The 56433-nt window shown below is 70.3% G+C and carries 56 protein-coding genes and 1 other RNA gene (1 of these 57 running past the window's edge); 17 read left to right on the top strand and 40 right to left on the bottom strand.

Features of this window, described 5'->3' with window-relative positions:
- Positions 1-10 precede the first annotated feature (10 nt).
- Positions 11-697, bottom strand: a complete 687-nt coding sequence (locus tag QRX50_RS10925; RefSeq protein ID WP_285971836.1) for a class I SAM-dependent methyltransferase — start codon at positions 695-697, stop codon at positions 11-13.
- A 40-nt stretch (positions 698-737) separates the two neighbouring features.
- Between QRX50_RS10925 and QRX50_RS10920 the strand changes: the two genes are divergently transcribed.
- On the top strand, positions 738-2579 hold the full coding sequence (locus tag QRX50_RS10920; protein ID WP_285971835.1) for a S9 family peptidase: 1842 nt from the start codon (positions 738-740) through the stop codon (positions 2577-2579).
- Positions 2580-2781: 202 nt separating this feature from the next.
- Here QRX50_RS10920 and QRX50_RS10915 read toward each other — a convergent pair whose 3' ends face one another.
- On the bottom strand, positions 2782-3408 hold the full coding sequence (locus tag QRX50_RS10915; protein WP_285971834.1) for a TIGR03085 family metal-binding protein: 627 nt from the start codon (positions 3406-3408) through the stop codon (positions 2782-2784).
- A gap of 73 nt (positions 3409-3481) precedes the next feature.
- Here QRX50_RS10915 and QRX50_RS10910 point away from each other — a divergent pair, with 73 nt between their 5' ends.
- Complete coding sequence (locus QRX50_RS10910; protein ID WP_285971833.1) at positions 3482-4549, top strand: NADH:flavin oxidoreductase/NADH oxidase; 1068 nt, start codon at positions 3482-3484, stop codon at positions 4547-4549.
- A gap of 36 nt (positions 4550-4585) precedes the next feature.
- Here QRX50_RS10910 and QRX50_RS10905 read toward each other — a convergent pair whose 3' ends face one another.
- The 7 genes from QRX50_RS10905 to QRX50_RS10875 form a co-directional block, all read right to left on the bottom strand.
- Positions 4586-5263 carry a hypothetical protein gene (locus QRX50_RS10905; protein WP_285974421.1) on the bottom strand — a complete coding sequence of 226 codons (678 nt, stop codon included), beginning with the start codon at positions 5261-5263 and terminating at the stop codon, positions 4586-4588.
- 54 nt (positions 5264-5317) lie between these two features.
- On the bottom strand, positions 5318-6709 hold the full coding sequence (gad, locus tag QRX50_RS10900; RefSeq protein WP_285971832.1) for a glutamate decarboxylase: 1392 nt from the start codon (positions 6707-6709) through the stop codon (positions 5318-5320).
- A 63-nt stretch (positions 6710-6772) separates the two neighbouring features.
- Positions 6773-8254 carry a linalool dehydratase/isomerase domain-containing protein gene (locus QRX50_RS10895; RefSeq protein WP_285971831.1) on the bottom strand — a complete coding sequence of 494 codons (1482 nt, stop codon included), beginning with the start codon at positions 8252-8254 and terminating at the stop codon, positions 6773-6775.
- Between the two features lie 318 nt (positions 8255-8572).
- Positions 8573-8707 carry a hypothetical protein gene (locus tag QRX50_RS10890; protein WP_285971830.1) on the bottom strand — a complete coding sequence of 45 codons (135 nt, stop codon included), beginning with the start codon at positions 8705-8707 and terminating at the stop codon, positions 8573-8575.
- Between the two features lie 247 nt (positions 8708-8954).
- A complete protein-coding gene (locus QRX50_RS10885; protein ID WP_285971829.1) occupies positions 8955-9431 on the bottom strand; it encodes a Dps family protein in 477 nt (158 codons plus the stop codon).
- A 49-nt stretch (positions 9432-9480) separates the two neighbouring features.
- Positions 9481-9903, bottom strand: a complete 423-nt coding sequence (locus QRX50_RS10880) for an organic hydroperoxide resistance protein (RefSeq protein ID WP_285971828.1) — start codon at positions 9901-9903, stop codon at positions 9481-9483.
- A 130-nt stretch (positions 9904-10033) separates the two neighbouring features.
- A complete protein-coding gene (locus QRX50_RS10875) occupies positions 10034-10576 on the bottom strand; it encodes an NADPH-dependent FMN reductase (RefSeq protein ID WP_434533332.1) in 543 nt (180 codons plus the stop codon).
- A 139-nt stretch (positions 10577-10715) separates the two neighbouring features.
- On the opposite strand from QRX50_RS10875, the gene QRX50_RS10870 reads away from it, so the two are divergent.
- Positions 10716-11777, top strand: a complete 1062-nt coding sequence (locus QRX50_RS10870; protein WP_285971826.1) for an alpha/beta hydrolase — start codon at positions 10716-10718, stop codon at positions 11775-11777.
- 73 nt (positions 11778-11850) lie between these two features.
- Here the strand turns inward: QRX50_RS10870 and QRX50_RS10865 are convergent, their stop codons facing one another.
- A complete protein-coding gene (locus QRX50_RS10865) occupies positions 11851-12375 on the bottom strand; it encodes a hypothetical protein (RefSeq protein WP_220244902.1) in 525 nt (174 codons plus the stop codon).
- A 491-nt stretch (positions 12376-12866) separates the two neighbouring features.
- Positions 12867-13115 carry an acyl-CoA-like ligand-binding transcription factor gene (locus QRX50_RS10860; RefSeq protein WP_285971825.1) on the bottom strand — a complete coding sequence of 83 codons (249 nt, stop codon included), beginning with the start codon at positions 13113-13115 and terminating at the stop codon, positions 12867-12869.
- A 335-nt stretch (positions 13116-13450) separates the two neighbouring features.
- Between QRX50_RS10860 and QRX50_RS10855 the strand changes: the two genes are divergently transcribed.
- Positions 13451-14608: an MFS transporter gene (locus tag QRX50_RS10855; protein WP_285974420.1), complete on the top strand. Its 1158-nt coding sequence runs from the start codon at positions 13451-13453 to the stop codon at positions 14606-14608.
- A 73-nt stretch (positions 14609-14681) separates the two neighbouring features.
- On the opposite strand, the gene QRX50_RS10850 is transcribed toward QRX50_RS10855, so the two are convergent.
- Together QRX50_RS10850 and QRX50_RS10845 are read right to left on the bottom strand one after the other, a co-directional pair.
- Entirely contained in the window at positions 14682-15059 is a 378-nt protein-coding gene (locus tag QRX50_RS10850) for a DUF8711 family protein (RefSeq protein ID WP_285971824.1), read from the bottom strand.
- A gap of 50 nt (positions 15060-15109) precedes the next feature.
- The gene (locus QRX50_RS10845; RefSeq protein WP_285971823.1) at positions 15110-16300 is read right to left on the bottom strand and encodes an RtcB family protein; all 1191 of its coding nucleotides are present in this window, start codon (positions 16298-16300) and stop codon (positions 15110-15112) included.
- A gap of 267 nt (positions 16301-16567) precedes the next feature.
- On the opposite strand from QRX50_RS10845, the gene QRX50_RS10840 reads away from it, so the two are divergent.
- Positions 16568-18061: a M48 family metallopeptidase gene (locus QRX50_RS10840; RefSeq protein WP_285971822.1), complete on the top strand. Its 1494-nt coding sequence runs from the start codon at positions 16568-16570 to the stop codon at positions 18059-18061.
- A gap of 57 nt (positions 18062-18118) precedes the next feature.
- On the opposite strand, the gene QRX50_RS10835 is transcribed toward QRX50_RS10840, so the two are convergent.
- Together QRX50_RS10835 and QRX50_RS10830 are read right to left on the bottom strand one after the other, a co-directional pair.
- Positions 18119-19159, bottom strand: coding sequence for an aspartate-semialdehyde dehydrogenase (locus tag QRX50_RS10835; RefSeq protein WP_285971821.1), 1041 nt, complete (start codon positions 19157-19159; stop codon positions 18119-18121).
- Entirely contained in the window at positions 19159-20424 is a 1266-nt protein-coding gene (locus QRX50_RS10830; protein WP_220244908.1) for an aspartate kinase, read from the bottom strand. Before QRX50_RS10830 ends, QRX50_RS10835 begins: the two co-directional genes overlap by 1 nt.
- 234 nt (positions 20425-20658) lie before the next feature.
- On the opposite strand from QRX50_RS10830, the gene QRX50_RS10825 reads away from it, so the two are divergent.
- Together QRX50_RS10825 and QRX50_RS10820 are read left to right on the top strand one after the other, a co-directional pair.
- A complete protein-coding gene (locus QRX50_RS10825; RefSeq protein ID WP_285971820.1) occupies positions 20659-21255 on the top strand; it encodes a nitroreductase family protein in 597 nt (198 codons plus the stop codon).
- 126 nt (positions 21256-21381) lie between these two features.
- Positions 21382-22056, top strand: a complete 675-nt coding sequence (locus QRX50_RS10820; RefSeq protein WP_285971819.1) for a hypothetical protein — start codon at positions 21382-21384, stop codon at positions 22054-22056.
- A 63-nt stretch (positions 22057-22119) separates the two neighbouring features.
- On the opposite strand, the gene QRX50_RS10815 is transcribed toward QRX50_RS10820, so the two are convergent.
- On the bottom strand, positions 22120-22500 hold the full coding sequence (locus QRX50_RS10815) for a hypothetical protein (protein WP_285971818.1): 381 nt from the start codon (positions 22498-22500) through the stop codon (positions 22120-22122).
- A gap of 244 nt (positions 22501-22744) precedes the next feature.
- Between QRX50_RS10815 and leuA the strand changes: the two genes are divergently transcribed.
- Together leuA and QRX50_RS10805 are read left to right on the top strand one after the other, a co-directional pair.
- Positions 22745-24532, top strand: coding sequence for a 2-isopropylmalate synthase (gene leuA / locus QRX50_RS10810; protein WP_285971817.1), 1788 nt, complete (start codon positions 22745-22747; stop codon positions 24530-24532).
- Between the two features lie 16 nt (positions 24533-24548).
- Positions 24549-25520 (top strand): helix-turn-helix transcriptional regulator, encoded by a 972-nt coding sequence (locus QRX50_RS10805; protein ID WP_285971816.1) that lies wholly within the window; start codon positions 24549-24551, stop codon positions 25518-25520.
- On the opposite strand, the gene QRX50_RS10800 is transcribed toward QRX50_RS10805, so the two are convergent.
- Entirely contained in the window at positions 25511-26410 is a 900-nt protein-coding gene (locus QRX50_RS10800; RefSeq protein WP_285971815.1) for an SDR family oxidoreductase, read from the bottom strand. The genes QRX50_RS10805 and QRX50_RS10800 overlap by 10 nt on opposite strands.
- A gap of 128 nt (positions 26411-26538) precedes the next feature.
- Between QRX50_RS10800 and QRX50_RS10795 the strand changes: the two genes are divergently transcribed.
- Entirely contained in the window at positions 26539-27087 is a 549-nt protein-coding gene (locus QRX50_RS10795) for a DedA family protein (protein WP_285971814.1), read from the top strand.
- On the opposite strand, the gene QRX50_RS10790 is transcribed toward QRX50_RS10795, so the two are convergent.
- Positions 27084-27989 (bottom strand): LysR family transcriptional regulator, encoded by a 906-nt coding sequence (locus QRX50_RS10790; RefSeq protein WP_285971813.1) that lies wholly within the window; start codon positions 27987-27989, stop codon positions 27084-27086. The two genes, QRX50_RS10795 and QRX50_RS10790, sit on opposite strands and share 4 nt — an antisense overlap.
- Positions 27990-28077: 88 nt before the next feature.
- On the opposite strand from QRX50_RS10790, the gene QRX50_RS10785 reads away from it, so the two are divergent.
- Positions 28078-28986, top strand: a complete 909-nt coding sequence (locus QRX50_RS10785) for an EamA family transporter (RefSeq protein ID WP_285971812.1) — start codon at positions 28078-28080, stop codon at positions 28984-28986.
- Here the strand turns inward: QRX50_RS10785 and QRX50_RS10780 are convergent.
- Positions 28969-30120 carry an MFS transporter gene (locus QRX50_RS10780; RefSeq protein WP_285971811.1) on the bottom strand — a complete coding sequence of 384 codons (1152 nt, stop codon included), beginning with the start codon at positions 30118-30120 and terminating at the stop codon, positions 28969-28971. The genes QRX50_RS10785 and QRX50_RS10780 overlap by 18 nt on opposite strands.
- A 90-nt stretch (positions 30121-30210) precedes the next feature.
- Between QRX50_RS10780 and QRX50_RS10775 the strand changes: the two genes are divergently transcribed.
- The gene (locus QRX50_RS10775) at positions 30211-30783 is read left to right on the top strand and encodes a TetR/AcrR family transcriptional regulator (protein ID WP_285971810.1); all 573 of its coding nucleotides are present in this window, start codon (positions 30211-30213) and stop codon (positions 30781-30783) included.
- Here QRX50_RS10775 and QRX50_RS10770 read toward each other — a convergent pair.
- The 3 genes from QRX50_RS10770 to QRX50_RS10760 all read right to left on the bottom strand — a co-directional run bounded on the left by QRX50_RS10770 (position 30780) and on the right by QRX50_RS10760 (position 33109).
- Complete coding sequence (locus QRX50_RS10770; protein ID WP_285971809.1) at positions 30780-31421, bottom strand: DedA family protein; 642 nt, start codon at positions 31419-31421, stop codon at positions 30780-30782. The two genes, QRX50_RS10775 and QRX50_RS10770, sit on opposite strands and share 4 nt — an antisense overlap.
- A gap of 105 nt (positions 31422-31526) precedes the next feature.
- A complete protein-coding gene (locus QRX50_RS10765) occupies positions 31527-32723 on the bottom strand; it encodes an RNA polymerase sigma factor (protein ID WP_285971808.1) in 1197 nt (398 codons plus the stop codon).
- Positions 32720-33109, bottom strand: coding sequence for a YciI family protein (locus tag QRX50_RS10760; RefSeq protein ID WP_285971807.1), 390 nt, complete (start codon positions 33107-33109; stop codon positions 32720-32722). The genes QRX50_RS10765 and QRX50_RS10760 overlap by 4 nt, the downstream gene beginning before the upstream one ends.
- A 105-nt stretch (positions 33110-33214) precedes the next feature.
- Here QRX50_RS10760 and QRX50_RS10755 point away from each other — a divergent pair, with 105 nt between their 5' ends.
- Positions 33215-33637 carry a YybH family protein gene (locus QRX50_RS10755; protein WP_285971806.1) on the top strand — a complete coding sequence of 141 codons (423 nt, stop codon included), beginning with the start codon at positions 33215-33217 and terminating at the stop codon, positions 33635-33637.
- Between the two features lie 52 nt (positions 33638-33689).
- On the opposite strand, the gene QRX50_RS10750 is transcribed toward QRX50_RS10755, so the two are convergent.
- From QRX50_RS10750 to QRX50_RS10700, 11 genes are all read right to left on the bottom strand, one after another.
- Positions 33690-34811: an ABC transporter ATP-binding protein gene (locus QRX50_RS10750; protein WP_285971805.1), complete on the bottom strand. Its 1122-nt coding sequence runs from the start codon at positions 34809-34811 to the stop codon at positions 33690-33692.
- Entirely contained in the window at positions 34808-35803 is a 996-nt protein-coding gene (locus QRX50_RS10745; RefSeq protein ID WP_285971804.1) for an ABC transporter ATP-binding protein, read from the bottom strand. The genes QRX50_RS10750 and QRX50_RS10745 overlap by 4 nt, the downstream gene beginning before the upstream one ends.
- A gap of 3 nt (positions 35804-35806) precedes the next feature.
- The gene (locus QRX50_RS10740) at positions 35807-36742 is read right to left on the bottom strand and encodes an ABC transporter permease (RefSeq protein WP_285971803.1); all 936 of its coding nucleotides are present in this window, start codon (positions 36740-36742) and stop codon (positions 35807-35809) included.
- Complete coding sequence (locus QRX50_RS10735; RefSeq protein WP_285971802.1) at positions 36739-37740, bottom strand: ABC transporter permease; 1002 nt, start codon at positions 37738-37740, stop codon at positions 36739-36741. The genes QRX50_RS10740 and QRX50_RS10735 overlap by 4 nt, the downstream gene beginning before the upstream one ends.
- Before the next feature lie 90 nt (positions 37741-37830).
- Entirely contained in the window at positions 37831-39501 is a 1671-nt protein-coding gene (locus tag QRX50_RS10730; RefSeq protein ID WP_285971801.1) for an ABC transporter substrate-binding protein, read from the bottom strand.
- Positions 39502-39782: 281 nt separating this feature from the next.
- Positions 39783-40262 (bottom strand): uridine kinase family protein, encoded by a 480-nt coding sequence (locus QRX50_RS10725; RefSeq protein WP_285971800.1) that lies wholly within the window; start codon positions 40260-40262, stop codon positions 39783-39785.
- A 44-nt stretch (positions 40263-40306) separates the two neighbouring features.
- On the bottom strand, positions 40307-40744 hold the full coding sequence (locus QRX50_RS10720; protein ID WP_285971799.1) for a DUF2304 domain-containing protein: 438 nt from the start codon (positions 40742-40744) through the stop codon (positions 40307-40309).
- Positions 40745-40753: 9 nt separating this feature from the next.
- A complete protein-coding gene (locus QRX50_RS10715; protein WP_285974419.1) occupies positions 40754-41458 on the bottom strand; it encodes a glycosyltransferase family 2 protein in 705 nt (234 codons plus the stop codon).
- A 60-nt stretch (positions 41459-41518) separates the two neighbouring features.
- Positions 41519-43483, bottom strand: coding sequence for a DUF6541 family protein (locus tag QRX50_RS10710; protein ID WP_285971798.1), 1965 nt, complete (start codon positions 43481-43483; stop codon positions 41519-41521).
- 73 nt (positions 43484-43556) lie between these two features.
- Positions 43557-44864: a lipopolysaccharide biosynthesis protein gene (locus QRX50_RS10705; protein WP_285971797.1), complete on the bottom strand. Its 1308-nt coding sequence runs from the start codon at positions 44862-44864 to the stop codon at positions 43557-43559.
- Positions 44861-45883 (bottom strand): glycosyltransferase family 2 protein, encoded by a 1023-nt coding sequence (locus QRX50_RS10700; RefSeq protein ID WP_285971796.1) that lies wholly within the window; start codon positions 45881-45883, stop codon positions 44861-44863. The genes QRX50_RS10705 and QRX50_RS10700 overlap by 4 nt, the downstream gene beginning before the upstream one ends.
- Positions 45884-45965: 82 nt before the next feature.
- Here QRX50_RS10700 and QRX50_RS10695 point away from each other — a divergent pair, with 82 nt between their 5' ends.
- Entirely contained in the window at positions 45966-47063 is a 1098-nt protein-coding gene (locus QRX50_RS10695) for a UDP-N-acetylglucosamine 2-epimerase (RefSeq protein ID WP_285971795.1), read from the top strand.
- A gap of 57 nt (positions 47064-47120) precedes the next feature.
- On the opposite strand, the gene recR is transcribed toward QRX50_RS10695, so the two are convergent.
- Positions 47121-47717, bottom strand: a complete 597-nt coding sequence (gene recR, locus QRX50_RS10690; RefSeq protein ID WP_220244932.1) for a recombination mediator RecR — start codon at positions 47715-47717, stop codon at positions 47121-47123.
- Positions 47718-47720: 3 nt separating this feature from the next.
- Positions 47721-48077 carry a YbaB/EbfC family nucleoid-associated protein gene (locus QRX50_RS10685; protein WP_285971794.1) on the bottom strand — a complete coding sequence of 119 codons (357 nt, stop codon included), beginning with the start codon at positions 48075-48077 and terminating at the stop codon, positions 47721-47723.
- Between the two features lie 96 nt (positions 48078-48173).
- On the opposite strand from QRX50_RS10685, the gene QRX50_RS10680 reads away from it, so the two are divergent.
- Complete coding sequence (locus QRX50_RS10680; RefSeq protein WP_285971793.1) at positions 48174-49031, top strand: N-acetylmuramoyl-L-alanine amidase; 858 nt, start codon at positions 48174-48176, stop codon at positions 49029-49031.
- A gap of 21 nt (positions 49032-49052) precedes the next feature.
- On the opposite strand, the gene QRX50_RS10675 is transcribed toward QRX50_RS10680, so the two are convergent.
- Entirely contained in the window at positions 49053-51206 is a 2154-nt protein-coding gene (locus QRX50_RS10675) for a DNA polymerase III subunit gamma and tau (RefSeq protein ID WP_285971792.1), read from the bottom strand.
- Between the two features lie 45 nt (positions 51207-51251).
- A complete protein-coding gene (locus tag QRX50_RS10670; protein ID WP_285971791.1) occupies positions 51252-52844 on the bottom strand; it encodes an ALF repeat-containing protein in 1593 nt (530 codons plus the stop codon).
- 124 nt (positions 52845-52968) lie between these two features.
- Between QRX50_RS10670 and QRX50_RS10665 the strand changes: the two genes are divergently transcribed.
- Complete coding sequence (locus tag QRX50_RS10665) at positions 52969-53835, top strand: spermidine synthase (protein WP_285971790.1); 867 nt, start codon at positions 52969-52971, stop codon at positions 53833-53835.
- A gap of 28 nt (positions 53836-53863) precedes the next feature.
- Here QRX50_RS10665 and ffs read toward each other — a convergent pair.
- Positions 53864-53958, bottom strand: an RNA gene (gene ffs, locus QRX50_RS10660) — signal recognition particle sRNA small type.
- A gap of 27 nt (positions 53959-53985) precedes the next feature.
- Positions 53986-55197: a nitrate- and nitrite sensing domain-containing protein gene (locus QRX50_RS10655; RefSeq protein WP_285971789.1), complete on the bottom strand. Its 1212-nt coding sequence runs from the start codon at positions 55195-55197 to the stop codon at positions 53986-53988.
- A gap of 234 nt (positions 55198-55431) precedes the next feature.
- On the opposite strand from QRX50_RS10655, the gene QRX50_RS10650 reads away from it, so the two are divergent.
- Positions 55432-56355 carry a serine/threonine dehydratase gene (locus tag QRX50_RS10650; RefSeq protein ID WP_285971788.1) on the top strand — a complete coding sequence of 308 codons (924 nt, stop codon included), beginning with the start codon at positions 55432-55434 and terminating at the stop codon, positions 56353-56355.
- Here QRX50_RS10650 and QRX50_RS10645 read toward each other — a convergent pair.
- Positions 56342-56433, bottom strand: partial view of a glycosyltransferase family 39 protein gene (locus tag QRX50_RS10645; protein ID WP_285971787.1) — the 3' portion only. Its footprint extends 1819 nt past the window's final position; the window shows 92 of its 1911 coding nt (coding positions 1820-1911); its start codon lies off the right edge, out of view; the stop codon is at positions 56342-56344. The genes QRX50_RS10650 and QRX50_RS10645 overlap by 14 nt on opposite strands.

The following is a 56433-nucleotide window of genomic DNA, read 5'->3' as shown; positions in this document are numbered from 1 at the left end:
TGCACTGGGGTCACCTCGTGGCGGTGAGTTCCGTCCAGCACTGAAGGAAGTCGCCGGGGCCGGCGGTGCGCGTCCAGGAGTAGGCCGAACGCGCGGCCGACGTGAGCTGGTCGCGGTCCGGGTGATCCAGATCCGCGAGGGCCTTGGCCAGCGCCTGCTCGACGAACGTCGCCAGATCGCGATACACCAGGTCGGAGCGGTGCCGGGTCCGCGTGACGACCTCGGTGAAGCCGCTGTCGGACACCTGATCGGCGATGGTCCGGCCCGCGAACGGGTTGCCTCCCGAGCGCCGCAGCAAGAGGTAATAGCCACGCAGCGCCGCGTCGACGTTGGCCGTCTTGGGGCGCAGCCGCGCGCGGCTCCAGTCCGAAGTGGACAGCGCGAGCCGGCCGCCGGGGCGCAGCACCCGGTGCAGCTCCGCGAGCACCGCCGCCGGGTCGGGCAGGCGTTCCAACAGGGCGTGGGAGAAGGCGACGTCGGCGGACGACGTGGGAAACGGCAGGTCGAGCGGGTCGGTCACGATGTAGTCCACTATGGACTGGCCGCTCCCGAAGCCAAGAGTGATCGTGCCGCGCTCGCAGCCCAGGTCGACCACCCGCATGCCCGGCGTGAAGAGCGTCTGGGCGAACGCCGCCCGCTCCACCGCCGTGCGTGCCGCCCGCTTCGACGCCGCGTCCCGCGCGTATCCCTCCAGCACCCGGCACACAGTACGGCCACCGGGGTGGCAGGATCGAGGGGTGAGCACGCAGTCAGGCAACAAATATCCGCCCGCGGTGGTCCCCGACCGCCTGTTCGCCGACGCCGACGCCGAGTCCCGCTGGCGAGCCCGCTTCCACGCGGCCCGCATCTCCGTGCCCGAATGGGCCCGCGACGCCCCCGACGCCAACGTGTACGTCTCCAACGCCAGCGGCGTCTGGGAGGTCTACACCTGGGATCGCGCCACCGACAGTCACCGCCGCGTCACCGACCGGCCCAACGGCACCCTGCACGCCACCCCCGCCCCCGACGGCTCGGCCGTCTGGTGGTTCGACGACACCGACGGCGACGAGTTCGGCTCCTGGGTGAGCCAGCCGTTCGACGGCGACAGCTCGGCCGCCACCAAACCGCTGCCCGAGGTCCACGACGGCTACCCGGCCGGCCTCGAGCTCGGCTCGCGCGTGATCGCGGTCGGCGTTTCGACCGACGACGGCAGCGAGCTGTTCGCGAAGATCGGCGACAAGACCGAGCGCTTCTACAGCCACTCCGACGACGCCGGCATCGCGTCGCTCTCGCGTGACGAGAGCTTGGTGGCTATCTCACATTCCGAACACGGCGACTCACGCCATCCGGCTCTGCGCGTGCTGGCGACCGACGGCTTCGCGACCGTCGCCGAGAAGTACGACGGTGAGGGCAAGGGCCTTTCGGCGCTGGAGTTCTCCCCGCTGCCCGGTGACCAGCGGCTGCTCGTGCTGCACGAGCGGCGCGGCCGGGAGGAGCTGCTGATCTGGGACGTCCGCGCGGACACCGAGACGGAGCTCGAGATCGACCTGCCCGGCGAGGTCGTGGCCGACTGGTACCCCGACGCCCGTGCGCTGCTGGTGGTGCACTTCCACCAGGGCCGCAGCTCGCTGCACCGCTACGACCTGGACACGGCTTCGTTGTCCTCTGTGGACACTCCGGCCGGCCGGATCGGCGGCGCAGGCGTGCGGCCCGACGGGACCATCGAGTATTCGTGGTCCAGTGCCGCGGAGCCGACGGCGGTGCGCGGCCGCGCGGCCGACGGCACCGACGCCGTGCTGCTGGCGCCGCCGGGTGAGCAGGCGCCGGGTTCGTCGCCGGTCACCGACGCGTTCGTGGAGGGCGTCGGCGGGCAGGTCCATGCGCTGGTGTCGCGTCCCGCGGATGCCGGGCCTGGCCCGTTGCCCACGGTGTTCTCCCTGCACGGCGGCCCGCACGCCGCCGACGAAGACCGCTTCTCCGCCTACCGCGCCACGTGGCTCGACGCCGGTTTCGCCGTGGTCGAGGTCAACTACCGCGGCTCCACGGGCTACGGCTCCGCGTGGCGCGACGCCATCGAGGGCCGGCCGGGCCTGACGGAACTCGAAGACGTCGCGGCGGTGCACGACTGGGCTGTCGAAAGTGGACTGTCCGACAAGGACAAGTGCGTCGTCAACGGCGCCTCCTGGGGCGGCTACCTGTCACTGCTCGCGCTCGGCACCCAGCCCACGCGCTGGGCGGCGGGCATCGCGGGTGTGCCGGTGGCCGACTACGTCGCCGCGTACGAGGACGAGATGGAGCAGCTGCGCTCTTTCGATCGCGCTTTGTTCGGCGGCGCACCCTCGGATGTGCCCGCGGTGTACAAGGAATGTTCGCCGATTACCTACGTCGACGCCGTCGCCGCCCCCGTGCTGATCCTCGCGGGCGACAACGACCCGCGCTGCCCCATCCGGCAGATCGAGAACTACCTCGACCGCCTGGGCGCCCGCGACGCGCCCCACGAGTTCTACCGCTACGACGCCGGCCACGGCTCGCTGGTGATCGCCGAGACGATCAAGCAGACGTCGATCGAGGTGGATTTCGCGTTGCGCGCTTTGCGGTGATTTCTCCCTGGCCGGGGTTTCGCTTGTGGCCCCCGGCCGGGGGAAATGCAGTGGAGTTGTTTGGTTGAGGTGTGGGGTCTTCGGCCGGAGCCGTTGGAGCTTGAGTGGCCGAGGCGGCTTCGGCCTGAGTAGATGTTTGTGCTTACCCGGCCGTCCGGCTTTGCGGTCACCTTGGGGCCTCAGGCTGAGCGGCCGTCGTGGCTCACATGCCGCGGCTCAACCCCTGCAGCCGGTCCACCGCCGCGGGGTCGCCGTCGAAGGTGAGGTGGACGGCGTCGCGGCCGAAGACGAAGAGCAAGAGGTCCACGGGGTCGCCCGTGACGGTCACGACGGGATCGCCGGACTTGACCTGGGCGGAGCGGCCGTCGGTGTGGCGCAGGACGACGCCAACGGGTGCTTTGCGCAGGTTGAGTTTCGCGGACTGGCGGGCGAGGCGCCAGGCGGCCTCGTCGCGCGACGGGTCGGCGGGGCGGGGTTGCCAGCCGGGCTGGGCGCGGCGGACGTCTTCGTGGTGGACGAGGAACTCGGCGCCGTTGGTGAGCTCGTTGAGGGGGCCGAGGGCCATGGGCCAGTACCACGCCGGGCCGCGGCGGACCTGGTCGACGAGGGCGGGCCACGGCTTGGCCGCGTAGCCGTCCTGCACGCGCTTCGTGTAGCCGGCGAGCGCGGGCACCATGATGCCTGGCGACGCGTCGAGCCGGTGTTCGCGCACGATGAGGTGGGCCGCGAGATCACGCGTCGCCCAGCCTTCGCACAAGGTGGGGGCGTCGGGGCCGACCTCTTCGAAGAGTGCGCTCAACGCCTGGCGTTCGTCTGCGGCAAGACCCATGCCATCGACATTACTCGCGAGTACACCCACCGCGCCGGGACGAGACCACCACCACTGGGTGTTTCATCGAATCGTGAGCCGACTCTTCGAACCCCTCTCCCTGCGGGGCCTGACGCTGCCGAACCGCGCGTGGGTCTCGCCCATGTGCCAGTACTCCGCCACCGACGGCGTGCCGAACGACTGGCACCTCGTCCACCTGGGCCAGTTCGCCGTCGGCGGCGCCGGGCTCGTCCTCACGGAAGCCAGCGCCGTCACCCCGGAAGGCCGGATCAGCCCGCAGGACACGGGCATCTGGAACGACGAGCAGGTCGCCGCCTGGCGCCGCGTCACCGACTTCGTGCACGCGCAGGGCGCGGTGATCGGTATGCAGCTCGCGCACGCGGGGCGCAAGGCGTCCACGCGCCGGCCGTGGGAAGGCAGCGGCAGCGTGCCCGCGTCCGAGGGCGGCTGGCAGAGCGTCGGCGCCGACGACCAGCCCTTCGGCGACTACGCCCCCGCACGTCCGCTGACCACCGACGAGGTCGCCCGCATCCCGGCCGACTTCGCCGCCGGCGCCCGCCGCGCGCTCGACGCCGGGTTCGACCTGGTGGAGCTGCACCTCGCGCACGGCTACCTCGGCCACCAGTTCCTGTCGCCACTGTCCAACTCCCGCACCGACCGCTACGGCGGCGACTTCGAGGGCCGCACCCGGCTCGCGCTGGAGCTCACCGAAGCCGTGCGCGCGGAGATCGGCCCCGGCGTGCCCCTGCTCACCCGCATCTCCGCCAGCGACTGGGCTGACGGAGGCTGGTCCCCGGACGACTCCGTGCACCTCGTGAAACTGCTCGCCGACCGCGGCACCGACCTCGTCGACGTGTCCTCCGGCGGCAACGTGCTCCACCCCCGCATCCCCGTCGGCCCGGGCTACCAGGTGCCGTTCGCCGAACGCATCCGCCGCGAGACGGCTGTACCCACCGGCGCCGTCGGCATGATCACCGAACCGGAACAAGCGGAACAAATCGTCGCCACCGGCTCGGCCGACGCGGTGTTCCTCGCGCGCGCCCTCCTGCGCGACCCACACTGGCCACAACGCGCGGCGCACGCGCTGGGCGCCGAGGTGCGGTGGGCGGACCAGTATCTGCGGGCGAAGCCGCGCCGCTGATCCACATGGGGCGCGCCGCGAGTGCGGCGCCCCCCCTCACGGAGCCGAGGCGGTTCCGCGCTCGAGCTGAAGCCTGGCCGGTTGCCCGGAGTGGATGTCGCCGGGCCCCGGGAGGTCGAGAACGCGAATGAGGGCAGAGATTACCGGGAAGGCGTGGCGGGGCAGATTCCGGTAGGCCCAGTCGGTAGCCAGCGCGAGAAAGCCGGCGAGGTCGCGCTCGACGCCGGCCAGAAGGTGCCGGAGCTCGACGGTCGGCACGTCGATCACCGGGCTGTCGATCCGCTGCGCGTCGACGGTGAGCCGAACGATTTCACCGTCGCGTTCAGCGCACGGACTGGGATCGTGCCCGAAGCACGCTGAGCCGCCGACCGCGAAAACCTGGTTCCAGTCGCGCCATTCCTCCAGACCATTGCAGCAGCCCGGCCGGAACACCACGCCGGTGGCGGTGTCGGTCACCTTGAGACCTCCGGCCGCGAAGAGGCTGTCGAACGTGAGCAAGCCGTGCAGGAACGACCCCAGCGCGTCGGCTGGCCGCGGTGGCCGGCCGTCGTTCCCGGGATCGATGTCGTTACAGCCGACCACGTACCTCAACACTGTCCCGACCTCGAGCGGCGTGAGCTCGCCGCTGAGCGCGAGGTGACGGTCCGGTGCTGTCTCGGACACAGGCCAGAGGGCGAAACCGTCAGGCGCGTACGCCTCGACAACGGGCTGCATGGTGATCACCCGCGTAGTCTCGCGCCTCGCCGACGCGGCCTGCCTCTGATTTCCTCAGTGGTGGAACGCCGTCGACGTCGCCGGGTCGTGCTGCGGCTTGGTTTGGCGTTCCAGCTCCGGCAAAGCGCGGCGGAGGTCGTCCAGCAGGAGGTCGGCCAGGTCGTGGGTGAAGCCGTTGCGGACGACGATGCGCAGCACCGCCAGGTCGGTGCGGTTGTCCGGGAAGGTATAGGCCGGGACGAGCCAGCCGCGTTCGCGGAGCCGGCGGGAGACGTCGAAGACGTCGTAGCCGGTGACCTCGGGCTTGGTGGTGAAGGCGAAGACCGGGAGCTGGTCGCCGCGGGTCAGGAGCTGGAACGGACCCAGGTCGGCGATCGCGGCGGACAGGTGGAGGGCGACGTCGCGCGAGGCCTGTTGCACAGCGCGGAAGCCTTCGCGGCCGAGGCGGACGAAGCTGTAGTACTGCGCCGCCACTTCGGCGCCAGGGCGGGAGAAGTTCAGCGCGAAGGTGGGCATGTCGCCGCCCAGGTAATTGACGTTGAAGACCAGCTCTTCGGGCAGCGCCTCACGGTTGCGCCAGACGACCCAGCCAACGCCGGGGTACACGAGGCCGTACTTGTGGCCCGAGGTGTTGATCGACGCGACGCGCGGCAGGCGGAAGTCCCACTCCAGGTCCTCGTCGACGAACGGCGCGATCATCGCGCCCGACGCACCGTCGACGTGGACGGGGACGTCCCAGCCGGCGCGCGTCTGCAGATCGTCGAGCGCGGCGGCGATCTCCGCGACGGGCTCGTAGCTGCCGTCGAAAGTGGACCCGAGGATCGCGACGACGCCGATGGTGTTCTCGTCGCAGTGCTTCACCGCCTCCTCGGCGGAGAGGTGCAGCCGGTCCCCGTCCATGGGCACCAGGCGCGGCTCGACCTCCCAGTACTCGCAGAACTTGTCCCAGCACACCTGCACGTTCACGCCCATCACCAGGTTGGGCTTCCCTGTGCGCCCGAGCTTCGTCCAGCGCCGCTTCAGCGCCATGCCGGCGAGCATGCACGCCTCGGACGAGCCCGTGGTCGAGCAGCCCATGATGTCCGTGGGGTCGGGCGCGTGCCACAGGTCGGCGAGGATGTTCACGCAGCGGCGCTCGAGCTCGGCCGTCTGAGGGTATTCGTCCTTGTCGATCATGTTCTTGTCGACGCACTCGGCCATCAGGTCACGCGCCTGCGGCTCCATCCACGTGGTGACGAACGTGGCCAGGTTGAGCCGCGCGTTGCCGTCGAGCATCAGCTCGTCGCGCACGAGCTGCAGCGCGGTGTCCGGCGGCAGCGACGTGTCGCGAAGCTTGTTGTGCGGCATCACGAAGTCGGCCGCCAGAGCGGGATTCGCCCCCGCGTACATGGGGTTCGTGCCCGATTGACGGTTGGATCCGTTCTGTTCCCCGCTGTGCAGCACCATGCTTGCGACCGTACTGCCGCGCCCCCGCCCACGACAGCTCGTGACACCCGCCCGGGCGGCCCGTCAATCCAGCGGCTCCACCTCCAGCACGTGCGCTTCGGGCCCACACCGGAACACCAGGCCGGCCTCGGTCCGGTCCAGCGTTGAAAGTTCAACCCCGTCGAGCCGGGCCCTCCACGCACCAGGGATACGGCCGATCGTCACGGTGCCGTCACCCGGCACGTCCGAAGTGCGCTGCAGCCGGGCGCGCAGCACACCGTCGACGACCTCCGCCTGGCTGACCTCGACGTCGCGATCGACGACGGTCAGCGCCGGCTCCTCGAAATGGCTCGCCGGCCACGGGTTGGTGTAGAGGCCCCAGAGGCCGTCCGGGGTGTTGAGGCGCGCGTAGCCGAGCAGGACGTTGCCGCTCATCGGCTCGATGTCGGTGCGGTTGCCGTCCGCGTCGGCCGGGTTGTCGTTGCGCGGGTAGTACAGGCCGCCATCACGCCAGGTGGGGTTCATGAAGCGATCGGCGTGGGCGAGCAGGCTGTCGAGTGTGGTGGCGTCGCCCATCTCCGACGCCCACGCCGCCACCCAGCCGAAGTCGCACGTGTCGGTGATGACGGGCTGGCCCATCACTTCCCGCGCCGGCGCCGAGCGGACGGACAGCGTGCCGTCCGGCCCGTCCACGAGGAACCGCTTGACCTGCTCCGGGTAACCGTCGTGAACGAAGTCTCGGTTCCACATGTTCATCAGCGCGCCGCACCACGCGTCCACCCACGGCGACGGCGCTTCGTTCGGCCGCACGCGTTTGGAGTCGGCGGTGATCATCATGTTGTAGTGGCCCGATTCGTCGAGCCGGCCGAAGTCGGCCCACGCGCGTTCGTAGCCGGCCACGACCTCCTCGGCGCGGCTGCCGCCGCTGATCAGGTCGTGGAGGCGGAAGCCGAGGATGGCCGGCTGGTTGCAGATCTGGAACACGCAGTTGGGCTCACACGCCACGCCCAGGTAGCCGTTTTCGACCATCTGCCAGTAGATGTGGTCGTTGAGCGACTCACGGTCGTACGGGAACCGCTTCTCCTCGCCGCCCCAGAAGTACGACCAGTGCTGGAACGTCAGCGACCCCGGCGCCGCGAACTCGTCGGCGGCGAAGAGGTAATCGTGCAGCAGGGCCATCGACTGCACGTACGCGCTGTACATGATGTTGTCGCGCACCACGGGATCCCACTCCTCCTTGAGGTCCCCGAGGTGCGCGTTGACCACCGCCCCGCCACGGCTCACGTCGCGCCAGTACAGCCACACCTCGGGCAGCAGGATCTTCTCCACGAGCCGCCGCATCGTCGGCCGGAACAACCCCGGCGCGGCGGGCAGCCGGTGCCGGTGCGTCAGGGCCAGCGCGTAGGCCATGTACGCGAGCTGGAAGCGGTAGCCGCCGAAGTCGTCTTGGCTGGTTCCCTTGCCCTGCATGAAGGACCAGTCGTTGCGGAACTGGCGGGAGAGGTTGTCGAAGTGCCTGAGGTGACCGAGCTGCTGCCGATCCAGGGGCGGGTGGAGAGCGGGCATGTCCTCAAGTGAACACGGAAGCGGGCGGAAAAGCCCGTGTCAGGTGGCGCGAACGGTCCCCTAGCGCCGAAATGGCACGAACGGGCCGTTCGTGCACCGCGGCAACCTTGCGCGTACGCCGCGAAACGATGCGTGAGCCTCGAACGGCACAGCGCGCGCCAGGTACCAGCGGGAAACAAGACGTGTCCACGTGGGAACCCGCGAGAATCCTCCGGTGCACGACTTCGAACCACCCGACAAGGCGCCGAGCGAAAGCGCTCCATACCCGACCCCCGAGATGACCGCGGCCCTCCTGGCGCGGCTCGCCGCCCGGACGACTCACAGCTCACCGATATCGTCACCGCGGCGATCGCCGCCGGCACCGACCGCGAAGACATCCTGCGCGCCTGCTACGCAGCCCAGGACGAGATCCGACAAAGCGCGGGCGACGAAGACGACCCGGCTGAAGACCATTTGCTCGACCTCATGGACAGGCTGGTTGGCTGGTGCCCACCCGGTGGTGTCAACTGACGCCCAGCCGCCCTGGGCGGCCCGCAAACCGATGCGCCACGCACCCAGCCGCAGCTGACGCGACAGCCAGGTGAACGGGCCGTTCGTGCACCGTGGCAACCTTGCGCGTACGCCGCGAACACACAACGCGCCTTCGAAACGACAAAAGGCCGCCCACCCCGAAGGGCGAGCGGCCGGTGCGCAAGATCCGTCAGGCCTGCTGCGCCTGCCACATCCAGTGCGCCTCTTCCAAGGCGCGCGTGATTTCGATCAGCAGGTCCTGCGTGACCAGGTCGCTCTTGTCGGTCTCGTCGATGCGCTTGCGGAGGCGCTCGATGAGCGCCGCCAGGATGTCGACGATGGCGGCGACCGTGGATTCCACCGACTGCCAGTTGTCGGGGTACTCCGGGATGCCCGAGCTCTCGACGACGGTCTTCGCCTTGCCGTTGGGCGAGATGCCGATGGCGTTCGCGCGCTCGGCGACCTCGTCGACGTACTGGCGGGCCGTGGCCACGAGCTCGTCGAGCTGCAGGTGGGCGCTGCGGAAGTTCTTGCCCACGACGTTCCAGTGGGCCTGTTTCGCGATCAGCGAAAGGTCCACGAGGTCGACGAGCGTCGCCTGCAGGGCGTTGCCCGTGATCTCCTTGTCGGCGTCGCTCAGGGGGCTCTTGATGGGAGAGTTGACCATCGGGGTGTCCTTTCTGTGTCGTGGTGGTGGAAGCAGGCCGGGAACGGGGTCAGACCGTGGTGGTGAGCGCGACCTCGATGTTGCCCCGGGTGGCGTTCGAGTACGGGCACACCTGGTGCGCCTGTGCCACGAGCTCGTCGGCCTGGGCCTTGTCCATGCCGGGCAGCGCGACGTTCAGCACCACACCCAGCTTGAAGCCCACATCCTGCTTGTACAGGCTGACCTCGGCGGTCACCGTCGACTCCGGCAGCTGCACCTTCCCCGCACGCGCCACGGCCTGCAGAGCGCTGTGGAAGCACGCGGAGTAGCCGGCGGCGAACAGCTGCTCGGGGTTGGTCTTGTCACCGCCCGGGCCGCCCATTTCCTTCGGGATCGCCAGCGACTCGTCGATGACCCCGTCGGACGAGGTCACCTCGCCGTTGCGGCCCTCGCCTCGCGCGGTCGCGGCCGCGGTGTAGATCGCGTCAGCCATTCTTCGCCTACCTCCTCATCGGGACGCCTGGCTCAGCGTCTCATCGATAACAACGTTCCGCATCAGCGGAACCTTGCCACCGCATGGCAGGCATCACGGCGGGAATACCCGGCGTCCGGCGGATGAAACCTCAGCGCGACAGGGTGAACTCGGCCACCTGGCGGCCGATGAGGCGCAGCGTGCGCACGCTCTTGTCGTCGGACGCGCCGCCGGACTCGTCGAACTTGGTCTCGGCGGAGTTGATCGAGCCACCCAGCGGGGTGGGCCAGCCGCGCAGCGCGTGCGTGATCGTGCGCAGCTGGTCGAGCGTGGTGACGGCGGCCTGCCACCCGAAGGCGACGGCGGCGAGGCCGACCGGGCGGCCGTCAAGGTAGGGACGGGTGTCCTCGCGCAGGTCCTCGACGTAGTCCAGGGCGTTCTTGACCAGCCCGGACAGCGCGCCGTGGTAGCCGGGCGAGACCACGATCAGGCCGTCGGCGCGGCGGATGCTCTCGATCAGCCGCGTCGCGCGCTCGTCGCGCTCGCCCGCGGCCGTGTCGTAGAACGGCAACACGAGCTCCGGCCCGGGGATCAGCTCGGTGTTCACCCCCTGCTCGGCCGCCGAGTCGAGGGCGATCCGCAGGGCGCGCTCGGACTGCGAGCCGTCGCGCAGCGAACCGCCGATCCCGAGCACCGTCTTGGCTGAAGTCACGTCCCCGAGGCTAACCCCTCGACTTAAGTGGAGGACCAGGATTTGGGACGGAGTTCTCGATCACAGCTGGACCCACTATCTACTGACAAGTAACGTCGGGGTCCACAGCCGAGGAGGAACGATGGCGATCCCGCTCCAGGTCCGCGCCCAGGCCGCCGCCGCGCAGCTGGTCTTCTGGCTGCCCCGGCCCGTCCGGCGGCTCATCGCCGGCCCGCCGCTGCGGCGCGATGGGCAGGAGCTCGCCCTCGACGCGCAGCTCCTGCTGCGGCTGCAGCAGCTCACCGGCACCGCGCTCGTCGGCGAAACCGTCGAGGGCTCGCGCCTCGGGCTCGAGCTCGGCCGCCACCTGGTGAGCGGCAAGACGATCGAGCCCGTGGCCGTGCGCGACGTGGTGATTCCGTCCGGCGACGCGTCGCTCGACGCCACCCTCTACGCACCCGCGGGGCTGCCCGAACCGTCCGGGCTGCTCGTGTTCTTCCACGGCGGCGGCTGGGTGGTCGGCTCCCGCGCGACGCACGACAACGCCGCGCGCTACCTCGCGAAGCACGCCGGCGTACGCGTGCTGTCGGTGGAGTACCGGATGGCGCCGGAACACCCGTTCCCGACTCCGTTCGAAGACGCGCTGGCGGCGTTCGACTACGCCCACGCGAATGCGGCGGAGCTGGGCGCCGACGCGGACCGCATCGCCGTGGGCGGCGACAGCGCGGGCGGCAACCTCTCCGCCGCGCTGACCCTGGCGGCGGCGCGGCGCGGCGGACCGGCGCCGGCGTTCCAGCTGCTGATCTACCCCGCGGTGGACTTCACGACGCGCCGCCGCTCGCGCGAGATCTTCGCCGAGAAGCTGTTCCTCACCGACGAGTCGATGACCTGGTTCGAGGGCCACTACGTCCCCGCCGGCACCGACAAGGCCGACCCGCGCCTGTCACCACTCGTCGCGACCGACCACAGTGGACTTCCGCCGGCGTTCATCATGACCGCGGGCTTCGACCCGCTGCGCGACGAGGGCGAGGCGTACGCTGAGAAGCTGCGCGAAGCGGGCGTGTCCGTCGCGGTGAGCCGGCAGCCGGACCTGATCCACGGGTTCCTGAACTTCACCGGCGTCGGCTCCCGGTTCCGCGAGGCGACGGCCGAGCTGGCCGGCGCGTTGCGGCTGGGACTGGCACGGCAGCAGAAGGAGAAATAGCCCCGGAAACCACCGGAGCCTGGTGCGGCGAACCGCACCAGGCTCCGAAAACCCCGTGTTCCGGGGGTGGTTACTACGCGCCCGGGACGGGCAACGGCGGCACCGGCAGCGGCGGCACCGGCAGGGAGCCGAGCAGTCCGCCAAGGATGCCGGTGACGGCACCCAGCAGGGCCTTGAGCAGGTCGCTCACGATCTTCAGCGGACCGGGCAGGTCCGGGATCGGCGGGAGCGGCAGCGGCGGGAGCTGACGCGGCGACGCCGACGGGTCGGACAGCAGGCGGCTGGACTCGTCCGCACGGCCCTTGGCCGCCGACGAGAGCTGCTGCGTCTCCGACTGGATCGTGTAGCGCTTGCCCGCGGCGAGGTCGCCGAGGACAGGGCTGAGCTTGTCCAGATCAGCACGCGTCAGACCGACGTTGCCGGCGTACGCGGCCTTCGTCAGGTCGTCCCGCATCTGGAGCACCTGTGCGCCGACCGCCTCGGTGGACGACGAGCCCTTGCCACCCGCAGGGCTCGCCGAGGCCATCCCCGAGGTGCCGACGGCCAGCAGACTGCCGGCGGCTACCAAGGCGATGATCCGCCCAATCTTGCCTTTCATTCCTTACCTCCTGGCCTCTGGAGACCTGACGGGTAAATCGATACCCGCCGTATCGGCCCAGCACCAGCCGATCACCGGATAGGGAAGTTTTCTAACCCTTACGTGCCGAATCCGTCTTTCGGGAACATGCCCGCAATTGATTAACGTGGACGGCTTGCCCATCCCCCTGAAGATCATCATGACCGATCATGAATCGGACTCGGAGTAGCCGTCCGCCACGAATGGCCGTACCGATCACCCACACAGGTGTATTGCGTGATCGTTTACCCTCATCACTCCGTCGGACCGCGTGTCACCACTGCTCCAGTCAGGGTGTCCCCCACGCACGCACCGCCACAGGTGGAGTAGCCGGGTCACTGGCAGATCTCCGCCGCGAAGAGCACCGGAAACAGCGCACGAATGCGCACCCAAGCGCGCGCACCGAGGTCAACCCACGAATGCACAAAAACATTCGCGAATTGTTTCGCGTCAGGATTGCGAGTTGCGCTGATTCAGAGCGGCAGGCCTTCTTCCAGGTGCGTGAACGCGCGTTCCAGCAGCGCCACGAAATCGACGCTCTGATCCGCCGCGGCCGCCGGCGCCGCGGAGAGGATGACGCCGACGACCGCACCCGCCCAGTTGCGCACCTCGAAGTCGCCGGGGGTGCGACCGGTCCGTCCGGCCGCCAGCTCGACGAGCATCGTGATGCCCGAGACGTAGTTGTCCATCACCTTCGCGCGCAGCTCCGGCACGGAGAACACGACCAGCTGCCGGCGCCGCCTCGGCCCACACCTCGGGCGGCAGGCGGTCGTACACCTCGCTCAGCGCCGCGGACGACCCCGAGCGGTGCTCCTGGAACAGCCGCAGTGCGTGGCGCTGGATCGCTTCGCGCGTGCGGGCCTTCTTGCGTTCGCGCAGGCCGGTCGGTTCAGCCGGGGTCATGCGGCGATCGTCGCGGTCGCTCTCGTTTGACAGCAACTGTCAGGAAGATCGCCACAAAAGAAGTTGCACGCGCGTACCAGGATTTGCTCTCATGAGGTACGTGCCCTTCGAGCCGTACCGCCAGGTGCTGACCCTGTCCCGAGTCCGTCCGTCGATGGTGCTGATGTTCTTCGCGCGCCTGCCGATGACGATGACCGGCGTCACGCTCACCCTGTACGTGGTCTCCAACCTGGGCCACGGCTACGGCGCGGCCGGCGTCGTCGGCGCCGCCACCACGCTGGGCATGGCGCTGGGCGCGCCGCTGCTCGGGCGCACCATCGACCGCTACGGCCTGCGTCCGGTGGTCGCCGTCTGCGGCGTCGCGTCCACGGCCTTCTGGGTCGCGGCGCCCCACCTCTCCTACGCGGTGCTGGTGGCGTGCGCGCTGCCGGCCGGGTTCCTGTCCGTGCCCGCGGGCTCGCTGGCACGCCAGATCCTGGCGGCGCTCGTACCCGCCGAGCACCGGCGCGCGGCCTACTCGCTCGACACGATCCTGGTCGAGGCGTCGTTCATGATCGGCCCGGCGGCCGGCATCGCGGCGATCACGTCGCTGTCGGCCACGTTCACGCTCAGCGGCATCGGCGTGCTCTTCGGCAGCACGGCGTTGCTCATCTTCCTGCTCAACCCGCCGATCCGGAACGAGGACGAGCTGGCCCCCGTCGGCTCCGTCCGGCCGCCGCTGCGGTCGTGGCTCACCGGCCGGCTGCTCGCGACGCTGCTGGTGGCCGCGGGCGCGTTGTTCTGCCTGGTCGGCACGGAGGTGGCGACGCTGGCAGCCCTGCGCGCCCACGGTGACGTCGGCTGGACCGGTCTGGTCATCGCGGTGATGTGCGCGGCGTCGATGCTCGGCGGGATCGTGCACGGCGCCGTGAAGAAGTCGTTGCCGCAGGGGGTGCTGATGCTGCTGCTCGCGGCGCTGGTGCTGCCGGTGGGGCTGGCGGACCAGCCGTGGTGGCTGCTGATGCTCGTGCTGATCCCGACGAACCTGCTCTGCGCGCCGACGCTGGCCGCCACCACGGAGACAGTGAGCGCCATCGCACCCCCGGCCGTGCGCGGCGAGGCGATGGGGCTGCAGGACGCGTCGACCCGGCTCGGGCTGGCCGCGGGCAGCCCCGTGGTGGGCTTCGCGATCGACCACTCGAGCCCGGCGTGGGGCTTCGTCGCCGCGGGCGCCGGTGGTCTGGTCCTGGCCGCGGCGGGCCTGCTGTGGACACACCGGCGCCGGACCGCCGCGGCACCGGCGATGGCAGCGGCCGTACAGGCACGGCGCTGACCCACACCCCAATGTGGCGTTGGTTGCGTTCAACGCACCGAACGCCGCATTGGGGCGCTTGGGCGAGGCCCGCTCAGCTGCAGGCTTTGCGCAACGCGTCAAGCTTCGCGACGTTCCGCTTGGCCCACGCGGCGACCACCCCGGCGTCCTGGATGTGCTCCTTCTGCACCTCGACGTAGGAGTCGGCCATGCCAAGCAGCGCGTTCTTGACGTCCTGCTCCTGCACGTCGGCCGCCAGCGCGCGCAGGCGTTCTTCCTTGTCCTGCGCGCGGGCCTTCAGCTTGTCTGGGTCGACCAGCGGGTTGAGGTCCGCCAGACCCAGCGCCTGCGTGCACGCGCTGACCTTGTCGGCCGTCGAATCGGCCGTGTCCACCGCCGAGTCGACCTGGTCGCACCCGGCCAGCAACGCTCCGGCGGCCGCCAGCGCGACCACCGCTCCCCACCTCGTCATGTTCCCAGCGTAGCGGGCTCGCGGGGCCCGACCCGGCCCCGCGAGCACCTTCACCCCTTCACGCAGACGACCTGCTTGAGGTGCGCCACGACCTCGACGAGGTCGGTCTGCGCCTCGAGCACCGCGTCGATGTCCTTGTAGGCCGCCGGGATCTCGTCGACCACGCCGCTGTCCTTGCGGCACTCGACGCCGTCGGTCTGGGCCGCGAGGTCGGCCGCGGTGAAGGTCTTGCGTGCCTTCGTCCGCGACATCCGCCGCCCCGCGCCGTGCGAAGCCGACTCGAACGACGCCGTGTTGCCGAGCCCGCGCACGATGTACGAGCCGGTGCCCATGCTGCCCGGGATGATCCCGAGGTCACCCGCGCCGGCCCGGATCGCGCCCTTGCGGGTCACGAGCAGATCGACGCCGTCGTAGGTCTCCTCGGCGACGTAGTTGTGGTGACAAGAGATCGAGTCGTCGAACGTGGTCCCCGGGACCACCTCGGCGACGGCGAGCTTGACCAGCGCCACCATCGTGGCGCGGTTGCGCGCCGCGTAGTCCTGCGCCCAGAACAGGTCCCGCCGGTAGGCCGCCATCTCGGGCGTGCCCGCGACGAACACGGCGAGGTCGCGGTCGGGCAGGTCGGCGTTGTGCGGCAGCTTGCGCGCGACGGCCATGTGCCGCTCGGCGAGCTCCTTGCCGATGTTGCGCGAACCCGAATGCAGCATCAGCCACACGCGGCCCTCGTCGGCGCCGCCCTGTTCCAGGCAGACCTCGATGAAGTGGTTCCCGCCGCCGAGGCTGCCGACCTGGCGCGCCGCGCGGTCGTGCAGGCCCTGCACGCCCTCGTGGAGGTCGCCGAACGACTTCCAGAACGCGTCCCAGCCGCCCACGCCGTGGACCTTCGCGGGGTTCACGGGCGTCTTGCGCAGCCCGAACCCCACCGGCACGGCCGACTCGATCCGGCGCCGCAGCCGGGCGAGGTCGTCGGGCAGGTCCGCCGCGGTCAGCGACGTGCGCACCGCGCTCATCCCGCACCCGATGTCGACACCCACCGCCGCCGGCGACGCCGCGTCACGCATGGCGATCACGCTGCCCACGGTGGCGCCCTTGCCGTAGTGGACGTCCGGCATCACCGCGACGCCGTGCACCCAAGGCAGATTGGCGACGTTGTGCAGCTGGCGCATGGCCTGTTCCTCGACCGACGTGGGGTCGGCCCACATCCGGATCGGGACGCGAGCACCGTCTACCGCCGTGTACATGACTTTCCTTTCCTGGCTGGGATTCTTCGAAGAGCATCCCCCGGAAGGACGAGGTGGCGCCACGGGTTTTCGCCGTGGGCGATTCACGAGCGAACCGAAATCGAGGCTCCCGCCGATACCGGCAAGGCGACCCGGGGGTGTGCTGAACCGGGTCACCGGCACCTGGCAGTGGCGTACCGGTTGCTGCAGAAACGAATTCGTTCCGGGGAACGATCTCCGGCACGATGAACGCGGCGCGTGGGCGTCCGCCTGGGGAGGTTCGGCCGGATGAAGACATCACCGCGCGCACTGTTCGCGGTCCTGCTGCTCGCGGGGTTCCCGCTGCTGGTCCTGGTGATCGTGGTCGGGATCGTGGGCGTCGAGGTCTACGCGCTGTTCCACTCACCGAATTGGGCGCTTTCCTTCGGCATCATCGCCGTGCCGAGCTTCGGGGTGCTGCTGAAGACGGTTTCGGTCTTCGGGCGGACGCCGCGTGCCGTGCACGGCCTGGGCGTGACGCCCGAGGAGCAGCCCGGGTTGTGGGGTCTCGTCCGGGAGCTCGCGGACGAGGTCGGCACGCGGGCGCCCGACGAGATCATCCTGATCCCGGAGGCCAACGCCGGTGTCCAGGACAAGACCCGGCTCCTTCGGCGTCCGCACCGGCAGCTGGTACTGGGCGCGCAGCTCCTCATCGCCTTCCGGCTCGATCAACTACGGGCGGTCCTGGGGCACGAACTCGCCCACTACGACAACGGCGACACGTGGTTCGCGACGGCGACCTACCGCGAGCACCGGTCGCTCGGCCGGACCGTGGCCGATCTCGACCACGCGCAGGGCCTCGACTGGTTCGTCCGGCCCTTGCTCCAGAGTTACGCGAAGCTGTACTTCACCGTCTCGGCGCGGGTCCGCCGCGACGCGGAGTTCGCTGCCGATCTCGGGTCCGTGCGGCTCGCCGGCACGTCCGCTGCGGTGAGCGCGCTGCGCAACGTGGAGACGCTCGACACGGCCTGGGACTTCTTCCTCGACCGCTACGCGACCGCGGGCTGGGCCGCCGGGTTCTTCCCGGGCCGGCTCGCCGAGGGCTACCGGGCATTGCTGGCCGACGACTCGCGGAAAGGCGAGATCGCCGAGGTCCAGAAGAGCTTCGCGAAACGGAAGACCCAACGCTTCGACAACCACCCGGCGATGCCGGAGCGGATCGCCGCCCTCGAATCCGCGCCGGTCGTGCCGCCACCGCCCGGCGGCGAGCGGCCCGCGAGCGAAATCCTGTGCGACGCCGAGAAAACCCTCGACGCCGCTCTGCTCACCGGCCTCATCGACGAGACCCTCACCAAAGAGCGCACCGACTGGGACACCCTGGCTGACCTGGGCGCCCGCCACTCGGCGCGCGAAGCCGCCCTGGGCGTGCTGGGCGGGCGGACGCTGGGCGACGCGCTCGAAATGATCGACGCCGGTGACCCCGGTCCGCTCGCCGCCCCCGGCACCACACCGCCTGCCGGCACCGCGCCCGAGGTGCGCCGGGCGCTCCTCGGTGCCGCGATCCGCCGGCGGCTGTCCCTTGTGGTCACCGCGGCGCTCGCCGACGCCGGCGTCGTTCGCTGGCGGGTGTCGTGGTCCGGGCCACCCGAGCTGGTCGTCGGTGGGCCTGGACAGGAAGCCGTGTCGGCTGCCCTCGACGCCGCGTGCGTCGCCGATCCGGATACAGCGCCGTTGCGGGCACTGCTCAAAGAAGCGGACGTCCCGCTGGACTACCGGCCATCGCGCAACGTCGTCGCGGGCTGAACGAAACCGGCCGCCTCTCCCGGGTTCCGGGTGAGGCGGCCGGTTTCACACCGAAGATCAGCGGTTGCTGGCCACCAGCTCCGCGATCTGCACCGCGTTCAACGCCGCGCCCTTGCGCAGGTTGTCCGTCGCCACGAACAGGGCCAGGCCGCGGCCGTCCGGCGCGCCCGGGTCCTGGCGGATGCGGCCGACGAAGCTCGGGTCCTTGCCCGCCGCCTGCAGCGGCGTGGGGACGTCCGAGAGCTGAACGCCGGGCGCCACCGAAAGCAGCTCCGTGGCCCGCTCCACCGAGATCGGCGACGAGAACTCGACGTTGATCGACAGCGCGTGGCCGGAGAAGACCGGGACGCGCACGCACGTGCCGGACACGAGCAGCTCCGGCAGGCCCAGGATCTTGCGGCTTTCGTTGCGCAGCTTCTGTTCCTCGTCCGTCTCGAACGAGCCGTCGTCGACGACGGAGCCGGCCATGGGCAGGACGTTGAACGCGATGGGCGCCACGTACTTGGCCGGGGCCGGGAAGTCCACCGCCGAACCGTCGTGAGTGAGGGCCGCGGCGCGGGAGGCGACGGCGTTGACCTGGGCGGCCAGCTCGTCGACCCCGGCGAGGCCGCTGCCGGACACGGCTTGGTACGTGCTAGTGATCAAGCGCAGCAGGCCGGCCTCGTCGTGCAGCGGCTTGAGGACCGGCATGGCCGCCATGGTGGTGCAGTTGGGGTTCGCGATGATCCCCTTGCGCGCCTCCTTGATGGCCTCCGGGTTCACCTCGCTCACGACCAGCGGCACGTCCGGGTCGCGGCGGAAGGCCGACGAGTTGTCGATCACCGTCACGCCCGCGGCGGAGAAGCGCGGCGACTGCTCGCGCGAAGTCGAGCCGCCCGCGGAGAACAGGGCGATGTCCAAACCGGACGGATCCGCCGTGGCGGTGTCCTCGACCGTGATCTCCTCGCCCTGCCACGGAAGCTTCGTTCCCGCTGACCGGGACGACGCGAAGTAGCGCATCTCGTCCACCGGAAAACCGCGCTCCGCCAGCAGTTTCCGCATCACACCGCCGACCTGGCCGGTCGCCCCGACCACTCCGACGCGCAGACCGTTGCTCATCAGCGACCACTCCCCGCGTAGACGACGGCTTCTTCGTCGCCGCCGAGCTCGAACGCCTCGTGGATCGCACGCACGGCGTCGTCGAGCTGCGCGTCGCGGATCAGCACCGAGATGCGGATCTCCGAGGTGTTGATGATTTCGATGTTGACGCCCGACTGCGCGAGCGCCTCGCAGAACGTCGCCGTGACACCGGGGTGCGAGCGCATCCCCGCGCCGACGAGCGAGACCTTGCCGACGTGGTCGTCGTACAGCACGGTCTCGAAGCCGATCTCGCCCTTGACCTTCTCGAGCTCCTGCACGGCCTTGGCGCCGTTGGCCTTCGACAGCGTGAACGTGATGTCGGTGCGACCCGAGATCGTGCTGGACACGTTCTGCAGCACCATGTCGATGTCGATCTCCGCGTCGGCGATCACGCGGAAGATCCGGGCGGCCGCCCCGGCGTGGTCCGGCACGCCGGTGACCGTGATCTTGGCCTCCGAACGGTCGTGTGCCACACCGGTGATCAGCGCTTGTTCCACGGGGATCTCCTCGATTGACCCGGTCACGGTGGTGCCCGGCTTGTCGCTGTAGGAAGAGCGGACTCGGATCGGCACGCCGTAGCGGCGCGCGTACTCGACCGAACGCAGGTGCAGGATCTTCGAACCGCTCGCGGCGAGCTCCAGCATCTCCTCGTACGGGATGGTGTCGAGTTTCCGCGCGTCCGGCACGATCCGCGGGTCGGCGGAGTACACACCGTCCACATCGGAATAGATCTCGCACACGTCGGCGCCCAGCGCCGCGGCGAGCGCGACGGCGGTGGTGTCCGACCCGCCGCGGCCGAGCGTCGTGATGTCCTTGGTGTCCTGGGAAACACCCTGGAACCCAGCCACCAGCGCGATGTAGCCCTGTTCCAGCGCCTCCGTGACGCGGCTCGGCGTCACGTCGATGATGCGCGCGTTGCCGTGCACCGACGTCGTGACGACACCCGCCTGCGAACCGGTGAACGACCACGCCTCGGCGCCGTGCGCGGAAATCGCCATGGCGACCAGTGCGTTCGAGATGCGCTCACCGGCGGTGAGCAACATGTCCATCTCCCGCTCCGGCGGCGCGGGGTTCACCTGCTGCGCCAGGTCGAGCAGCTCGTCGGTGGTGTCACCCATCGCCGAGCACACCACCACGACGTCGTTGCCCGCCTTTTTGGTGGCGACGATGCGTTCGGCGACGCGCTTGATCCTGTCGGCACTTTCCAGCGACGATCCGCCGTACTTCTGGACCACGAGGGCCACAGCCCGAACCTCCTTGACGGGCCGGGTCTGCTCCTGGTGGGCACCGAGGAGCCCCCGCGTCCCTTCACTTGGGCGAAACTCTACCGGGGCCGACCGCGCTCGCCACTCAATCGAGTGGCGGCGCACACCGATCGAGGGTGTGTCGGAAGTAAATCTTCCTTAACACCACCGAAATGTTCGAAGCCCTTCCTCCGGAGTGATGGAGAGCACTCCCGCCGTACTACGGTGCGGGACGTGCGCAAACCCGCCGAGACGAGCGTCCCCGTGATCCCGGCCATCGCCGAGCGCTGGAGCCCCCGCGCCTTCGACGCGACCGCCGAGGTGTCCCCGCAGGAACTGACCACCTTGCTGGAGGCCGCGCGCTGGGCGCCGTCCTTCGGCAACACCCAGCCCGCGCGCTACCTCGTGGGCCGGCGCGGCGACCCCACGTTCGCCCGGATCCTGGCCGCGCTGAACAGCGGCAACCAGGCGTGGGCGTTCCGCGCGGGCGCGCTGCTCGTGGGCGTGATGGTGACCACGAACGAGAAGGGCGAGGTCCCCTACGCCGAATACGGGCTCGGCCTGGCGAGCGAGAACCTGGTGCTGCAGGCCGTGGACCTCGGCCTGATCGCGCACCAGATGGCGGGCTTCTCCGCCGACGCGGTCCGCTCGTCGTTCGGCTTGCCGGAGGGCGCCGTGCCGCGCGTGGCCATCGCCGTGGGTCACGCCGCCGAGGCCGAGGTGCTGGAGGACGAGCGGCGCATCGAGCGCGAGCTCAAGCCGCGGCAGCGCGTTCCGCTGAGCGAGTTCGCGTTCAGCGGTGAATGGGGCACGCCCGCGTTGGGTGACTGAAACCGCCGGACGACTGATCGCATTCGCTTCGCACCGCTAAGTAATGTCGCGCGACTGGGGAACCGCTGATCGGGGCACCGCATCGAAGCCGGCAACACACTGGGTGGACACGAGGAGAGAACGATCATGCGTAGTCGTGTGCTGGCGGTCCTGGGGGTCTCCGCGGCGGTACTGGCGCTGGCCGGCTGCGGGAGCGAGATGAACGGCACGCCTTCGGCCGCGTCCGGCGCCCCCGCGCAGAGCCAGAGTCAGAGCAGCGCTCCCCAGTCGAGCCCGGAAGCGCCGCCGAGTGCGCAGCAGAACTCGTCGTCGGACGGAAGCGTCACGCCGCAGGGCACCAAGCTGAAGCTGGGTGACAAGGCGATCGTGCCGTTCAAGTCGGAGGGCAAGACCGGCACGATCGGGGTCACCGTGAAGTCGATCGACAAGGGCGTCGAGGCCGACCTCGCGCTGCTCGACCTGGGTGACAAGGCGAAGGGCATGACGCCGTACTACGTGCGCGTCACCGTCTCGAACGAGAGCGGCACGGACTTCTCCTACACCTCGCTCGGGCTGATGAACGCCCTGCTCCCGGACGGTTCCGAAGCGCAGGGGGTGTCCGTGATCGGCACATTCGACAAGTGCGACAGCGGAGACGCGGGCAAGGCCTTCACCACGAAGGGCGCGACCTACGACAGCTGCGTGCTCGCGGTGGCGCCGGCCGGCACGACGGTGACCGGTGCGTCGTACAACGAGGGCGAGTACAGCGACCAGGCGCCGGGCACGGACTACGGCAGCAAGCCGATCACCTGGCAGAGCTGACCCGGAGCTGACCCGGTACGAACGGGCCGTTCGCGCCAAGGCGGGGACGGCCCGTGACCGCGGTCAGGAAGAGATCCCGCCGCCGATGCGGCGGAGGATCTTCGCGACGATCCCGGACACCACGAGCCAGAAGATCGCCGCGATGCCGTAGTTGACCAACACCCTGAGTTTCGCGTCACTCGGGGTGAAGAGGTCCTTGAAGCCGATCGAGAGGCCGTCGGCCCAGCTTCGGACGAACGAGACGATTCCGTTGTCCGGATTGGCCTCGCCGACGGTGAAGATCACGTGCAGCACGAGGATCGCGGCGAAGATCAGCCCGACCCACCGCACGAGCGTGGCGAGGAACGAAAACGCCTGCTCACGGGTGCGTCGCCAATCGATCTCGGCGCGCTTCGGCCGCGGCTCGGTCTCCGCCTCGGGTGCCTGTTCCGCGTGCTCGCCCATGCCCGGCAGTCTGACACGTCACACCCCCGCCCGCTACCCGCTGGTAACACCCGGTGGGCACCGCACGTAACAGTTCGATCGCGGAGGTGACTTCACAACGGCCGCGTTCCGTGGTTAAGGTGACCTCGTGGCGCGTGCTCTCCTGCTTCGCTGCCGCGACGGGGCCTGACCAGACCGGCTCCTCGTCGCGGGGCTTTGTGGTGCCGGTCGTAAGCACCCACCTCGTCAGGAGACGTCTTCACCCATGGCCACGAACGACCCCCGCACGAATACCTCCCGCGTTCGCACGCCGTCGCGCCCCGCACCCGCGGACCAGCCCCGGTGGAACCCGCAACGCGGCACGTCGATGCCCGTCCACCGCTACAAGCCCTGGTACGAGCTGATCGAGAACATCGACCTGCCCGACCGCACCTGGCCCTCGAAGCGCATCGAGCGCGCGCCGCTGTGGTGTGCGGTGGACCTGCGTGACGGCAACCAGGCCCTGATCGACCCGATGTCGCCGGCGCGCAAGCGCAAGTTCTTCGACCTGCTCGTACGCATGGGCTACAAGGAGATCGAGGTCGGGTTCCCCGCCGCGTCGCAGACGGACTTCGACTTCGTCCGCGAGATCATCGACGAGGGCGCGATCCCGGACGACGTGAGCATCCAGGTGCTGACGCAGTGCCGCCCCGAGCTGATCGAGCGCACGTTCAAGTCGCTCGAGGGCGCGCCGCGCGCGATCGTGCACATCTACAACTCGACCTCGATCCTGCAGCGCCGCGTGGTGTTCCGCGAGGAGCGCGAGGGCATCAAGAAGATCGCGACACAGGGCGCGGAAATGGTCCTCGAGCTGGCCGCGAAGCAGCCGGACACGGACTTCCGCTTCCAGTACTCGCCCGAGTCCTACACCGGCACCGAGCTGTCGTACGCGCTCGAGGTCTGCAACGCCGTCACCGAGATCTGGCAGCCGACGCCCGAGAAGCCGGTGATCCTGAACCTGCCGGCGACCGTCGAGATGGCGACGCCGAACGTCTACGCCGACTCGATCGAGTGGATGAGCCGCAACCTGGAGCGCCGCGACTCGGTGATCCTGTCGCTGCACCCGCACAACGACCGCGGCACCGGCATCGCCGCCGCCGAGCTGGGTTACCAGGCCGGCGCGGACCGCATCGAGGGCTGCCTGTTCGGCAACGGTGAGCGCACCGGCAACGTCGACCTCGTCGCGCTGGGCATGAACCTGTTCAGCCAGGGCATCGACCCGCAGATCGACTTCTCGGACATCGACGAGATCAAGCGCACCGTCGAGTACTGCAACCAGCTGCCCGTGGCCGAGCGCACGCCGTGGGGCGGCGACCTGGTGTTCACCGCGTTCTCCGGCAGCCACCAGGACGCGATCAACAAGGGCCTCGACGCGCTGAAGGACGCGGCCGACAAGGCCGGCGTGCCCATGGACGAGTACCCGTGGGAGGTCCCGTACCTGCCGATCGACCCGAAGGACGTCGGCCGCACGTATGAGGCCGTGATCCGCGTGAACTCGCAGTCGGGCAAGGGCGGCGTCGCCTACATCATGAAGGCCGAGCACCAGCTCGACCTGCCGCGGCGCCTGCAGATCGAGTTCTCCAAGGTGGTGCAGGCCTACACCGACACCGAGGGTGGCGAGGTCGACCCGACCACGATGTGGAACGCGTTCTCGACGGAGTACCTCGAGCCGCGCACGCCGCTGCAGCTGGTGCGCCAGCGCGTGACCGACAACGGCGGCGGCGAGTACGACATCGAAGCCACGGTGACCGTCGACGGCGACGAACACGACATCACCGGCCGCGGCAACGGTCCCATCGCGGCCTTCTTCGACGCCCTGTCCACCGTCGGCTTCGACCTGCGGCTCCTGGACTACAGCGAACACACCCTGACCCCGGGCGACGACTCGCGCGCCGCGTCGTACATCGAGTGCGCGATCTCCGACCGCGTGTTCTGGGGCGTGGGCATCGACCCGTCGATCGTGGCGTCGTCGCTGCGCGCGGTGGTGAGCGCAGTCAACCGCGCGAACCGCTGATTTCGTTGTTGTTGCGGTGAAAGCGGAGAGGTTGGTCGCGCTGCTGTTCACGCTGCAGCGCCGCCGCAGTGCGACCGCCTCCGAGCTCGCCGCCGAGCTGGGTGTGTCCGAGCGAACGATGCACCGCGACCTGGCGGCTTTGCGAGACGCCGGCGTTCCACTGTGGACGGAGCAGGGGCGGCACGGCGGCTACCGCCTTGTCGACGGTTGGCGGGCCGGCCTCGATGGGCTGACCGCGCGGGAAGCCGTGGCACTGTTCGCTTTGGGAGCGCCGGAAGCGTTGGCCGGGTTGGGGTTGGACACCGCCGGCAGCGCCGCTCGGGCGAAGGTCTCGGCGGGGATGCCGGCCGAGCTGCGGGAACACGCGGCGCTGGTGGCCGGCCGGTTTCACCTGGACGCACCGGGGTGGTTCGGTGGCGCTGACGAGCCGGCTTGTCTTTCGGCCGTCTCGCGCGCGGTCTGGACGCAGCGCCGGCTCGCGATTTCCTATCAGCGCAAGGACAAAGTCGCCACCCGGGTGCTGGAACCGTTGGGGCTCGTGTTGAAGGCGGGGGTGTGGTACCTGGTAGCGCGGGTCGAGAACGCCTACCGCACGTATCGCGTCTCCCGGATCCTTGACGCCGACGAGCTCGCCGAGACCTTCGACCGTCCCGCCGATTTCGACCTCCCGACGTGGTGGCGCGCTTCCTCCGCGACTTTCGAACAGGTCTCTCGCCCCGTGCGGGTGCGCGCCCGACTCAACCGGCCGGCGGTCCGCGGACTCCGCCGCGTCTTCGGCGGCGAACACCTCGCGGACACCGTCCTCTCACTGGCCGAGCCGGACGCCGACGGCTGGGCGCTGGCCGAACTCGCGTTGGAAGGCGGCGAGATCGCCCTCGGTCAACTGGTCGCGTTGAGCCCCGGCGTCGAAGTCCTCGACCCGCCGGAGCTTAGGGCCGCCCTCGCCGACATCGGCACCGAACTCGCCGCCCGCAACGCTCAGCGGTAGCCGCTCACCTCCGCGGGCTTCCCGACGTCCGCCACTTCCACCAGGTACCGCCACGCGTCCGGGCGGCTGCCGTCCACGTCGTCGACGTCGTAGGCCTGCGCGAGTTGGCCGCTGCTCACCGTTTGGCCCGACCACCGGGCCCGGGCCGGGTCCGCGGCCAGGGCGGCGATCGTGCGGCCGCAGAACGTCGGGGATTCCGAGATCGCGAAGTGCGGCTCCTTCACCACCGCGTCGCGCCAGTTGGACTCCGTGACGCCGTAGACCTCCAGCATCGCCTCTGAGCGCAGCCAGCCGGGGGTGAACGCGACGGCCGTGCAGCCGAACGGGGCCAGCTCGGCCGCCTCGCCGATGGCCAGCGGGTGGGCCGAGGACTTCGCCAGGTAGAACGGCAGCGAGGTCCCTTCCCGATACCGCGCGTTGTACGAGGCGGTGCCGTCCGTCAGCTCCACGACCAGGCCGCCCGGGCGGTCGATCATCAGCGGCAGCAGGTGGTGGCTGGTGATGAGGTGCGCGTCGATCGCCAGGCGGATCATGCGCAGGCCCGCGTCGAGGGAGTGTTCCCAGACGGGTTTACCCCATTCCAGGTGGCGGTCGCCGCCCCAGAGGCCGTTGACGAGGATGTCCAGGTGGTCCAGCCGAGAGGCCAGAGCCGCGACGTCGGCGGGCATGAGGTGGTCGACGCGAACAGCCTCGGCCTGGCCGCCTGCCTCGACCACAAGCGAAACTGTCTCCTCGATCGTCTCCGGACGGTCCACTTCGGACCGAGCCGAGCCCGACGTACGGCCGGTCACGTAAACGAAGGCCCCCGCTCGCCCCAGCTCGACAGCGATCGCGCGGCTCGCACCGCGTGTGCCGCCCGCGACGAGGGCGATTTTTCCCGAAAGGTTCATGCGGACCACCGTCGCGGTCAACCATGACACCCGCTGTCATGGTTAATCCAAGCTGTGTGCCGCCTGTGCCTTGCTGTGAGTACTCGGTGAACCGGACTCATCCGCGCGCGTACGCGGTTAATGGGAGTGTGGACGCAACGACGGCAGGGCTCGTGGTGCTGTTCGTCGTCTCGCTGGTGCCCCTGCTGCCCACCGAGGTGACGATCCTCGGCATGGGCATCGCAGCCGCGCAAGGCGGGACGTCGCTGGCCGTGGTGATCGCCGTCGCCACCGCCGGGTGCCTGGTCGGCGACCAGGCCCTCTACGCGCTGGGCCGCTTCGGCGGCGCGCGGGTGCTGGAACGGCTCAGCCGGCGCCGCAAGATGGCCGCCGGCCTGGCCTGGCTCGACGGCCGCCTCCAACGCCACCCGCGCCCGATCCTGGTCCTCGCCCGCTGGCTGCCCTCGGGCGGCACGGTCGGGGCGCTGCTGGCCGGCTCGCTGCGCTGGCCCATGGGCGAGTTCTTCAGCGCGTCGGCGATCGGCATCACGCTGTGGACGTCATACGTCGCCTTCCTCGGCTACGCCGGCGGCGAGCTCATCGACGAACCGGTGGTCAGCATGCTGCTCTCTTTCGGCGTCGCGACCCTGCTGGGCGTGGCGATCACGTTCGGCGTCCGCCGCGGAGCCCGCAGCTAACCCGTCAACGCCGCCACTTCCGCCCGCAGCTGGGCGATCACCGTCGCCACCGCGGGCCGCGACAACGCACCCCGCCGGCACACCACTTCGACCAGCCGCGCGACGCGGATCCCGGCCAGCGGACGTCCGACCAGACCATTGCCCCGCCGCGTGTCCATCGTGTAGCGCGGCAGCAACGCGATGCCGTGCCCCGCCGCGACGAGCCTCTCGGTGATGCGGAAATCATTGATGCGCTGGACGATCTGCGGCCGCACCCCCGTGCGCACGGTCAGCGACCGCAGCACGTCGTCGACCGGGAACCCGTGGTCCACGGAGATCCAGCGTTCGTCGGCGAGGTCCGCGAGATCGACCCGGCGCCGCCGGGCCAGCACGTGCCCCGCCGGCAGCGCAACGTCCAGTGGCTCCCGCAGCAGCGGCACCACCTCGAGCCGATCGGAGGTGAACTCGCCGGCGTGCTCGTCCCGGTGCGTCACGACCACGTCGTAGTCCGCGACCAGCGCCGGCACGTCCGAAGGCGTCATGTCGACATCGCGGACGTCCACCTCCAGGCCGTCGAACGCCGCGACGCGCGTGAGCAGCCCCGGCAACAGCATCAGCCCGGCCGACTGGAAGATCGCGATCCGCACCCGCCCACGCGGCGCGCTGCGATACGTGTCGAGCTCGGATTCCGCACGATCCAGCGCCGCGAGCACCTCGTCGGCGCGCGCGACGAGCGCCCGGCCGGCGTCCGTGAGCCGCAGACCACGGCCGTCCGGCTCGGTCAGCGGCAGGCCGACCTCCGCCTGAAGCGCGCGCAGCTGCTGCGACACCGCCGAAGGAGTGCAGTGCAGGGCCCTCGCCGTGGCCGTCACGCTGCCGCGGTCCGCGAACTCCCGCAATGTCCGGAGTCTTCCGAGGTCCACATTGTCCACCTTATGTGAAGCAGGGCTACATGGTCGTTGCAGTTTTTCTCGCTGGTCCTTCACGATCCGCGGCTGCACAGTGGAGGACATGCCCGCACGTGACCGTCTCCTCGCCGTGCTCGTCGCCGTGCTGTGGGGCTGCAACTTCCTCGCCATCCACGCCGCATTGGGCCAGTTCCCGCCGATGTTCGCCGGCGCGCTGCGGTTCGCGCTGATCGCGATCCCGACGATCCTGTTCGTGCCGTGGCCGAAGGTGAAGCTGCGCTACCTGCTCGGCTACGGCCTCGGGTTCGGCACCGGCCAGTTCGCGTTCCTGTTCGTCGCCATGGATCTCGGCATGCCGACGGGCCTGGCTTCGCTGGTGCTGCAGGCGTCCGCGCCGTTCACCGTGCTGCTCGGCGCCGTGCTCCTGCGCGAACGCGTGTCCGGCCGCCAGCTCGCCGGCATCCTGCTGGCCGTCGCCGGCATGACGGCGATCGCGTGGCAGCAGTCCTCGCACGCCGCGCTGGTGCCGGTGATCCTGACGCTGCTGGCCGCGTTGAGCTGGGCGTTCGGCAACCTCGCGGTGCGCCGCGCGACGCCCGACAACCCGGTGCACCTCATGCTGTGGATGTCCGTGGTGCCGCCGCTGCCGATGCTCGCGCTGTCCTTCGTCTTCGAAGGCCCGACAGCCGGCTGGCACTCGCTCACGACGCTCGGCACCACCACCGGTCTCATCGGCGTCGCGGGCATGGCCTACGTGATCGTGTTCGGCACCGTCGTCGGCTCCGGCATCTGGACCACGCTCATGAAGCATCACCCCGCCGGCGTCGTCGCACCGTTCTCGCTGCTCGTGCCGGTGGTCGGGCTCACGGCGTCGTACTTCGTGCTCGACGAGGTCCCGACGGTGCTCGAGATCGTCGCCGCCGCCGTGGTGATCGGCGGGGTGCTGCTCGGGAGCCTGCGGCGCAAGCCGGTCGAGCTGCCCGACGAAGACCTGCTACCCGCCGGGGCCTGAGGCCGGCGGGGCGAGGCGGGCGTCGAGCTGGCTCCACGCGGCCAGCGCCACCAGCGCGGCCAGCCCGAACACCGCCGCCAGCCCGATTCCGGACGCCGCGGCGCCGGCCAGCGGTGACGCCGCGGTCTGCCCGACACCGAGACCCACGAACGACCACGTGACCCCGCGAGCCGGGCGCGTGGGGAACAGGCGGGCGGCCCACAGGATGCACAACCCGGTGAGGGCCATGTAGGTGCTGCCGAACAACGCACTCGAGACCAGCGCGCCGGGCAAGCCCGGTCGCGGCAAGGCCAGCAGCGCGAGGCCGGCCGCCGCCAGCGTCCACGTGACGAGGTTGGCGGTCCGCAGCCCGACGCGCTCGGCGGCCCGTCCGGCCAGCCCGCCGAGCAGCCCGGCCACGCCGATGGTGAACCAGCACCAGGTCGCCGCAGTCGGACTGAGGCCCGTCGCGGTGAGCCGGGAGCTGGAGAAGGTCCAGTACGGCGCGCTCGTCGCCCCGATGAGGACGGAGTTGACCACGAGCGGGACCAGTCCGTGGACCGGCGCGAAGATCTCGGCGGCCGCGGGCGGGCGGGGCAACGTCCGCCAGGCGAGCACCGTCATCGCCGCGGCGAGCACGGCGAAGCCCGCCCAGATCGAGGACCAGCCGAAGGCCAGCAGCGGCGTGAACGCCGACGCGGCCAGGCCGAGCCCGGTCCCGGTGTTGGCCCAGGTCTGCGCCCGGACCCGGTGGCGCGTCCCGACGGTTTCCCCGATCAGCTGCGCGACGCCGGGCGAAACCAGGCCCGCGCTGCCGCCCGCGAGGACGATTCCGGCGCCGAACACGGCCACGTTCGGCGCGGCCGCCATGAGCCCGAGCCCCGCCGCCGCCAACGCGCCGGCCAGCAGCACGGTGCCGCGCGCGGACCGCGTGGCCGTGCGCAGGGACAGCAGCAGCCCGACGCCGTAGCCCGCGGTCGACAGTCCGCCCAGCACGCCGACGCCGACGGTCGTGAGCCCGAACGTCTCGCCGAACCGGGGCACGAACAGCCCGTAGGCATAACGCGCGAACCCGTAGCAGAGCGCGATCACGCCGGCGCCGACCGCGGCGGTGGCCCACCACCGCGCGGTTGTCTCTTCGTTGATCCCGACCACGTCCGCAACCAAACAGACAGGTCTGTCTGTTGTCAACCGGTGCTAAGGTCTGGACTGGTCAAACCCGAGACCGAACAGTCTGGAGGAGACGTGAGCCGGACCCGGCCCGGCGACGCGGGAGCCAAGGTGCTCAAGGCGGCGTCGACGTTGTTCTACCGCGACGGCATCCACGCCGTGGGCGTCGACACCGTGGCGGCCGAGGCCGGCGTGACGAAGGCCGCGCTCTACGGCAACTTCGGTTCGAAGAGCCGGCTGGTCGTCGCCTACCTGCGGGAACGGGACCGGCAGTGGCAGGAGGAGATCGACCGCATCACGGCCGCGCACACCGATCCGGCCGAGCGGGTCCTGGCGGTGTTCGACGTCTACGAAGCCTGGCTCTCCCGCGACGGCTACCGCGGCTGTGGCTTCCTCAACGCCACCTCGGAGTTCCCCGACCCGGCCGACCCGGTGCGCGAAGTAGTCCGCCACCACAAGACGGCGCTGCACGGCTACCTGTTGACGCAGCTGCACCGCAGCGGCGCCAACCAAGCCGAAACCCTGGCCGACGAGCTGATGCTGGTGCTGGAGGGCGCCGCGGTCACGTCCGTGGTCACCCAGGCCTCGCGGCCATTCCACACGGCCAAGCGGCTCGCGGCGACGCTGATCTCACCGCCCGCGCCTTAGGCGACGGCGTCGTCCTTCTGCTCCGCCGGCTCCGGGTGGTGGCGCGCCATGCGCTTCTTCAGCACCAGCGTCACGATCACGCCGATGACCAGCGCGGCGCCGAGGCCTGCCCACTGGAAGCCCTTGAGCCACTTGTCCGCGACCACGCCGAGGTAGTAGATCAACGCGGTGGTGCCGCCGGCCCAGACGATGCCGCCCAGGGCGTTCGCGATGAGGAAGCGCGGGTAGTGCATGTTCAGCGAGCCCGCCAGCGGGCCGGCGAGGATGCGCAGCACGGCGACGAACCGGCCGAAGAACACGGCCCACATGCCGCGTTTCTGGAACATCCGTTCGGCGTTCGCGATGTGCTGTGGCCCGAAGTGTTTGGGGAACTTCCGGCCCGCCCAGTCGAAGAGGCGTTTGCCGCCCTTGCGGCCGATGAGGTAGCCGATGCTGTCGCCGATGATGGCGCCCGCGCTGGCCAGGACGCCGATCCACAGCGGGTTGAGCCCGCTGTGCGAGGAGGCGAGCAGCGCGGCGCTCACGAGCACGATCTCGCCGGGCAGCGGGATGCCGAGGCTCTCGACCATCACGACGAGCCCCACCAGGAGGTAGACCGACAGCGGAGGGATCGCCTCCAGCACGTGGTCGATGTTCACTACCCCTACCCCCTGCGGCTTGCCGGTCTTTGCGTGCTTCCGCAGAGTACCGGGGCCCTGGTGCGCGGGCGTCACCCTTCAGTCGGGGGTGGGGTCCGACTTGAGTCAGGGTTTTCCGGTCATATCAGACAAAGCACGCGCCTCCAGGTGTCTGCGCTCGGGGAGGCTCAACGTCCGCCGGGCCGCCGCGGCGTAGTACTCCCGGGCGGCGTCGAGATCACCCGCGAGCTCCAGCAGGTGCGCGCGGACGACGTCGACGCGGTAGTGGTCCGGCGGCTCCGACGCGTCGAGCTCGGCCAGCGCGACGGCCGGGCCCTCGACCATCGCGAGCGCCACGAGCCGGTTGAGCGTCACCATCGGTCCCGGCGCGACCTGGCGCAGCAGGTCGTAGAGCAGCAGGATCTGCGGCCAGTCGGTGGCCTCGGCCGACGCCGCCTCGTCGTGGACGGCGGCGATCGCGGCCTGCAGCTGGTACGGACCGACGGGCGCGGTCGCGAGCGTGTGGGTGATCAGCGCCGTGCCCTCGGCGATGGCGTCGGCGTCCCACCGCGAGCGGTCCTGCTCCGCGAGGGGGACCATCGTGCCGTTCTCGCCGAGGCGCGCTGCCCGGCGCGCGCCGGTGAGCAGCATCAACGCCAGCAGGCCGGTGACCTCGCCGTCGTCGGGGAGCTCGGCGTGCAGCTGCCGCGTGAGCCGGATGGCCTCGGCGGTGAGCTCCACGCGGTCGACGGCCGAGCCCGCGCTGGCCGTGTGCCCCTCTGTGAAGACCAGGTACAGCACCTGCAGCACGGCGGCGACGCGAGCGGGCCGTTCGTGCTCCGGCGGCAGGCTGAACGACGTGCCCTTCACCTTCTGCTTCGCGCGGCTGATGCGCTGGCCGATCGTCGGCTCCGGCACGAGGAACGCCCGCGCGATCTCCGCCGTAGTGAGGCCGCCGACGGCGCGCAACGTCAGCGCGACCTGCGAAGGCCGCGTCAACGCCGGGTGGCAGCAGAGCAGCAGCAACGTGAGCGTGTCGTCCACGGCCGGCGCCGGGTCCGGGTCGGGTGGCGCCAGTGCGGCCACGGCCTCCTCACGCCGTTGCCGGGCGGAATCGCTGCGCCACAGCTCGATCCGTCGCCGCGAAGCGGTGGTGATGAGCCACGCCTTGGGGTTGTCCGGCACGCCGTCGCGCGGCCACTGCACGGCGGCGGCGAGCAAGGCCTCCTGCACGGCGTCCTCGCACGTGTCGAACCCGCCGTAGCGGCGCACGAGCGCGGTGAGAACCTGCGGCGCCAGCTCGCGCAGGAGACCCTCGATCACAGGTCTCCCAGGTCGAAGTCCACATCGCCGGTCAGGCCCATCACGGGCCGCACCTCGATCGTCGCGTACGGCGCCTCCGGGATCCGCGCCGCGATCTCCAGCGCGCGGTCCGCGGAGTCACATTCCAGCAGGTAGAAGCCGGCGAGCTGTTCCTTGATCTCCGCGAACGGGCCGTCGGTGGTGCTCACCTCGTCGTCGCGCACGATGACCTGCTTCGTGAGCTCGGGCGCGGCCAGCCGTTCGGAGACGATGCGCTCGCCGGAGCCGTCGAGGTCGTCGTTGAACTCGACGTACGCGCGCAGGCCCGCGGCCTTCTGCTCGTCGCTCATGCCCGCCCACACCGAGCGCGACGCCGGGTTGCCGTAGATCAGGACCAGGTACTTCATCGGGTGCCTCCTCGAAATCGTCGTCACCCGGGATGTCGAAGCCACGCGGACGGCTTCGACGTCCCCGGTGAACGCATCCGGCGAAGGAACCAAGGAGAGCACAGAATGTCCGAAAACGAGATCCGTGACCTGCTGGCCGAGCGCACCGCCGCCATGTCCGCCAAGGACCCCGCGCGCCTGGTCGCGGGCTACGCGCCGCAAGCCGTGAAGTTCGACCTCGCGCCGCCGCTGCGCACCACCGGCGCGTCGGAGGAGTTCCTCACCAAGTGGTTCGGCACGTTCGACGGCCCGGTGACCTACGAGTACACCGACGTCGAAGTGACCGAGTCCGGCGACCTGGCCTTCACCACGGCGCTGGCGAAGATGTCGGCCGTGCCGGTGGGGACGAGCGAACCGTTCACGCTGTGGTTCCGCTCCACGCTGGCCTTCCGTCGCGTCGAGGGCGCGTGGCGGATCGTGCACGAGCACAACTCCACGCCGTTTCACATGGACGGCTCGTTCCGCGCGGCCGTCGATCTGCAGCCGTAAAACGCAGTGAAGGGCACCTCGAGGAGATCGAGGTGCCCTTCCCGCCCAGCGGTTACAGGATTTCGGTGATCGTGCCGATGTCCGGCGCCGCGTCCGGGCTCAGCACCCCGGTGAGCTCCACCAGCTCCGGCTCCACGTCGTGCGGCTGGATGCGGCCGTCGCGGATGTCCTCGGCGTAGTGGCACGCCACGCGGTGCCCGGCGCCGATCTCGCGCAGCTGCGGCCGGTCGGTGTCGCACAAGCTCGCCTGCCGCCACGGGCAGCGCGTGTGGAACCGGCAGCCCGTGGGCGGGTTGGCCGGCGAGGGCAGGTCGCCCGCGAGCAGGATCTGCTCCCGGGTGTCCTCCACGACCGGGTCCGGCACGGGAATCGCCGAGAGCAGCGCGCGCGTGTACGGGTGCAGCGGGTTCTCGTACAGCTCCGCCGAGGTGGTCTCCTCCACCAGCGCGCCCAGGTACATCACGCCGATGCGGTCGGAGATGTGCCGGACGACGGCGAGATCGTGGGCGATCACCACGTACGTGAGGCCCAGCTCGTTCTGCAGGTCCTCCAACAGGTTCACGACCTGTGCCTGCACGGACACGTCGAGCGCGGACACCGGCTCGTCGGCCACGATCAGGTCCGGCTCCACGGCCAGCGCCCGCGCGATCCCGATGCGCTGGCGCTGCCCGCCCGAGAACTCGTGCGGGTACTTGCGCAGCGCCGTCTCGGGCAGGCCGACCGCGCCCAGCAGCTCACGCAGCCGCTGGTCCGTGGCGGCTTTGTCCTTGGCCAGCCCGTGCGCGCGCATGCCTTCGAGCAGGATCGACTCCACCGGCTGCCGAGGGTCCAAACTGGACATCGGGTCCTGGAAGATCATCTGCATCCGGCGCCGGGCCTTGCGCAGCTTCTCGCCCTTGAGCTGGGCGACGTCTGTGCCGTCGAATACGACCTTGCCGGCCGTCGGCTCGCTGAGCCGCAGGATCGCGCGGCCCAACGTGGACTTGCCGCAGCCGGACTCGCCGACCAGGCCGTAGGTCTCGCCGCGGCGGATCGACAGGTCGACGCCGTCCACCGCGTACACGTGCCCGACCGTGCGGTCGACGACGATGCCGCGCTTGATCGGGAAGTGCACCTTGAGGTCGGTGACCTCCAGCAGGACCTCGTCCTGTGGCTCGTTGATCACCTCGGTCATCGGGTCCCTCCAGCGGTGGCCACGGCGGGCTTCACCGGGTTGTGGCAGCGCAGCAGGCCGTTGTGGTCGGGCACGAGCTGCGGCGAGCGCTCCTCGCACACCTGCAACGCGTTGGGGCAGCGCGGCGCGAACGCGCACCCGCCGTCCCACGGGATGTTGTCGGACACGGAGCCGGGGATCGGCACGAGCTTCTCGCCCCGCCCCACGTCGAGGCGCGGGATCGAGGCCAGCAGCCCGTGGGTGTACGGGTGCCTCGGCTCGGCGAACAGCGCGTGACGCTCGGCGCGCTCCACGATCTTGCCGCCGTAAAGCACGTTGACCTCGTCGCACAGACCGGCGACGACACCGAGGTCGTGGGTGATCATGATCAGCGCGGTGCCGGTGTCCTGCACCAGTTCCCGCAGCAGCGCCAGGATCTGCGCCTGGATGGTCACGTCGAGCGCGGTCGTCGGCTCGTCGGCGATGAGCAGCCGCGGCCGGCACGCGAGCGCGATCGCGATGAGCGCGCGCTGGCGCATCCCGCCCGAAAGCTGGTGCGGGTACTCGGAAAGCCGCCGCGTCGGGTCGGGGATGCCGACCTTGTCGAGCAAGTCGGTGGCCTCGACTTTGGCTTTGCTGCGCGACAACCCGCGGTGGCGTTCGAGCACCTCGGTGATCTGCAACCCGATCGGGATCACGGGGTTGAGCGAGGACAGCGGGTCCTGGAACACCATGCCCAGGTCGCGCCCGCGCCGGTCGCGCATGTCGCGGTCGGAGATCTTCAGCAGATCGGTGCCCTCGAACGACACCGAACCGCTGACCTTGTTACCGCGCTTGGCCAGTAGCCGCATGATCGCCAGCGACGTCACCGACTTGCCGCAGCCGGACTCGCCCACGAGCCCCACTGTCTGGCCGGGTTCGACGTCGAAACTGACGCCGTCGACCGCGGCGAACGGCTTCTCACCGCGGCGCTGGAACACGACCGTGAGGTCGCGGACTTCGAGGAGTGCCATGGGTTACCGCCGGTTCTTCGGGTCGAGGGCTTCACGCAGGGACTCGCCGAGCAGCGTGAACCCGAGCGCCACCACGATGATCGCGATGGCCGGGTAGTAGGCGAGCTCCGGGCGGATGTCGAGGAACTGGCGCGAGGCGTTGCCCAGCATCAGCCCCCACTCCGCGCGCGTCGGGTCCGGGTCGCCCAGGCCGAGGAACGACAGCGCCGCGGCCTCCAGGATCGCGGTGGCCAGCGTGAGCGTGGCCTGCACGATCACGGGGCCCACCGAGTTGGGCAGCATGTGGCGGAAGACGATCGTGCCGCGTTTGACGCCGAGCGACGTCGCGGCCAGCACGTGGTCGGCTTCCCGTTGTGCCAGCATCGAACCCCGCAGCAGCCGCGCGAAGATCGGCACACCGATGATCGATACGGCCAGGATCACCGTCCACTGGCTCGGCTTCGCGAACAGCGCCGCGATCGAGATCGCCAGCAGCAGTGAGGGGAACGACAACAGCACGTCGACCAGTCGCATGAGGACGGTGTCGACCCAGCCGCCGAACGCACCGGCGAGGCCGCCGATGATGACCCCGATCAGCACGCCGATCACGGTGGCGAGCACGCCGACCAGCAGCGTCTGCTGCGCACCGACGATGAGCCGAGACAGGAAATCGCGGCCGAAGTCGTCGACGCCGAGCGGGAAGCCCGGGCTCGGGCCGGGGATGATGCCCTTGCCGAGCTCGACCTGGTCCTGCAGGTAACGGATCTGCGGGTCCTTCGGCGCGATCAGCGGCGCGAAGATGGCCAGCAGCAGGAACAGCAGCGTGATCACGCCACCGGTAATGGCGACCGGGCTGCGCAGCATGCGCCGGAACGCTTCGGCCCCGAGGCTGCGCCCACCCGCCGACGCCGCGGCGAGCTTGTCGATCGGTTCTTTCTTCTTGGCAAGCAAAGTGTTCATCGCACACGCACCCTCGGGTCGATGATCCCGTACGAGATGTCGACCAGCATGTTCACCAGCACGTACACCAGAGCCCCGAACAGCAGCAGAGCCTGCAGCCGGGGGTAGTCACGCCGTTCGATGCCTTCGGCCAGCAGGAAGCCGAGGCCGCGGAAGTTGAAGACCCGCTCGGTCAGCACCGCGCCGCCGAGCAGCGCGCCGGTCTGCAGGCCGATGGTCGTGACCACCGGCAGCAACGCGTTGCGCAGCACGTGCCGGCGCCGGATCACCGACTGCGTCAGGCCCTTGGAGTTGGCCGTGCGGAGGAAGTCTTCGTTGAACACGTCGAGCACCGACGCGCGCGTGATGCGGGTGATCACCGCGAGCGGGATGGTCGCCAGCGCGAAGGCCGGCAGGATCAGGTGCTTGATCGCGTCCCAGACGGCGTCCCACTCGCCCGTCATGATGCCGTCGAGGATGGCGAAGTTGGTGATGCTCGTGGCGTCGATGCCCGCGGCCTGGCGGCCTTGTGACGGCAGGCCGAGCGGAGCGGCCAGCAGGTCCTGCATCGTGTAGCCGAGGAAGAACACCGGCACCGCGACACCGACGAGCGTCAGCACGATGATGATGTTGTCCGGCACGCCGCCGCGGTAGCGCGCGGCCAGGTAACCGAAGGGCACCCCCACGACGATCGCGATGATCATCGCGGAAAGCCCGAGCTCGATGGTGGCGGGGAGGAACGTACCGATCTCGCCCATCACCGGCTGGGCCGAGACGAGGGAGTTGCCGAAGTCGCCGGTGACGGCGCGGCCGAGGAACTTGAAGTACTGCAGGATGATCGGCTGGTCCAGACCGAGCACGTGGTTGAGGCTGGCGATCTTCTCCGGCGTCGCCTTGTCACCCAGGAGCGCGGCCGCCGGGCCGCCGGGCAGGGAACGCAACCAGGCGAAGACCAGGATGGACAGGATGAGGAGCGTCGGAATCGCTTGTAGCACCCGACGCACTAAGAAACGGAGCACTTGTAGTCCTTTGTGTACAGCCCGGGAACGTGGGCAAGGGGGCAGGCGCGGTAGCGCCTACCCCCCAGCCCGGCTGCTCAGCGGAGCACGTCAGCCGATCGTGACGTTGTTGAAGCGTTCGTCGGTGAGCGGGCTGGCCACCACACCCTTGATCTTCGGTCCGACCACGATCGCCGGCGTCGGGTAGGCGATCGGGATCGCGGGCAGGTAGTCCATGATCTGCTTGTTCACGCCCTGGTAGGCCTTGGCGTGCGCGTCACCGGCCGGCGAACCGTCGGCCGCGGCGAGCGCGTTGAACAGCTCGGGGTTGTTGAACCCGAACTCCTTCTTCTCGCGGCCGAAGAACGTGCCGACGAAGTTGCCGGCGTCGTTGTAGTCACCGGTCCAGCCGAGCAGGTGCAGGTCCTGCTTGCCGAACTTCTGCACGTCGTCCTTGTAACCGCCGTTCCACGGCTCGGCCACCGGCTGGATGGTGATGCCGATGTTCTTCAGGTCCTCGGAGATCGAGGTGAACGTGTCGGCCGGGTTCGGCATGTAGGGCCGGGTGACCTCGGTCGGGTAGTAGAACTTCAGCGTCAGGTTGCTGGCGCCGGCCTCGGCGAGCAGCTGCTTGGCCTTCGCCGGGTCGTACGGGTACTTGGTGACGTCGTCGGTGTAGCCCGAGATGGCCTTCGGCACGAACTCGGTGGCGACCTCGGAACCCTCGGCCAGCTTCGACTTCACGAACTGCTCGCGGTTGATGCCGTAGGCCAGGGCCTGGCGGACACGCACATCCTTGAGCTTCGGGTTGCCGGACTGGTTGATGCCCAGGTACAGGACGTTGAACGAGGGGCGGATGAGAACCTGCTCACCCTCGTTGCGCAGCAGCCCGTAGTCCGACGGCGCCGGGAAGTCGTAACCCTGGATGTCGCCGGCCTTCAGGGCCTGCTTACGGGCGTTCTCGTCGGGGATGACCTTGAAGATCAGCTTGTCGAGCTTCGCCGGCTCCGTGCTGGAGTCGTTACGCACCAGCGTGATCTCGCCCTTGCCCTGGTCCCAGTTGTCGAACTTGAACGGGCCGGTGCCGGTCACGTGCTTGTACGCGTAGTCGCTGTAGGCGAACGAGTCGCCGGACTGGGTGACCTTGTCCGCGTCGTACTGCTTGAGCGCGGTCGGGCTCTGCATCGCGAACGACGGCAGCGTGAAGGCGGCGGGGAACGCGCCCTTGGCCTTGTTCAGGTTCACGACCGCGGTCGCCGGGTCCTTCGCCTCGCAGCTCTTGAACACGGGGTCGCCGCCGGCGTCGCCCTCGTTCTTCGCGAAGCCCTCGAAGACGTCGCCGTAGTAGATCATCTGGCTCTGGGCGGCGGCGCCTTTCATGTTGTACCAGCGGTTGAAGTTGAAGCAGACCGCGTCGGCGTTGAACTCCGTGCCGTCACTGAACTTCACGCCCTGCTTGAGGGTGAAGGTCCAGGTCTTGCCGTCGTTGCTCGACTCCCACTTCGTGGCGAGCGAGGGCTCCAGCTCCGCGGTGCCCTGCTTGTTCTGGATCAGCGTGTCGAGCATCTGGCGCGTGATCCGGAAGGTCTCGCCGTCGTCGTTGAACACCGGGTCGAACATCTTCGGGTTGCCGGTGTCGCCGAAGACCATCGTGCCTCCGGTGCCACCGCCTCCGGCCTCGTCGCGCTTCGACTCGGCGCACGCGGTGAGCGAGACCGCGAGCACCCCGGCAAGCCCGATCAGGGCCGCTCGACGTGTTCGGGTCAGGCGCAATTGCTGCATCTGGCACCCCTTGGGAGATGTTCGGTGTCAAGAACCGTCCGGTCGGTCAGGAACTCTCGGACGTTCGGTGTGCTCGCCGACACTAGCGGGAACTCGGCTTGCACTTAAGCACGTGAGGTTACGATCGCGCTACGTAAGGGCCAAAGTCACCGCAATGTGTCGAGAATTGTGTACGTAACGTGACGAATTTTGTCGCATTAGTACTTAGAGTGGCACTATGGCCACTCTAATGGCCTAGTACCGAAGCAGGTTTTCGGGTCGTTTCGGACGCGCGGTGACGATCAAGCCAGTCTGGTTTGTGCCGATTCGGGTGTGCCGTCGACGGCGAACCAGCCTTGTTCGAACAACTGCCAGCGACGCAGGTGGGCGCGCGACGCCTCACCATCACGGGCCACGGCGCGCTCCAGCCGTTCGGACTGGCTGCCGCCCTCGATCCAGCACAGGTGTGACAGCCGCGAACGCACCGACCGGCGGCCGCTGGACACGCCTTCCAGCACCAGAACCTCAGGCACCTCAACGGTCACGAGCTCACCCGGTCGTGGCTCCCCGCAGGTCCAGTCCACCCGTTGGTACTCCCCGGCCCGCCCGGCTGAAAGCGGTTCCAGCACGCCGCGTTCGAGCTGCGGCCACCACGCCACGGGGTTGTCCCAGGTCGCGAACGCGTCCGTACTCACGAGTGCCGCCTGCGGTCCCAGCTCGGCCACCACCACTTCGGCCAAGGTCGACTTGCCGGCCCCGGACGGCCCGTCGACCGCGAGCACACGAACGCCGCCCAGCCGAGGCGGGGCGGCGAGCAGCGCGGAGATCAGCGAACGCGTGCGGCGCTCACTTCGGGCAGGCCCTTGACGTCGTCGGGCGTGGCCGTCTTGGCCTCCAGCGCCTCGATTCGGGCCGCGAGCTCCCGCTTGGTGTCCTCGAGCTCGCAGCGCAGCAGCGCCGTCTCCTCGACGGAGGTCCGGACCTCTTCCTCCAGGTGCCCGACCTCGGTGGACAGGTGCAGCGCGACGAGTGCGAGGACGACGCCGGCCAGGAGGAACACGAAGTTCGACGGGGTCTGGACCCCCGTGATCTTCGCCAGGAACTCCGCGGCCTGCGGAATCACCGCGAGCACCACGACACCAACGGCGACCACGAGCCACACGCCCGCGTACTTCTCCCGAAGCTTCCGGCGCCGCATCATCTCGAGGACGACGAACAGCACCAGGCACGCGACGACGATGCTCAGTACGCGCCAGCCGGCCATGAATTCCCCTTACGCTGCGTCGGACGAGTCGACGGACGGACGGCGACGGACGAGCGCCAGCAGCAGCGCGAGCCCGGCGCGGGAGAGGTACACAGCCGATTTCACCGGCGAGTGGCTGGGCGTGCCGGCGACACGCTCACGCATCACGACCGGTACCTCGGCGATCGTGAGCTTGCCCCGGATCGCCATCACGAGCGATTCCACGGTGTCGCCGAGATACTCGGCCGGGTAGTAGTTCGCGAACATCCGGATCGCGCGCGGTCCCATGGCCTTGAAGCCCGACGTGACGTCGGTGATCTTCCGCCTGGCCAGACGCGAGAAAACGAGCGAGAGCGCGACCATCGCGTATTTACGCGGGCCGACGGCGCGGTAGGCGCCCTTGCCGGCGAAGCGGGAGCCGATCGCGATGTCGGCGCCCTCGTCCAGAGCCGCGAGCAGCGCGCCGACCTCTTCGGGGTCGTGCTGGCCGTCGGCGTCCACCTGCACCACGACGTCGTAGCCACGGGCGGCGGCGTACCGGAAGCCGGTGCGCATCGCGCCGCCGACGCCGAGATTCACGGCGAGCCGGGCGACTTCGGCACCCGCGGCACGCGCGAGCTGCGCCGTGGCGTCCACCGAGCCGTCGTCGACGACGAGGATGTCCATCCCCGGCAGGGACGACTTGACCTGGCTGATGACGGAGCCGACGCTGGCCTGCTCGTTGAGGGCGGGCATCACGATCAGAACGCGTCGGGTGCTCACGGAAGTGGTGGACACGGAGATCACTCTAACTTCTCACTGACCGTGAGGGGCGGCGGACCCGGGAGAGGCACCGGCCGCGACGACGCCCTGCTGGCCTTCGATCTGGTAGATCGTGGCCCCGTCGTTGCGGAAGACCTCGTGGAAGTCCGGACCGGCGACGATGTCGGCGACCCCGACGGACTGCTCGGCCGTGGGCGTCGCCTTGCCCTTGCCCACGATGACGTAGCGCACGTGCAGGTCGGTGAGGTCCTTGCGCACCTGCGGGTACTGCTCGATGTCGTCCAGCCACACGGACAGGTAGCCGGCCTCGGTGTCCGGCTCGGCCCCGTAGAAGGTCCACTCCACCGGGGTGACCCCGGCCAGCGCGTACATCCACACGGAACCGTCGGCCTTGTCGTTCATCACGCGCTCGCCGGGCGAGGTGTGCTGGCCCAGCCACTGGTAGGCGGCTTCCTCCGCCTTCGAGACGGTGGGGCCGTCGCCGTAGTTGATCTCCAGGCGCGCGGTGTTGCGTCCGATGTAGCCGCCGCGGCTCAGCCCGCCCACGACGAGGGCGATGAGGACCGCCCCGATCAGGCCGAGCGTGGCCGGCTGCAGCTTCACGCGCGAGCCGACCTTGCGCGCGAACCAGCCCGAAACCGTGTGGGTGAACTCGCCGAACGCGACGCTGCCCGCCAGCGGCACGAGGGCCGCGATGCGCCAGTGGTCGTTGTAGAAGACGCCGGTGATCGTGTGGATCAGCGGCGTCTCGAGCGAGACGGTGGCCGCGAACAGGCCGCCGAACACGATGTACGCGCCGACCATCCACATCATCCGGCGGTGACGCACCATCAGGAAGACGCCGATGATGGCCGGGATGCCGATCCACCACTGCGGGAAGTCGGCCATCGGGGAGAACGTGATGGTCTCGCCCAGACCACCGCTGACCGTGGCTTCCGAAGCCCACGTGGCACTCGTCACGCCGCCGACGTTGTAGAGCGAAGGCAGCACGAGCGGCACGCCCAGCACCGCGGCGAGCACCACGGTCGCGATGAGCGACGGGCCGGAGCGGCGCCAGTCGATCTTCTCCCAGCGGAACAGCACCGCGAGCAGGATGAGGATGAAGTAGACGGCGATCACGAACACGATGCTCGTGTGCAGGCCCGTGAGCCCGGCCACGCCGACGCCGATCGCGACGGGACCGGCGATGCCCATCGGCTTGAGCAGCAGCTTGGCGATGGCCAGCATCGCGGGGATCATCGCGACGCCCGCCACGTACGGCCACAACGGACCACGCCACAGCGAGTCGTACGGGAACGCGGTGAACCACGTCGTCACGGCCGCGGCGGCCGCGATGCCCAGCGGCGGCATGTGCCAGGCCCGGCACATGGCGGCGACACCGAGCGGCACGCTGAGGATCACGGCGAGCACCGCGAGGTTCAGCGTGGGCATCATCGTGAGCCCGGCCTTGTCGAACACGAGGGCGAGCAGCGCGTGGTAGGTGTCGGGGTAGAAGTAGTCGGTCTGGTTGGGCAGGTTGGCGATCGTGCCCACAGTGGACGGCCGCGCGTCGCCGTGCTCGGCGATCCAGCGCACCAGGTTCGCGTGGAACGGCGCGTCCCAGCCCTGCTGCACGCGGTCGATGCCGTTGGTCCCGCGGAAGAACGTGACCGCGCCCACGGCCATGCCGACGAACACGCCCAGCCCGATCAACACGTGGTCGCGCACCGAGCGCGCGGGCTTCTCCTCGGGCTCGCGCTCCGGGTGACGGCGCGCGGTGAAGCGGCGCACACCGAAGCCGATCGCGAAGCCGACGAGGGCCAGCACTACCGTCCACAGTGCCACGTCGAGCAGGTTCCAGCGGATGCCGAGGTCACCGAGCACCGGCACCCCGAGCGCGACGATGCCGAACGTCAGCAGCGGCCCCGCGGCGGCGAGCGTCCACCCGCGCAGCCCGATGGCGGCGCCGAACACCAGCCCAGGCACCCAGAAGGCGAGCAAGATCAGTACTACGTTCATCGGATTCGCTGTCCAACCCTTACCGGCTCTTCACACCGACTTGGCCGCCGGCCTGAGCTCGCCTGCACAGTACTCAGACGCCCGGGGTGCCCTGCACGTTGCCCGGTCGCCGCAAAACGAACGCCGCCGCGACCACGAGACCCACCGTCGGCCCGACGGCCAACCCGACCACGGCCCGCAGGATCGTGTCACCCGGCAGCAACAACAGCACCAACGCCGTCGAAACGGCGACCACGGCCCAGGTGACGAGCACCTTGTTCGCCTGCGTCCTGGCGACGAGGACCGCGGTCATCAACTGCATCGCGGTGAGCAGCACGGCACCCCACACCATGCCCGCGACCCACCAGCCCTGGGCGGACGCGTACTTCGCCCCGAACAGCAACTGCACCAGCCACGGTCCGATGAGCAGTCCGACCAACGCGCCGGCGACTCCCACGACGAGGGTGCCGAGCGTGCCGAGCGCGAGCAGACGGCGCAGGCGGTGCATGCCTTCGGCAGTACCGGAGAGCCGCACCACCGTGGGTACCGCGAGCGCCTGCAACGGCGAAAGCAGCAGCAAGGGGACTCTCGAGACCTGCAGCGTCGCGAACAGCACACCGACCTGCGCGTCGTCGCCGGCCGGGGCGAGGAGGCTGACCAACGCGGGATAGCCCGTGATGACGCTCGCAGTGAGCCCGGCGCCGGCCATGAGCAGCACGATCCGGGACGCGACCGGCCGCCACGCCTCGCCGTCGAGGTGGGGATCGATCAGGCTGCTGATCGGGCGCACGAACAGCAGCCAGGCGAACGAGCCGACGGCCGCGGCGATAGCGAAGGAGACGATGCCGGTGAGGCCTGCCACGAACACGCCGGCGAGCACCAGCACGCGAACCGCGGCCTCAGCGAATACCAGCCACGAGTACTGGGCAATCTTCTGCGCCCCGACCAGCAATCCCCGCGCGGCGAACTGGCAGGCGAACGAGAGCGCACCGCAGAACACGATGATCCCGAGTTCGGTGTGGCCTGAGTACAGGCGCTCGTTGAGCACCGGCACCACCACGGTGAGCCCGGCGATCACCGCGACGATCACGGCGCCGACGGTGAGCGCCCGCAGCGCGGGCCGCCCGGGTTTGCGGCCTTCCAGCGCGCCGACCGCCGACTGGCGAGAAAGCTCTTGTTCGAGCGGCGACAGGGCGCTGCCCAGCCCCATCAGGATGCCCCAGAACGAAAGGAAGACCTTGTTGTCCGCCGGGTCGAGCCAGCGGCCCACCAGCAGGGTCAGCACGTAGCCCAAGGCGATGGCGACCAGCAGGGAGATGCCGATCTTCCCGGCCGACCTGCCGGTTTCCTTCGCCAGTTCGCGCTGTCCCTCGTCGGTCACCGGTGTGCTCGGTGTGCTCATCGGGCGGACCGGCGGCGGGCGCGCAGGGCCATGACCAGACCGCGCACGGCACCGGCGCCGAAGCCGGCGCCGAAGACCGGGGCGAGCAGCGCGACGGCGCGCGCTTCGGACTTCGTGGCGCCGAAGCGCGTCACGGCGGCGCCCGCGGCGGCGGAACCGGCGGCGGCGAGCGCCACGGCCGTCTTCGGGCGGCGCGCGGCCAGGCCGAGGCCGACGAGGCCGACGGCCAAGGCGGCGAAGAGGCCGTTGCGCGCGGGGCCGGGTGAAGCGAGGTAGGAGTCCACGAACGTGGTGCCGCGGAAGTACGACTGCGCGGTGAACTTCTTGAAGGAGTCGCGCCCGTGGTAGGTCGCGGAGAAGTCCGGTGCGAGGAAGACGCGGTGGCGCTCGGCGATCCAGCGCAGGACGCCGGTGTCGTCGCTCGCGAAGCGGGAATCGTCGAACAGTGATTCGAATGCGGCGCTCGCGTTCTCCAGAACTTCACGCGGCGCGGAAAAGAACCCCGTGCCCTTGGGGAACACGTCGAATTCGTCGATCCCGAAGGACATCAGTCGCGGATTCGCGCAGTAGCGCCGCCACGGAATCTTCACCATTCCGGCGAGGAAGCCCGCGTACGGATTGCGCTCGGAGTCCACGTTGATGTGGCCGTTCCAGACCGTGCGCTCCGGGTACGCCACGAGCTGGTCACGCAGGAACACGAGTGAGGTTTTGTCGACGATCACACGGCTGTCGACCAGCACGACCTGCTGCCCGGAGGCCTTGGCGAGCCCCGCGCGACGGGCTTCGAAGCGCCCGCTGTTGGGCTGGGCCAGCACGGTGATGCCGTGGCGCCGCTGGAGTGCGGCCAGCTTCTCGGGCGTTCCGTCGGTGCTACCGTCGTCGACCACGACGATCTCCGCCGGCCAGCCCGCGGCCTCCGCGGCCGTGACCAGTGCGCCGACGCTGCGTTCGATCCAGTCCTGCTCGTTGTAGACCGGAATCACGACGCTGAGCGAGGGGAGGAGCGGGTTCGCACTCACGGGCCGAGGCTACCCTGTGCCCCGGGGCCGGACGTGCCCAGTATCCTTCGGACACCGCATACCGACCAGAAACGGGCCTCCGGTGATTTCCTTTATTCTCGGCACCACCGCGGAACTGATCAAGATCGCGCCGGTCTACCACGGGATCGCGGAGCGCGGCGTGCGGCCGAAGATCTGGTTCACCGCGCAGCACGTGGACGAGGTCGCCGACGCGCTGGCCGATCTGAAGCTGCCGGAGCCCGACGTCTGGCTCATGCCGCGGGACAAGGCCCACAACCTGGAATCGCCCGCGCAGGTGCCGGGCTGGGCGGCGCAGGTGCTGCGCACCGCGTGGAGCCGGCGGGCCGAGTTGCGCGCCGCGCTCGTCGAGGACGGACGGCCGCCGCTGGTGCTGGTGCACGGCGACACGTTCACGACGCCGTACGGCTCGCTGATCGGGAAGCGCATCCTCAAGTCGCGCGTCGGGCACGTCGAGGCGGGCGCGCGGTCGGGCAGCATCCTGTCGCCGCTGCCGGAAGAGCTGAACCGCAAGATCGCCGCGAAGATCGTCGACATCCACTTCGCGCCCACTTCGCGTGAGGTCAACAACCTGCGCCACGCGCGCGGCGTCGTCGTCGACACCGAGGCGAACACCGCGATCGACGCGATGCGCCTCGCGATCAACCAACCGCTGGACGTGCCGAACCTGCCGGAGAAGTTCGGCCTCGCCACGCTGCACCGCTTCGAGCTCGTGTCGCGCGCGGACAAGTACCGCGAAGCGCTGGAGATCCTGCGCGAGCAGAGCCGCAAGATGCCGATCCTGTACATGGCGGGCGCGCCGGAGCGGGAGAAGATCCGGTCGCTGGGCCTGGACAACCTGTTCGACGACAAGTTCATCGCGCAGCCCAAGATGCGTTACCTGAAGTTCCTGCCGCTGGTGGCGCGCGCCGAGTACGTCGTCACCGACTCCGGTGGCCTCTCGGCCGAGTGCTACTACCTCGGCCTGCCCTGCGCGGTGCACCGCGAGCGCACGGAAACCCCGCAGCACCTGGGCGAAACCGTGGTGCTGACGGAAATGCGCGGCGACAAGCTGCAGAACTTCCTGGACACGTACCAGAACCGGCGCGGTGAGTCCTGGATGGACAAGTACCACCCGTCCGACATCATCGTCGACACGCTGGCGCAGCTCGGCTACTGCTGAACCACAGCAACGCGAAACGGCCCCTTCACCGCGGTGAAGGGGCCGTTTCGTTTGTCCTTACAGCGCTCGCCGGCCGGACAGCGCTCGGCCGAGGGTCAGCTCGTCGGCGAACTCCAGGTCGCCGCCCATCGGCAGGCCCGAGGCCAGCCGCGTGACGGACAGGCCCGGGAAGTCGCGCAGCATGCGGACCAGGTAGGTGGCCGTGGCCTCGCCCTCGGTGTTCGGGTCCGTGGCGATGATGATCTCGCTGATGTCCGCCGCACCGATGCGCTTGAGCAGCTCACGCATGCGCAGCTGCTCCGGCCCGATGCCTGACAACGGGTCGAGCGCCCCGCCCAGGACGTGGTAGCGGCCCTTGAACTCGCGTGTGCGCTCCACGGCCAGGACGTCTTTCGGCTCCTCGACCACGCAGATCACCGTGAGGTCGCGGCGCTCGTCCCGGCAGATGCGGCAGGTCTGCTGCTCGGAGACGTTGCCGCAGATCTCGCAGAACTGCACGCCCTCCTTGACCTTGCCGAGCACGTCCTGCAGCCGCCCGATGTCGGCGGGATCCGTTGCCAGCAGGTGGAAAGCGATGCGCTGGGCGCTCTTCGGCCCGACCCCGGGCAGCCGCCCGAGCTCGTCGATCAGGTCCTGGACCACACCCTCGTACAAGGGTCAGCCGCCGAACCCGAGGCTGCCGAGATCCGGCATCCCGCCGCCACCGAGGCCGCCGGCCAGGGGGCCGAGCTTCTGCTCGGTGAGCTTCTGCGCGTTCGCCGACGCGTCGCGCACCGCGGCGACCACGAGGTCGGCCAGGGTCTCGACGTCGTCCGGGTCGACCACCTTGGGGTCGATCACGAGGTTCTTGAGCTGGCTGTCGCCGGACACCGTCGCGGTGACCAGGCCGCCGCCCGCGGTGCCTGTGACCTCGGTGTTCGCGAGCTCCTCCTGCGCCTCGACCAGCTTCTGCTGCATCTGCTGCGCCTGCTGCATGATCTGCGACAGGTCGAAGCCGCCGCCGGGTTGCACCATGATCGCTCTCGATCCTTCCGCCACTGGGTGTTCCTCCCCAGCGTAGCCGCGTCGCCGCGCTGCCTGCCCAGGCGCCACGCGCACGCCTGTGGCACGGTGGTCGCCGTGCGTGTGAACCCTCTCCCGTTACTGGTCGGCCTGGTGCTGCTCACGGCGTGTTCCGGCGGTGGCGGGACACCGGCCGCGGCTCCTGCTCCGAGTACTTCGGCGCCGGTGACCACGACGTCGGCGGCGGCTTCCTCCTCGGTGGCTTCACCCCCACCGGTGCCGTCGACTTCTTCGGCCAAGCCCGCCGTGCCCGTGGTGACGGGCAAGGTCGTGGTGTTGGACCCCGGCCACAACGGCGGCAACGCGTCGCACCCGAAGGACATCAACCGCAGCGTCCCGGCCGGGCGCGGCGAGATGAAGCCGTGCAACACGACCGGCACGGCCACCAACGCGGGGTACTCCGAGCACGCGTTCAACTTCGCGGTGGCGCAGGAGGTCGGGAACGCGTTGGCGGCCAAGGGGATCAAGGTCGTCTACACGCGCACGAACGACACCGGCGTGGGCCCGTGCGTCGACCGCCGCGCGGAGATCGGCAACGACGCCGGCGCCGGCGCGGTCGTCTCCATCCACGCCGACGGCTCCACGTCGGCCGGCGCGCACGGGTTCCACGTCGCGTACTCGTCGCCGCCGCTGAACGCGGCCCAGGGCGCCCCGTCGACGCGGCTCGCCCACGCCCTGCGCAACGGGCTTCGCGCCGACGGCTTCACCACGTCCACCTACATCGGCAGCGCGGGCCTGTCCGCGCGCTCCGACCTCGGTGGGCTGAACCTCTCGACCCGCCCGACGGTGCTGGTGGAGTGCGGCAACATGCGCAACTCCGCGGAGGCCGCGCTGATGTCGTCGGCTGCGGGGCGCGCGAAGTACGCGGCTGCCATCGCCGAAGCGATCGAGGCCTACCTCGCTTGACCCGCCGCTCGATCGAACAGCTCAGTCGAGCGGACGCGCGCCCAGGTGGTCGGAGATGAGCTTGCGGGCGATCTCGTCCGGGTCCTCGTCCGGGGACGGCGGGGGCGGCGGCGGGACGGGGCTCGAGTCCTCCGAGTAGATGTCGTCGTCCTCGTCCGAGGGTTCGGGCGGGAGCGGGATGTCCGGCTCGGCGGTGGTGACCTTCGGGCGCGCCGGCGGTTCCGGGGCGCGCGGGGGCTCGGGCGCGGCCTGTTGCTGCTGCGGCGGCGCGGGGGCCGCGGGGGCGGGGGCGGACGGAGCGGCGGATGGGCGCGTGAACGAGCGCTCCGGCGCGGGCGCGGCCTGTTGACGCTGGGGCGCGGCGGCACGGGAGGGTGCGGCGGCCGCGGCGGCGCCGTGGACGCAGCGGACCTGCCAGTCGCCGCCCAGCACGTCGGACAGGGCGCCGGCGATCTTGCGCGCGTTGTCCTGGTCGGACAGGCGCCGGGCGAGGGGCTCGGACTTGTGCGTGAGCGTGACGCTCGTGCCCTCGACGTCGACGACGGTCGCCTGCGTGAGCATCGCTTCGAGGCTGCGGCCACCGGCCAGCTTGCGCAGCGCGGCCAGCAGCTGCGGCCAGACGTTGCGGATCGCGGCGGCGTCGACGCCGCCTTCGGACGCAGCCGGTGCGGCAGGGGCCGACGGTTCGGGAGCCGGTTCGGCGGCAGGTGTGGGTGTGGGTGCGGGCGCCGGGGTGCCGCCCGGAGTCCGCGGGGTTCCCCAGCCGTCGTCGGAGGGAGCCGGGGCCGCGGGTGCGGCCGCGGCGGGCTCTTCCACCGGACGCGCCGGAGCCGGCGGCTGAGCCACGGGCCGCGACGGCGCAGCCGCGGGAGCCTGGGCGCGAGCCGGCGGCTCGGCGGGAGGCGCAGCAGGCGCCGCGGAAGCCGGCCGCTGCGAAGGACGCTGGAACTCCCGATCCGCCGCGGGAGCCGAACGCAGCTGCGGCTCGACCCCTGCCTCACCGCCGCCACCGGCGACGACGGCACGGCGTTCGAGCCGCTCGATCCGGGCCAGCAAAGCCTTTTCCGACTCCGTGACCGAAGGCAGCAGCATCCGCGCGCACAGCAGTTCGAGCACGAGCCGCGGCGACGTCGCGCCGCGCATCTCGAGAAGTCCATTGTGGACGATGTCGGCGTAGCGCGACAGCGTGCCGAGACCGATGCGTTCGGACTGCGCGCTCATCCGGCCCAGCTCCTCGGCGGGAGCGGACACCAGACCACGTTCACCGGCCTCGGGCACCGAGCGCATCAGCACGAGGTCGCGCAGGCGGTCGAGCAGGTCGGTGGCGAAGCGGCGCGGGTCGTGGCCCGCGTCGGCGAGCTTCTCGACCGTGCTGAACACCGTGGCCGCGTCTTCGGCCGACAGCGCGTCGACCATGTCGTCGATCAGCGCGACGTCGGTGACGCCCAGCAGCGACACCGCGCGCGGGTACGTGACACCGTCGGGCCCCGCGCCGGCCAGCAGCTGGTCGAGCACCGACTGCGTGTCGCGCGCCGAGCCGCCGCCCGCGCGGATCACCAGCGGGTACACGGCGGGCTCGACCTGCGCGCCCTCGGCCGCGACGTTGCGTTCCAGCAGCGCGCGCATCGAGCTCGGCGGGATCAGGCGGAACGGGTAGTGGTGCGTGCGCGAGCGGATGGTGGTGAGCACCTTGTCCGGCTCGGTCGTCGCGAAGATGAAGATCAGGTGCTCGGGCGGCTCTTCCACGATCTTCAGCAGGGCGTTGAAGCCCTGCGTGGTGACCATGTGCGCCTCGTCGATGATGAACACGCGGTAGCGCGATTCGGCGGGCGCGTAGAAGGCCTTGTCCCGCAGCTCGCGGGCGTCGTCGACACCACCGTGGCTGGCGGCGTCAAGCTCCGTGACGTCGACGCTGCCGGGCCCCTCGGGCGCCAGCGCGCGGCACGAGTTGCACTTGCCGCACGGGTCCGGCGTCGGGCCTTCGACGCAGTTGAGCGAGCGCGCCATGATCCGCGCGCTCGAGGTCTTGCCGCAGCCGCGCGGCCCGGAGAAGAGGTACGCGTGGTTGATGCGGCCCGCCGCGAGAGCGGTTCGCAGCGGTTCGGTCACATGCTCCTGGCCGACGACCTCGGCGAAGGTCGCCGGACGGTACTTGCGGTACAGCGCGAGAGCCACCCCGCGAGAGTACCGGCACCGACCGACAACCTTCGCCGTGGCAGGTCAGCGCACCGAGGCAGCCGCCTTCGCCGCGTCCGCGACCAGCGCGTTCACCGCAGCGACGTGTGCGGCGGTCGTCGCGTCACGCTGCTGGGCGCGGGGCACCTCGTTCGCGAGGAACGCCGCGAGCGCCGAGTCCGGCCCGTCGAGCGCGCCCTGCGCGACGGCGTTGACCTCCTCGGCACCGGCTGCGGACATCGCCCGGCCGACGAAGATGCGGTCGTCGATCTCCTTCGCCTGGTACTGCCCCTTCTCGAGGAACTCGGTCACGTCGGCGGGGGTGCCGTCGAGCGCCTTCTGCGCCCAATCGCGGGTCGCGGGACCACCGGCGGCCAGGATCTGGTCCACGGCGAGGCGCTCGTCGTTCTCCTTGCCCGGGTACTGCTTGGTGCGCAGGAACTCCTTGACCTGAGCCCAGGTCCCGGCCAGCGCGTCGGCCGCGGCCTGCTTCAGCGCGGGCTTCCCGTCGCCGTCGGCGATGGCCGTGACGGCCGCGCGGTCGTCGGCCTCCTGCGCGGTGTCGAGGCCGGTGCGGACGAACGCGGTGAGGTTCTCGTCCGTGCCGCTCAGCGCCGCGCGGGCCGCGGTGCGGACGGCGGGGCCGGCGTTGCGCAGGAGGTACAGCGCGGCGGAGCGGCCGTCGGTGAGGGCGAGCGCGGGGTCCGTGCCCGGCGCGACGGCCTCGGCGAGCTGCCGGTCCTTCTCGGCCACGAGCCGAGCCGCCTCGTCGGCCTTCGCCTTGGCGTCGGCGTCTGCCTCAGCCGCCTCCGCAGCCGCCTTCTGCCCGGCCGCCTGGCCCGCGGCGAGCTGCTTGTCCAGCCGGTCGGCGTTGGCCTTGCGCGCGTCGCTCGCGAGCTTCGCCGCCGAGTCGGCCGCCGCCTGCGCCTGGGCCTTGAAGTGGAACGCCGCGGCCTTGCGCGCGAGGTCGCGCTGGTGCGTCACGGCCGTGATCTCGGTGTCGCCCGCCGCGGCGACCCCGCTCCACACGGACAGGAAGTAGCGGACGTCCTCGATCGTGCCGCTCAGCGCCTGCTGCCCGGCCGCGTGGACCTCGGGCCCGCCTGCGGACATGACCTGCGTGGCGCGCACGCGATCGTCGTCGGCCTGGGCCTGGGCGAGGCCGGTCTGCAGGAACTCGTGCCGGTCGGCCGGGGTGCCGTCGAGCGCGATCTGCGCCGCCCGCTTCACGCCGGGGCCGCCCGCGGACATGGCCTGGTTGACCAGCAGGTCCTCGTCGATCTCACGCGAAACCTGCAGGCCGGTGGCCAGGAACGCGCGGATGTCGTCGGGGGTGCCGTCGAGCGCCTTCTGCGCGTCCCGCTTCACGATCGGCCCGCCCGCGGCCAGCGCCTGGTCGACGAGCAGCCGCTCGTCGTTGTCCTGCGCGTTCTGCCGGCCGGTGGCCAGGAACTCGCGAAGCTCGTCGGCGGTGCCGAGCAGCGCCTTGCGCGCCGCGTTCGTCATCGTCGGGCCGCCGGTCTCGTAGAGCGCCACGGCCTGCGCGCGGTCACTCAGCACGTCGGCGCTCGCCGGAGTGGCGACCCCCAGCCCGAGCGCCAGCACAGCCCCGGCGACGAGCAGTCTTGTCCCGTTCAACGGTTTCCCCCACATCGGTAAAGGATCTTCCGAACCCTTATCGACGGAGACCCGAAGACGTTTCAGGTGTGCCCGAAACCGCCACAAGTACGCTCGGACGGACTCGTCCGAAGAGAGGAAACCCGTGAGCCGTTCTGCCCGCAGCCGCGACAAGGGCGGGCCGCGGCCGGGGAACTACCCGGTGCGGTTCGGCACGGCCGAACTGCTCGCCGACGCGGATCGACCCAACGCGTGGCTCATCTCGGTCGACGGGGTGGCGCAGTCCTACGTCGACCTCGACGATCCGACGAACCTGGAGTTCGACTACGTCCGGCGGCTCGGCGACGTCGTCGACTGCCTGCCCGAAGGGCCACTCGACGCGCTGCACGTGGGCGGCGCCGGGTGCACCCTCGCCCGATATGTGGCGGCGACGCGGGCGGGGTCGCGGCAGCTGGTGTTCGACGCGGACGGGCCACTGATCGACCTGGTGCGCGAGCAGCTGGACCTGCGCAGCGTGCCGCGGTTGAAGGTGCGGATCGAGGGCGGGCGCGAGGGCGTCGCGTCTCGCTACGACGCGTCGGCGGACCTCGTGGTGGTGGACGCGTTCGAGCGGGCGTCGTTCGCCGGCGGCCTGGCGACAGTGGAGTTCGTGACCGACGTGGCACGCGTGCTGCGCGGCGGCGGCGTGATGCTGGCGAACATCACCGACGGGCCCGGGCTGGCGTTCGTGCGGCGGTTCCTGGCGACGGTCGGCGAGGTGTTCGGGCACGTCGTGCTGCTGGCCGAGCCCGGGGTGCTGCGTGGGCGGCGCTTCGGCAACGTCGTGGTGGCGGCTTCGCGCGCGGAGCTGCCGGTGGACGTCCTGACGCGCAAGGCGGCTTCCTCGGCGTACCCGGCGCGCTGCGTTTCCGGCGACGAGCTGCGGAAGCTGCGGGGGAAGGCGCTGCCCGTGCGGGACGCCGAGCCGATCGCGTCGCCGGTGCCACCGGAGGACGTGCTCGGGCTGTTCTGAACGGGCCCCGAAAACGCCGGCTCCAAAACAAAGGGGACCCCGCGCACCCGTCAGAGCCTGCTTATCCTTGCTGCCTTCCGGCCCTGGGGAGGTTCACAGGGTGGACGCCGCGCGGGGTCCGTCGTCCAGTGTAGCGGAGGCGAACGGCGCCTAGCTGCCGACCGCTTGTTTGAGCTCCTCGATGAGCGCCGGGGTCAGGACCTCGGTGGCGCGGTTGGCGAACATCGCCATCTCGTACGCGATCGTGCCCAGGCTGGCCCTGGTGGTCTCGGTCTCGGTGTCGCCGACGCGGACGAGCTCGGCGTCGGCCAGGTCGGCGACGGAGGTGGCGGCCGAGGTGAGGCGGCGCAGCGGGTCGGCGATCGAGCGGCTCACGGCGAGCGCGAGGAACGCGACGAGTCCGAAGAGGACGGCCGCGCCGCCGCCGACCAGCCAGGCCAGCCGGGTCGCCGCGGCCGCGCGGTCGCCGGCCGCGGCGTTGATCTCGGCCGTCACGCGGTCCTGCGCGGTGCGGCGTTCGGCGGTCTGCTGCCGGCCGGCGGCCACGACGTCGTGCACGTAGGGCTCGGGCCCCGCGTCCGGCTCGGGCAGCTGCGTGGCGAGCTGGTCGACGTGGTGGGCGGCCTCGCCGGAGTCGACGTCCGCCAGGAGCGCGGCCTGGTCGTGGCCGGCCAGCTGCGTGAAGCGGTCGGCGTGCACCTGCGCGCGCTGGGTCGCTTCGTCCAGGAGGGACTGTCCGGCCGAGCGCGACTGGGCCGCGACGACCAGCGCGGTGACGCGCAGCGACTCCTCTTCGTCAGCCCGCAGGAGCGCTTCGAGTGCGGAGAGCTGACGGGCGCCCTCCGCGTCGGCGGCCGTGCGCGGCACGAGCTGCAGCGCGTCGATCAGCGCGCTCACCACGGTGTCGTACGTGCGGGCGATGCGTTCGGCGGAAATGCTGCGGTGCAAGGTGTTCTGCCGCTCGTCACCCAGGGAGCCGACGCGGGCGAGCGCCGTCTTCAGCTCGGCCTCCGCGCCGGCGCCGAGCGCGGTGCGGACCTGGCCGACGGTCGCGTCGACGGTCTGCTGCTGGCGCACGAGGTCGGTGTCGGCCGTCGAGGGCGAGGCCACGAACGCGGCGGCGAGCACGCCCTCGCGCTGCACCTGCCAGACGAGCCCGCTGAGCTCCTGGGTGTTCCAGGCGGCCCGAACGGTGTCGTCGGCCGAGGCGACACTGCCGGTCTGCTTGACCACGAACGGCACGGACACCAGCAGCACGGCGGCCAGCGGCGGCAGGAGCAACAGGTTGAGCTTGCCGCGAATGCCGAGTCTCGACAGCACCCGGGCACCGGCCCACCGGGGCCGGGTCCTGCCGTGGCGCATCAGCGTCACCTTCCCGTTCCTCCGCTCACGGCACCGCGGGCGGACATCTGTACACAAAGGAGCAAGACCGAACGGATGACACCGCAAAGGGGGCCATGCATGGCACCCGACACGCACGGTGAGACCCGTACCGTAACGGACAAGGGTGACCGGCCCCTGGCTCTTCCGCGCGAGAGCTTAGCGACTGGCACAAGATCCCGACAACGCTTCAAGACCACGTGTCCCAAGACGAAGATGGACGGTATGAGCACACCACCGCGTACGCCGACGCCCGCCGACGTGGCCGCAGCCGCGAACCGCATCCGGCCACACGTTCGGAGGACACCGCAGTTACGGACCGAAATCGACGGTCGGCCCGTGGTGTTCAAGCTGGAGCACCTGCAGCGCAGTGGTTCGTTCAAGCTGCGCGGCGCCGTCAACGCGCTGCTCGCCGGCCCGGCCCCGCGCCGCGTCGTCACGGCTTCGGGCGGCAACCACGGCCTCGGTGTCGCGACGGCCGCGCAGGCGCTGGGCCTGCCCGCGGTCGTGTACGTGCCCGAGTCCGTCCCGGCCGCGAAGGCCGCCGGGATCGAGGCCGCGGGCGCGAAGCTGATCCGCCACGGCGCGACGTACGCGGAGGCGGCGGCCGCCGCGCTGGCCGTCGGCGACGAACCCGGCACGCGCTACCTGCCGGCCTACGACGACCCCGACGTGGTCGCCGGCCAGGGCACGGTGACGGCCGAGGTCGTCGCGGACGACCCGGACGTCGACGCCGTGGTGGTCGCCGTCGGCGGTGGCGGGCTCGCCGCGGGCACGGCGCTGGCGGCCGACCGACGGCGCGTGTTCGCCGTCGAGCCGGAGCGCTGCCAGGCGCTGCACGCCGCGCTCGAGGCCGGTCAGCCGGTGGACGTCACGCTCGACTCCGTGGCCGCCTCGGCTCTCGGTGCGACCCGCGTGGGCGAAGTGCCCTTCCGGATCCTGAACGCCCCGAACGTCACGTCCGTGCTGGTCAGCGACGCCGAGCTGCTCGCCGCGCGCGACCGGCTGTGGAGCGAGTTCCGCCTGGCCGTGGAGCCGGCCGCGGCGGTCCCGCTCGCGGCGTGGCTCGCCGGTCGCGTGCCCGCCGCGCGGCCCTGTTTCGTCCTCTGTGGAGCGAACACGAGCATTACTTTCGCGTGAGGTCGTAGACGGTCGTGCCGCCGACGGTCGTCGCGGGGAAGTTCTGCTCGACCCACGTGGTGATCTGCCCGGCCGTGC

The organism is Amycolatopsis sp. 2-15 (genome assembly GCF_030285625.1).
In the GTDB taxonomy this organism is placed as follows: Bacteria; Actinomycetota; Actinomycetes; order Mycobacteriales; family Pseudonocardiaceae; genus Amycolatopsis; species Amycolatopsis carbonis.
Note: the sequence above shows the minus strand (reverse complement) of the source record. Positions and strands in the feature narration are given on the sequence as shown.

Bases quoted from the DNA above. Each gene is read 5' to 3' on its own strand.
- QRX50_RS10855 (WP_285974420.1), top strand. From the start codon at position 13,451: ATGGTGCTGATGTTCTTCGCGCGCCTGCCGATGACGATGACCGGCGTC.
- QRX50_RS10760 (WP_285971807.1), bottom strand. From the start codon at position 33,109: ATGAAGTACCTGGTCCTGATCTACGGCAACCCGGCGTCGCGCTCGGTG.
- QRX50_RS10915 (WP_285971834.1), bottom strand. From the start codon at position 3,408: ATGGGTCTTGCCGCAGACGAACGCCAGGCGTTGAGCGCACTCTTCGAA.
- QRX50_RS10685 (WP_285971794.1), bottom strand. From the start codon at position 48,077: ATGGTGCAACCCGGCGGCGGCTTCGACCTGTCGCAGATCATGCAGCAG.
- QRX50_RS10755 (WP_285971806.1), top strand. From the start codon at position 33,215: ATGTCCGAAAACGAGATCCGTGACCTGCTGGCCGAGCGCACCGCCGCC.
- QRX50_RS10740 (WP_285971803.1), bottom strand. From the start codon at position 36,742: ATGAACACTTTGCTTGCCAAGAAGAAAGAACCGATCGACAAGCTCGCC.
- QRX50_RS10865 (WP_220244902.1), bottom strand. From the start codon at position 12,375: ATGAAAGGCAAGATTGGGCGGATCATCGCCTTGGTAGCCGCCGGCAGT.
- QRX50_RS10870 (WP_285971826.1), top strand. From the start codon at position 10,716: ATGGCGATCCCGCTCCAGGTCCGCGCCCAGGCCGCCGCCGCGCAGCTG.
- QRX50_RS10845 (WP_285971823.1), bottom strand. From the start codon at position 16,300: ATGTACACGGCGGTAGACGGTGCTCGCGTCCCGATCCGGATGTGGGCC.
- QRX50_RS10885 (WP_285971829.1), bottom strand. From the start codon at position 9,431: ATGGTCAACTCTCCCATCAAGAGCCCCCTGAGCGACGCCGACAAGGAG.
- QRX50_RS10895 (WP_285971831.1), bottom strand. From the start codon at position 8,254: ATGCCCGCTCTCCACCCGCCCCTGGATCGGCAGCAGCTCGGTCACCTC.
- leuA (WP_285971817.1), top strand. From the start codon at position 22,745: ATGGCCACGAACGACCCCCGCACGAATACCTCCCGCGTTCGCACGCCG.
- QRX50_RS10745 (WP_285971804.1), bottom strand. From the start codon at position 35,803: ATGGCACTCCTCGAAGTCCGCGACCTCACGGTCGTGTTCCAGCGCCGC.
- QRX50_RS10880 (WP_285971828.1), bottom strand. From the start codon at position 9,903: ATGGCTGACGCGATCTACACCGCGGCCGCGACCGCGCGAGGCGAGGGC.
- QRX50_RS10655 (WP_285971789.1), bottom strand. From the start codon at position 55,197: ATGCGCCACGGCAGGACCCGGCCCCGGTGGGCCGGTGCCCGGGTGCTG.
- QRX50_RS10650 (WP_285971788.1), top strand. From the start codon at position 55,432: ATGGACGGTATGAGCACACCACCGCGTACGCCGACGCCCGCCGACGTG.
- QRX50_RS10750 (WP_285971805.1), bottom strand. From the start codon at position 34,811: ATGACCGAGGTGATCAACGAGCCACAGGACGAGGTCCTGCTGGAGGTC.
- gad (WP_285971832.1), bottom strand. From the start codon at position 6,709: ATGGTGCTGCACAGCGGGGAACAGAACGGATCCAACCGTCAATCGGGC.
- QRX50_RS10715 (WP_285974419.1), bottom strand. From the start codon at position 41,458: ATGCCCGCCCTCAACGAGCAGGCCAGCGTCGGCTCCGTCATCAGCCAG.
- QRX50_RS10815 (WP_285971818.1), bottom strand. From the start codon at position 22,500: ATGGGCGAGCACGCGGAACAGGCACCCGAGGCGGAGACCGAGCCGCGG.
- QRX50_RS10720 (WP_285971799.1), bottom strand. From the start codon at position 40,744: ATGGCCGGCTGGCGCGTACTGAGCATCGTCGTCGCGTGCCTGGTGCTG.
- QRX50_RS10850 (WP_285971824.1), bottom strand. From the start codon at position 15,059: ATGACGAGGTGGGGAGCGGTGGTCGCGCTGGCGGCCGCCGGAGCGTTG.
- QRX50_RS10840 (WP_285971822.1), top strand. From the start codon at position 16,568: ATGAAGACATCACCGCGCGCACTGTTCGCGGTCCTGCTGCTCGCGGGG.
- QRX50_RS10820 (WP_285971819.1), top strand. From the start codon at position 21,382: ATGCGTAGTCGTGTGCTGGCGGTCCTGGGGGTCTCCGCGGCGGTACTG.
- QRX50_RS10835 (WP_285971821.1), bottom strand. From the start codon at position 19,159: ATGAGCAACGGTCTGCGCGTCGGAGTGGTCGGGGCGACCGGCCAGGTC.
- QRX50_RS10730 (WP_285971801.1), bottom strand. From the start codon at position 39,501: ATGCAGCAATTGCGCCTGACCCGAACACGTCGAGCGGCCCTGATCGGG.
- QRX50_RS10800 (WP_285971815.1), bottom strand. From the start codon at position 26,410: ATGAACCTTTCGGGAAAAATCGCCCTCGTCGCGGGCGGCACACGCGGT.
- QRX50_RS10905 (WP_285974421.1), bottom strand. From the start codon at position 5,263: ATGCAGCCCGTTGTCGAGGCGTACGCGCCTGACGGTTTCGCCCTCTGG.
- QRX50_RS10890 (WP_285971830.1), bottom strand. From the start codon at position 8,707: ATGGTCTTCAGCCGGGTCGTCTTCGTCGCCCGCGCTTTGTCGGATCTC.
- QRX50_RS10705 (WP_285971797.1), bottom strand. From the start codon at position 44,864: ATGAGCACACCGAGCACACCGGTGACCGACGAGGGACAGCGCGAACTG.
- QRX50_RS10785 (WP_285971812.1), top strand. From the start codon at position 28,078: ATGCCCGCACGTGACCGTCTCCTCGCCGTGCTCGTCGCCGTGCTGTGG.
- QRX50_RS10710 (WP_285971798.1), bottom strand. From the start codon at position 43,483: ATGAACGTAGTACTGATCTTGCTCGCCTTCTGGGTGCCTGGGCTGGTG.